Source organism: Ferruginibacter sp. SUN002 (assembly GCF_050611725.1).
Taxonomy (GTDB): domain Bacteria; phylum Bacteroidota; class Bacteroidia; order Chitinophagales; family Chitinophagaceae; genus Ferruginibacter.
The window spans coordinates 3,045,483-3,103,153 of the sequence record NZ_JBODJB010000001.1; the positions used below are offsets into that span (position 1 = coordinate 3,045,483).

Annotated in this window: 43 protein-coding genes and 1 tRNA gene (2 of these 44 cut by a window edge); 23 read left to right on the top strand and 21 right to left on the bottom strand. The window is 37.1% G+C overall.

What is annotated here, in order from left to right:
• The 3 genes from recN to ACQ33O_RS13010 all read right to left on the bottom strand — a co-directional run.
• Nucleotides 1-765, bottom strand: partial view of a DNA repair protein RecN gene (gene recN / locus ACQ33O_RS13000; RefSeq protein ID WP_430996022.1) — the 5' end (the start) only. Its footprint begins 891 nt before the window's first position; only the first 765 of its 1,656 coding nucleotides appear in the window; it begins with the start codon at nt 763-765; its stop codon lies beyond the left edge, outside the window.
• A 138-nt stretch (nt 766-903) separates the two neighbouring features.
• Complete coding sequence (locus ACQ33O_RS13005) at nt 904-1,659, bottom strand: zinc ribbon domain-containing protein (RefSeq protein WP_430996023.1); 756 nt, start codon at nt 1,657-1,659, stop codon at nt 904-906.
• 31 nt (nt 1,660-1,690) lie between these two features.
• Nucleotides 1,691-2,800: a Nif3-like dinuclear metal center hexameric protein gene (locus tag ACQ33O_RS13010; RefSeq protein WP_430996024.1), complete on the bottom strand. Its 1,110-nt coding sequence runs from the start codon at nt 2,798-2,800 to the stop codon at nt 1,691-1,693.
• 21 nt (nt 2,801-2,821) lie between these two features.
• On the opposite strand from ACQ33O_RS13010, the gene ACQ33O_RS13015 reads away from it, so the two are divergent.
• The 4 genes from ACQ33O_RS13015 to ACQ33O_RS13030 all read left to right on the top strand — a co-directional run bounded on the left by ACQ33O_RS13015 (nt 2,822) and on the right by ACQ33O_RS13030 (nt 11,027).
• A complete protein-coding gene (locus ACQ33O_RS13015; RefSeq protein ID WP_430996025.1) occupies nt 2,822-4,321 on the top strand; it encodes a carboxypeptidase M32 in 1,500 nt (499 codons plus the stop codon).
• Complete coding sequence (locus tag ACQ33O_RS13020; RefSeq protein ID WP_430996026.1) at nt 4,284-4,796, top strand: hypothetical protein; 513 nt, start codon at nt 4,284-4,286, stop codon at nt 4,794-4,796. The genes ACQ33O_RS13015 and ACQ33O_RS13020 overlap by 38 nt, the downstream gene beginning before the upstream one ends.
• Before the next feature lie 152 nt (nt 4,797-4,948).
• Nucleotides 4,949-9,757: a PKD domain-containing protein gene (locus ACQ33O_RS13025; protein WP_430996027.1), complete on the top strand. Its 4,809-nt coding sequence runs from the start codon at nt 4,949-4,951 to the stop codon at nt 9,755-9,757.
• Nucleotides 9,758-9,992: 235 nt separating this feature from the next.
• The gene (locus ACQ33O_RS13030) at nt 9,993-11,027 is read left to right on the top strand and encodes a PorP/SprF family type IX secretion system membrane protein (RefSeq protein ID WP_430996028.1); all 1,035 of its coding nucleotides are present in this window, start codon (nt 9,993-9,995) and stop codon (nt 11,025-11,027) included.
• A gap of 133 nt (nt 11,028-11,160) precedes the next feature.
• Here ACQ33O_RS13030 and ACQ33O_RS13035 read toward each other — a convergent pair whose 3' ends face one another.
• Nucleotides 11,161-11,622 carry a hypothetical protein gene (locus ACQ33O_RS13035; protein WP_430996029.1) on the bottom strand — a complete coding sequence of 154 codons (462 nt, stop codon included), beginning with the start codon at nt 11,620-11,622 and terminating at the stop codon, nt 11,161-11,163.
• A 47-nt stretch (nt 11,623-11,669) separates the two neighbouring features.
• Nucleotides 11,670-13,148 carry a proline--tRNA ligase gene (proS, locus tag ACQ33O_RS13040; protein WP_430996030.1) on the bottom strand — a complete coding sequence of 493 codons (1,479 nt, stop codon included), beginning with the start codon at nt 13,146-13,148 and terminating at the stop codon, nt 11,670-11,672.
• A 250-nt stretch (nt 13,149-13,398) separates the two neighbouring features.
• Between proS and ACQ33O_RS13045 the strand changes: the two genes are divergently transcribed.
• From ACQ33O_RS13045 to ACQ33O_RS13060, 4 genes are all read left to right on the top strand, one after another.
• Complete coding sequence (locus ACQ33O_RS13045) at nt 13,399-14,049, top strand: hypothetical protein (protein WP_430996031.1); 651 nt, start codon at nt 13,399-13,401, stop codon at nt 14,047-14,049.
• Between the two features lie 61 nt (nt 14,050-14,110).
• Nucleotides 14,111-15,658 carry an OmpP1/FadL family transporter gene (locus ACQ33O_RS13050; RefSeq protein ID WP_430996032.1) on the top strand — a complete coding sequence of 516 codons (1,548 nt, stop codon included), beginning with the start codon at nt 14,111-14,113 and terminating at the stop codon, nt 15,656-15,658.
• 96 nt (nt 15,659-15,754) lie between these two features.
• Nucleotides 15,755-18,523, top strand: coding sequence for an outer membrane beta-barrel protein (locus ACQ33O_RS13055; protein ID WP_430996033.1), 2,769 nt, complete (start codon nt 15,755-15,757; stop codon nt 18,521-18,523).
• Nucleotides 18,524-18,542: 19 nt separating this feature from the next.
• On the top strand, nt 18,543-19,301 hold the full coding sequence (locus ACQ33O_RS13060) for a GLPGLI family protein (RefSeq protein WP_430996034.1): 759 nt from the start codon (nt 18,543-18,545) through the stop codon (nt 19,299-19,301).
• A gap of 5 nt (nt 19,302-19,306) precedes the next feature.
• Here the strand turns inward: ACQ33O_RS13060 and ACQ33O_RS13065 are convergent, their stop codons facing one another.
• The 6 genes from ACQ33O_RS13065 to ACQ33O_RS13090 all read right to left on the bottom strand — a co-directional run bounded on the left by ACQ33O_RS13065 (nt 19,307) and on the right by ACQ33O_RS13090 (nt 26,501).
• A complete protein-coding gene (locus tag ACQ33O_RS13065) occupies nt 19,307-20,101 on the bottom strand; it encodes a queuosine precursor transporter (protein WP_430996035.1) in 795 nt (264 codons plus the stop codon).
• Between the two features lie 404 nt (nt 20,102-20,505).
• The gene (locus tag ACQ33O_RS13070) at nt 20,506-21,162 is read right to left on the bottom strand and encodes a protein-L-isoaspartate(D-aspartate) O-methyltransferase (RefSeq protein ID WP_430996036.1); all 657 of its coding nucleotides are present in this window, start codon (nt 21,160-21,162) and stop codon (nt 20,506-20,508) included.
• Between the two features lie 39 nt (nt 21,163-21,201).
• Nucleotides 21,202-21,789, bottom strand: coding sequence for a TrmH family RNA methyltransferase (locus ACQ33O_RS13075; protein WP_430996037.1), 588 nt, complete (start codon nt 21,787-21,789; stop codon nt 21,202-21,204).
• Between the two features lie 39 nt (nt 21,790-21,828).
• The gene (locus ACQ33O_RS13080) at nt 21,829-22,800 is read right to left on the bottom strand and encodes an XdhC family protein (protein ID WP_430996038.1); all 972 of its coding nucleotides are present in this window, start codon (nt 22,798-22,800) and stop codon (nt 21,829-21,831) included.
• A gap of 15 nt (nt 22,801-22,815) precedes the next feature.
• Entirely contained in the window at nt 22,816-25,101 is a 2,286-nt protein-coding gene (locus tag ACQ33O_RS13085) for a xanthine dehydrogenase molybdopterin binding subunit (RefSeq protein ID WP_430996039.1), read from the bottom strand.
• Nucleotides 25,101-26,501 carry an FAD binding domain-containing protein gene (locus ACQ33O_RS13090; RefSeq protein ID WP_430996040.1) on the bottom strand — a complete coding sequence of 467 codons (1,401 nt, stop codon included), beginning with the start codon at nt 26,499-26,501 and terminating at the stop codon, nt 25,101-25,103. Before ACQ33O_RS13090 ends, ACQ33O_RS13085 begins: the two co-directional genes overlap by 1 nt.
• 410 nt (nt 26,502-26,911) lie before the next feature.
• Here ACQ33O_RS13090 and ACQ33O_RS13095 point away from each other — a divergent pair, with 410 nt between their 5' ends.
• A complete protein-coding gene (locus ACQ33O_RS13095; protein WP_430996041.1) occupies nt 26,912-27,100 on the top strand; it encodes a hypothetical protein in 189 nt (62 codons plus the stop codon).
• Between the two features lie 68 nt (nt 27,101-27,168).
• Nucleotides 27,169-27,903: a DUF6498-containing protein gene (locus ACQ33O_RS13100; RefSeq protein ID WP_430996042.1), complete on the top strand. Its 735-nt coding sequence runs from the start codon at nt 27,169-27,171 to the stop codon at nt 27,901-27,903.
• A 20-nt stretch (nt 27,904-27,923) separates the two neighbouring features.
• On the opposite strand, the gene ACQ33O_RS13105 is transcribed toward ACQ33O_RS13100, so the two are convergent.
• Both ACQ33O_RS13105 and ACQ33O_RS13110 read right to left on the bottom strand, forming a co-directional pair.
• A complete protein-coding gene (locus ACQ33O_RS13105; RefSeq protein ID WP_430996043.1) occupies nt 27,924-29,420 on the bottom strand; it encodes a GH3 auxin-responsive promoter family protein in 1,497 nt (498 codons plus the stop codon).
• Between the two features lie 124 nt (nt 29,421-29,544).
• Nucleotides 29,545-29,961 (bottom strand): DUF4258 domain-containing protein, encoded by a 417-nt coding sequence (locus tag ACQ33O_RS13110; RefSeq protein ID WP_430996044.1) that lies wholly within the window; start codon nt 29,959-29,961, stop codon nt 29,545-29,547.
• Nucleotides 29,962-30,036: 75 nt separating this feature from the next.
• Between ACQ33O_RS13110 and mtaB the strand changes: the two genes are divergently transcribed.
• From mtaB to ACQ33O_RS13130, 4 genes are all read left to right on the top strand, one after another.
• Entirely contained in the window at nt 30,037-31,284 is a 1,248-nt protein-coding gene (mtaB, locus tag ACQ33O_RS13115) for a tRNA (N(6)-L-threonylcarbamoyladenosine(37)-C(2))-methylthiotransferase MtaB (protein WP_430996045.1), read from the top strand.
• A 13-nt stretch (nt 31,285-31,297) separates the two neighbouring features.
• The gene (locus tag ACQ33O_RS13120) at nt 31,298-32,428 is read left to right on the top strand and encodes an NAD(P)/FAD-dependent oxidoreductase (RefSeq protein WP_430996046.1); all 1,131 of its coding nucleotides are present in this window, start codon (nt 31,298-31,300) and stop codon (nt 32,426-32,428) included.
• Nucleotides 32,429-32,492: 64 nt separating this feature from the next.
• Nucleotides 32,493-33,341, top strand: coding sequence for a glutaminyl-peptide cyclotransferase (locus ACQ33O_RS13125; protein ID WP_430996047.1), 849 nt, complete (start codon nt 32,493-32,495; stop codon nt 33,339-33,341).
• Between the two features lie 41 nt (nt 33,342-33,382).
• Nucleotides 33,383-33,925: a YdcF family protein gene (locus ACQ33O_RS13130; protein WP_430996048.1), complete on the top strand. Its 543-nt coding sequence runs from the start codon at nt 33,383-33,385 to the stop codon at nt 33,923-33,925.
• Here ACQ33O_RS13130 and ACQ33O_RS13135 read toward each other — a convergent pair.
• Nucleotides 33,922-34,845 carry a DMT family transporter gene (locus ACQ33O_RS13135; protein ID WP_430996049.1) on the bottom strand — a complete coding sequence of 308 codons (924 nt, stop codon included), beginning with the start codon at nt 34,843-34,845 and terminating at the stop codon, nt 33,922-33,924. The genes ACQ33O_RS13130 and ACQ33O_RS13135 overlap by 4 nt on opposite strands.
• A 43-nt stretch (nt 34,846-34,888) precedes the next feature.
• Complete coding sequence (locus ACQ33O_RS13140; RefSeq protein ID WP_430996050.1) at nt 34,889-35,701, bottom strand: 2,3,4,5-tetrahydropyridine-2,6-dicarboxylate N-succinyltransferase; 813 nt, start codon at nt 35,699-35,701, stop codon at nt 34,889-34,891.
• Between the two features lie 157 nt (nt 35,702-35,858).
• Here ACQ33O_RS13140 and ACQ33O_RS13145 point away from each other — a divergent pair, with 157 nt between their 5' ends.
• Together ACQ33O_RS13145 and ACQ33O_RS13150 are read left to right on the top strand one after the other, a co-directional pair.
• A complete protein-coding gene (locus ACQ33O_RS13145) occupies nt 35,859-36,857 on the top strand; it encodes a glycosyltransferase family 9 protein (RefSeq protein ID WP_430996051.1) in 999 nt (332 codons plus the stop codon).
• A 3-nt stretch (nt 36,858-36,860) separates the two neighbouring features.
• Nucleotides 36,861-37,433 carry an L-threonylcarbamoyladenylate synthase gene (locus tag ACQ33O_RS13150; protein ID WP_430996052.1) on the top strand — a complete coding sequence of 191 codons (573 nt, stop codon included), beginning with the start codon at nt 36,861-36,863 and terminating at the stop codon, nt 37,431-37,433.
• Here the strand turns inward: ACQ33O_RS13150 and ACQ33O_RS13155 are convergent.
• Entirely contained in the window at nt 37,430-38,008 is a 579-nt protein-coding gene (locus tag ACQ33O_RS13155) for a porin family protein (protein ID WP_430996053.1), read from the bottom strand. The genes ACQ33O_RS13150 and ACQ33O_RS13155 overlap by 4 nt on opposite strands.
• Nucleotides 38,009-38,368: 360 nt before the next feature.
• Between ACQ33O_RS13155 and ACQ33O_RS13160 the strand changes: the two genes are divergently transcribed.
• Both ACQ33O_RS13160 and ACQ33O_RS13165 read left to right on the top strand, forming a co-directional pair.
• Nucleotides 38,369-40,105, top strand: coding sequence for a DEAD/DEAH box helicase (locus ACQ33O_RS13160; RefSeq protein WP_430996054.1), 1,737 nt, complete (start codon nt 38,369-38,371; stop codon nt 40,103-40,105).
• Nucleotides 40,106-40,176: 71 nt separating this feature from the next.
• Nucleotides 40,177-40,251 (top strand) — tRNA-Val (locus ACQ33O_RS13165).
• Nucleotides 40,252-40,803: 552 nt separating this feature from the next.
• On the opposite strand, the gene ACQ33O_RS13170 is transcribed toward ACQ33O_RS13165, so the two are convergent.
• Both ACQ33O_RS13170 and ACQ33O_RS13175 read right to left on the bottom strand, forming a co-directional pair.
• Entirely contained in the window at nt 40,804-45,405 is a 4,602-nt protein-coding gene (locus tag ACQ33O_RS13170; protein WP_430996055.1) for a hypothetical protein, read from the bottom strand.
• A 225-nt stretch (nt 45,406-45,630) separates the two neighbouring features.
• A complete protein-coding gene (locus ACQ33O_RS13175; RefSeq protein ID WP_430996056.1) occupies nt 45,631-47,646 on the bottom strand; it encodes a hypothetical protein in 2,016 nt (671 codons plus the stop codon).
• 90 nt (nt 47,647-47,736) lie between these two features.
• On the opposite strand from ACQ33O_RS13175, the gene ACQ33O_RS13180 reads away from it, so the two are divergent.
• The 3 genes from ACQ33O_RS13180 to ACQ33O_RS13190 all read left to right on the top strand — a co-directional run bounded on the left by ACQ33O_RS13180 (nt 47,737) and on the right by ACQ33O_RS13190 (nt 49,394).
• Nucleotides 47,737-48,045 carry an ATP-dependent Clp protease adaptor ClpS gene (locus tag ACQ33O_RS13180; protein ID WP_430996057.1) on the top strand — a complete coding sequence of 103 codons (309 nt, stop codon included), beginning with the start codon at nt 47,737-47,739 and terminating at the stop codon, nt 48,043-48,045.
• Between the two features lie 10 nt (nt 48,046-48,055).
• A complete protein-coding gene (aat, locus tag ACQ33O_RS13185; RefSeq protein WP_430996058.1) occupies nt 48,056-48,700 on the top strand; it encodes a leucyl/phenylalanyl-tRNA--protein transferase in 645 nt (214 codons plus the stop codon).
• A 106-nt stretch (nt 48,701-48,806) separates the two neighbouring features.
• A complete protein-coding gene (locus tag ACQ33O_RS13190) occupies nt 48,807-49,394 on the top strand; it encodes an outer membrane beta-barrel protein (protein WP_430996059.1) in 588 nt (195 codons plus the stop codon).
• A gap of 57 nt (nt 49,395-49,451) precedes the next feature.
• Here the strand turns inward: ACQ33O_RS13190 and ACQ33O_RS13195 are convergent, their stop codons facing one another.
• Together ACQ33O_RS13195 and ACQ33O_RS13200 are read right to left on the bottom strand one after the other, a co-directional pair.
• Nucleotides 49,452-51,689 carry a Tex family protein gene (locus ACQ33O_RS13195; protein ID WP_430996060.1) on the bottom strand — a complete coding sequence of 746 codons (2,238 nt, stop codon included), beginning with the start codon at nt 51,687-51,689 and terminating at the stop codon, nt 49,452-49,454.
• Between the two features lie 101 nt (nt 51,690-51,790).
• Nucleotides 51,791-53,131: an exonuclease domain-containing protein gene (locus tag ACQ33O_RS13200; RefSeq protein ID WP_430996061.1), complete on the bottom strand. Its 1,341-nt coding sequence runs from the start codon at nt 53,129-53,131 to the stop codon at nt 51,791-51,793.
• A gap of 96 nt (nt 53,132-53,227) precedes the next feature.
• On the opposite strand from ACQ33O_RS13200, the gene ACQ33O_RS13205 reads away from it, so the two are divergent.
• Together ACQ33O_RS13205 and ACQ33O_RS13210 are read left to right on the top strand one after the other, a co-directional pair.
• On the top strand, nt 53,228-55,789 hold the full coding sequence (locus tag ACQ33O_RS13205) for a circularly permuted type 2 ATP-grasp protein (RefSeq protein WP_430996062.1): 2,562 nt from the start codon (nt 53,228-53,230) through the stop codon (nt 55,787-55,789).
• The gene (locus ACQ33O_RS13210; RefSeq protein ID WP_430996063.1) at nt 55,773-56,681 is read left to right on the top strand and encodes a transglutaminase family protein; all 909 of its coding nucleotides are present in this window, start codon (nt 55,773-55,775) and stop codon (nt 56,679-56,681) included. Before ACQ33O_RS13205 ends, ACQ33O_RS13210 begins: the two co-directional genes overlap by 17 nt.
• Before the next feature lie 13 nt (nt 56,682-56,694).
• Here the strand turns inward: ACQ33O_RS13210 and ACQ33O_RS13215 are convergent, their stop codons facing one another.
• Nucleotides 56,695-57,671, bottom strand: the 3' portion of a protein-coding gene (locus ACQ33O_RS13215) for a TolC family protein (protein WP_430996064.1). Its footprint extends 430 nt past the window's final position; only the last 977 of its 1,407 coding nucleotides appear in the window; its start codon lies off the right edge, out of view; its stop codon occupies nt 56,695-56,697.

Consider the following 57,671-nt stretch of genomic DNA (forward strand, 5'->3'; position numbering starts at 1 on the left):
CAGCAAATGCAATTTATTGCTGAGTGATTTTAATTGCTGCACAATTGGTTGCTCACTTTCTTTGAGATCGAAATAAATTGCACCCAATTGCTGTTTTACATTTTCAGCATTGCTTAACAACTTTAACTCTGTGTCCAATTCTTCCAATTCATTTTCTTGCAACCCTGCTTCTTCCAATTCATCAAATAAGAATTTGTTGTAGTCTAATGCGGCGTTGGCCTTTAATTGCTGTTCCTGCAGATCCTGCAACTCCCTTTTTGTTTTTGTGTATTGATGAAAAAGAGCGGTGTATTGTGCAATCAATTTTCCGTTATCGGCCAATGCATCCAATACTTCTCTTTGAAAATCATTATCCCCTAATTCTTGTGTGTCAAATTGTTGATGAAGATCTACCAATAATGAAGCGATCTCTTTTAGCTGATTTAAATTAACCGGTGTATCATTAATAAATGCCCGTGATTTACCATTAACGGCTATTTCTCTCCTAACCAATAACTCATCTTCATTATCCAACTCATATTGCTGAATCAAATTTCTAACAGCCGAATTATTTTTAATAGTGAACTCACCTTCTACCACACATTTTTTTTCTTTATTCATTAATGATGAACTTTCTGCTCTTTCTCCCAGTATCAAACTTAATGCTCCCATTAAAATACTTTTACCTGCACCGGTTTCTCCCGTTATGATATTAAGTTTAGAGGAAAAATCAATTACAATTTCATCGATGATGGCATAGTTCTGTATATGAAGTTTCTGGATCATAATTTTATAACACTAATTTCGGGCACTAATTACACGAATTATTTTTGTCTACACGAATTAAACGAATTACCCCAATTAATACAAATAAAAAAGGTGATTCTTTTGAACCACCTTTTAATCTTATGAAACGTTTTAAACTTATTTAACTTCTACTGCGTTATTCAGATCATCATCAACAAGGATACGACCACAGTTTTCGCAAACCATTACTTTTTTACGCAACTTGATTTCACTTTGTTTTTGAGGGGGAATTGCGTGAAAACAACCACCGCAGCTATCTCTTTCTACAGCAACTACAGCTAAACCATTACGATAATTTTTACGGATCCTGTCATAACTCAACAATAATCTTTCATCTACATGGCCTCTAGCTTCTTCAGCTTGTTTATTGTATTGCTTTTCTTCTTTTTCTGTTTCAGCAATGATCTTTTCCAACTCACCTTTTTTACCGGCAAGATTATTTTCTTTTGTAGCAACTGCTTTTTTTGCGGCTTCTAAAGCTCTTGCTTTATCACCAATTTCTTCCGTTGCATCTTTGATGTGTTTTTCGCAAAGTTTGATCTCAAGTGTTTGCATTTCGATCTCTTTATTGATCGCTTCAAACTCACGATTGTTCTTTACGTTATCGCTTTGCTTTTCATATTTCTTTACCAACGCTTCCGCTTCTTTGATCGCTTCTTTACGTTGATTGATAAATTCTTGAATACCGTTGATCTCTTCCTCAACTCTTGTTTGACGTGCATGCAAACCTTCAATTTCATCTTCAAGATCTTTTACCTCAATCGGTAATTCACCTTTCAGAATTTGAATTTCATCCAATTTAGAATCTACTTTTTGCAAACGAACAAGTGATGTTAATTTTTCTTCAACTGAGAAATCTGCAACTTTAGCCATAATGTATTTTGTTTTTATCTGCCCCAACCTCTTACAAATTCGGGGTAAAATAATTAACAGGATTGGTTTTTACTCCTGTTTTAAGGACGGCAAAGTTAGGGAATTTTTTGCTCAAAAGATCAAATAAGAGGTCAATTGTATATTGTTCGCTTTCATAATGCCCGATATCTGCTATAACCAGCTTATTGTTGGCATCAAAAAACTCATGGTATTTTACGTCACCGGTAAGATAAAAATCTGCTTGAGCCGCTACAGCATTGCTTATCAGAAAACTGCCGGCACCTCCACAGAGGGCTACTTTTTGCACGGGCTTTGCCAATAAAGGCGTGTGTCTTATTAAATAAATATTGAATGTGTTTTTAATTAAATTCAAGAATTCAGATTCTGACATCGCTTCTGGAAGTTCGCCGACCATTCCGCTTCCCACATTCTGATAGATATTTTCCAAGGGAATAACATCATATGCTACTTCTTCATAAAAACCGATCGTACGCACTGCATCGATCAAAATATTTTCATTTATCCAGGTCGGAAAGATCACTTCGATCTTCACTTCTTCCACCATTGCACGCTCTCCCTTTTCACCTATTTCGGGTGTAGAGAATTCATTACCATTGAATGTACCTTGTCCTGATGTTGTAAAACTGCATTCACTGTAATTCCCAATATATCCTCCACCCGCTGCAAAAATCGCATTACGAACTTTCTCTGCTTCGGCGACCGGAGCAAATGTGATCAGCTTTTTTAAAATGTCTTTTTTTGGAGATAATATCCGTCGGTTAATCAAGCCCAGCATATCAGCCATCTTTCCATTCACTCCATTCATTACATTATCCAAATTTGTATGAATGGCATAGATGGCAATATCATTTTTGATAGCAGTTATAACAGTTTGTTCTACATAATTTTTACCGGTAATTTTTTTCAACCCGCCAAAAATGATCGGATGATGTGCCACAATAAGATTACATTTTTTTTCAATAGCCTCAAGTACCACTGCTTCGGTTGCATCCAATGTTGTAATGACACCGCTGCACTCCCAATTAAGATTACCTGTTATTAGCCCTGCATTATCATAACTTTCCTGTAAACTTGCAGGAGCAATTGTTTCTAAAAAAGAAGTGATAGCCTGAATTTTCATCTTACCTAAAATTTATTATTGATGAGTACTCTCGAATTATATACCGAGTATAAAACAAAGATGCAAAAAATTGCCGATGTAAAGTATGCTTCGGCTGTTTTACAATGGGATCAGGAAACCTATCTGCCTCCAAAGGGCAATGATTTCAGAGGTAGGCAATTGGCTACTTTGAGCGAAATAGCGCATGAACAATTTGTAGATGAGAAATTAGGCGCCTTGCTGAATGAGCTTGTCGGCAAAAACGATCTGAATGAATTTGAAAAAAGAAATGTGCAACTGAGTTTAGAAGATTATAACAGGAATAAAAAAATACCGGCAACATTTGTAAGGCAAATGAGTGAGACTGTAACAAGGGCTTACCATGCATGGGTAAAAGCCAGAGAGTCAAATTCATTTACCGAATTTCAAGAACCACTAAATGTATTGATCAATTTAAAAAAACAGGAAGCAGATCTTTTGGGATATGAACATCACCCTTACAATGCGTTGATGAATGATTATGACAAAGGACTTACTGTAAATATCGTTGACAATATTTTCAACAATCTGAAACCTCAATTGCTTGCTTTGTTAGATGTAATAAAAAACAAACCGCAGGTTGACAACTCTTTTCTGCATCAACATTTCGACAAAGACAAGCAGTGGTCCTTTGGCATTGAAATTTTAAAACGTATCGGGTTTGATTTTGAAGCAGGCAGACAAGATCTGAGTGTGCACCCGTTCACTACTAATTTTAATAATGCAGATGTAAGGGTCACTACCCGTGTTGATGAAAACGACCTGGGCAATATGGTTTGGAGTTGTATTCACGAGGGTGGTCATGCTTTATATGAGCAGGGATTGCCCGGAGATCAATATGGGTTACCATTAGGCGAATACTGTAGTTTAAGTATACATGAAAGTCAAAGCCGATTATGGGAAAACTGCGTCGGCAGAGGATTATCGTTCTGGAAACACAATTTACCCTTATTAAAAACGTTCTTTCCAAAGCAGACCGATCATTTATCTGCCGAAGTTTTTTTTAAAGGCATTAACAAGGTAGAACCTTCATTAATAAGAACCGAAGCGGATGAACTTACTTATCACTTTCATGTAATGATAAGATATGAAATAGAAAAAATGCTGATCGAAGGAAGTATCAGTACAAAAGATATTCCTGCATACTGGAACGAACACTATAAAAAATATTTAGGTGTAACCGTTCCGGACGATAAAAAAGGCTGCCTTCAGGACATACACTGGAGCCATGGAAGTTTTGGATATTTTGCTACTTACAGTTTAGGCAGTATGTATGCAGCTCAGTTGTATGCAGCTATTGAAAGAGAAAACGTGTCGTTAGAAAAAGATATCAGTGAGGGCAACAACAATGTTGTGTTGAATTGGTTAAGAAAGAACATTCATCAATCCGGCAGATTTTATCTTTCTGAAACATTATGTAAAGAAGCAACAAACGAATCATTGAATCCAGCATATTTCATTAATTATGCCACAAAGAAATATAATACCATTTACACAGGATAGATTTAAAGAAATATTGCTTTTTTTCTATAGGTCAAGATTTTTTATTGCATTGATCAGTGCTCTGTTGCTATTGCTTTGTAGTTGTAATAAAAGTGCAGATGATTATACGATAACCGATTTTCAAAAATATTTCGAAGCGAATATTCTTAATAAAGATTTTGTTGTTTATTATGCTTCTGACAACGGCACAGAATTAACATCCAACTATATAGGTTATACATTTGTTCTAACAAAAACAACCTCTTATTTCGATGGGCCTATAACTGGCACCAAAGGTTCTGATGTATATACAGGAACCTGGAGCAGCAATGAAGACTACAGCAAATTAACCATCAATCTTACCGATCCTTCTATACCAACCGAATTTATTTTTCTTAACCGCCCATGGAAATTCACTGATAAAACTTTTCCCGTACTTGAGTTGGCGCCTTGGGGAACCTCCGAACCCAAAGTATTGAAAATGCAGCGTTTATAACGCTAAATTAAACTTGTTCATAATAAGTATTAGTACGCATTTTCTGTAGAATTTCTATCTACCACACAATTTTTTATTAATAATTCTGTTATCTATTTGGTGTTCCTCATAAAAACACCATCCAATATTAATAAAAACCAAAATCGCAACCTATGATAGCCAAAATTGCCATCAGAGCATGCTGTCTGTCGTTATTATTTGTTCTTAGTTTCACCGTTAAGGCGCAACTTAAGGCAGATTTCAGTAGCTTCCCTGAGAGTGGGTGTTCCCCCCTTCTTGTACAATTTTTCGACAACTCAACCGGTAATCCCGATCAATGGAGATGGGATCTTGGAAATGGTACAACATCATTTTTGAGAAATCCTTCTGTTACGTATTTCACACCGGGCCAGTATGCCGTTAAACTAGTTGTAAGGAATGCTTCCGGAGCCGACAGTATAGTAAAGACAAACTTCATTACGGTATATGCAAAGCCGTTAGTTGAGTTTAGTAGTAATGTTACGGCAGGATGCTATCCTTTACCCGTACAGTTTACGGACAATAGTGTACCGATGAGCGGAACGATCATGAGTTGGCAGTGGGATTTTGGTGACGGTACAGGATCAACAGAAAAAAATCCTAACCATATATACGAAGCTGAGGGCAACTACAACGTAACCTTGAGAGTTATTAATAGCAATGGTTGTGTTACAACACTTGCTAAAGATGCTTATATACAGATCACCAGTGGTGTTTCGGCAGACTTCACTAATAATATGCCGTTGGTTTGCGGATTACCTGCTACTATCGATTTTCAAAATGCATCTACCGGCACCGGTAGTTTAACCTATAACTGGAACTTTGGTGATGGAAGCAGTTCTACTGCAACATCTCCATCGCACACTTATTCTGCAGCCGGAAATTATATCGTTCAATTGATTACAAAAAATGCCGTTGGTTGCAGTGACACATTGTCTAAAACCATCAGTATTGTTGACGGGAATGGAAAAGCTTCATTTTCATCCAATTCAAATTTCATTTGTCTTGGCAAAGGAATTGATCTAAAAATAACGTCAACGGCTACCCCATCATCAGTTATGTGGGATTTTGGCGATGGAACTACTTCAACACAATTCAATCCAACAAAAGTTTATTCAGCTCCAGGTATTTACAGAATCAAATTAGTTGAATTTTTTGGCGGCTGTTCCGACTCTGCCTTTAAAACTGTAAATATTGCCACTACAGCAAAAGCTTCATTTAGTAACGGAAATACAGTTTCTTGTAAAGCTCCTTTAACAGTTAATTTCACTAATTCTAGTACATCTGCAAATACTTATAAATGGTATTTCGGAGACGGTGATTCTTCAACTGTAGCCGACCCTGTTCATATCTACACAAAAACTGGTGTTTTCAATGTTACATTGATTGCAACTAACAGTTCAGGCTGTGCAGATACTATAAGAAAAACAGGATTGGTACAAATTGTAAAACCCAAATTAAGAATGTTAGGGTTACCGGATAGTTCGTGTGCTCCTTTTACAAAAACATTCGCATATGCAGAACAGGAAATTGATATTTGGAACAATTACAAATGGGATTTTGGAGATGGTACAACATCAACTCTAAAAACTCCTACGCATACTTATACTGATCCGGGAGTATACACAGTATCTCTTTCTGCAATAACGACTGACGGATGTACCGATACTGTAGTAATGGGCAGTGCAATAAGAGTATCAACAAAACCTACTCCGGGTTTTGATGCTGACCGAGAAGCCTGTGCAATCATACCAATACAATTTGCTGATCAAACTGTTGGGGAGGTTACCAGATGGCTTTGGGATTTTGGAGACGGAGCTACTTCTATTCAAAAAGACCCTAAGCATCAATATAGCGATACCGGCTATTTTGATATCAAACTAAAAGTATGGAATGGCGGTTGTGTGGATTCTCTTCAAATAGACAGTTTCATTTACATCAAAGCACCAATTGCAAACTTTGATGTTCCTGTAAACTGCTCTAACTCTTTTGAAAGAGTTTTCACAGATAAATCTATTGGTGCCGACACATGGAACTGGGACTTCGGTGATGGCACCACATCAACAGAACAAAACCCTGTACATACATATACGAATGAAGGAAGTTATCTTGTAACGCTTGTTGTATATAATATACAAACAGGTTGTGATTACACAACTACAAAAGAAGTGATCATCCTAAATAGCAAAGCAAACTTTTATGGATCAGATACCATAATATGTAAAAACAATTCTGTAACATTCACCGTTCCAACTGCAAACAGAGTTTTTGTAACAAACTACGAATGGGACTTTGGTGATGGCTCAAAAACTACAAGTGTGGGTGGCGTTACTACGCACAACTATAAACAATCAGGTTTGTATGACGTAACACTTGTGATTACTAATACACTTGGTTGTAAAGACACTTTAGTTAAACAACACTATGTAAGAGTAGATGGCCCTACTGCAAAATTTACGACAACAGTACTTGGTAGTTGTTTAAATAACACTGTAATTTTCACTGATGCTTCTACAGATGATGGTATGCACCCTATTGAGACATGGAGATGGAATTACGGAGATGGCAAAAGAGACACTTTGACTTCAGGCCCATTTGAACATGCTTATTCATCACCCGGCAGATACAATATATCTCTTGTAGCAATTGATAATAAAGGATGTTATGATTCATTCAATATAGCTGTTCCACTAGTTATTTCGAAACCGCTTGTTGACTTCGACTCAAAAGACAGACTATCTTGCCCGGGTAAACCAATAGCATTTATAGATCACTCCATTGCTACTGATGCAAGATATTTATGGAATTTTGGTGATGGCACAACTTCTACGGATCAGTCTCCTTCGCATCTTTATACTTCGGATGGATTATTTGATGTAAAATTAGTTTTAACAGATAAATATGGCTGTAAGGATTCTTTAACTCGATCAGCATATATCAGCATAGTTACACCGAAAACCGATTTTAGTATGAGTGATTCACTCAGTACCTGCCCTCCGTTGGTGGTGGATTTTAAAGATCTTTCAAACGTAGGCGTATCGAGGAAATGGGATTTTGGCGACAATACATTTTCAACATTAAGTGAACCATCGCATTTCTATAACTACCCCGGTATTTACATTGTAAAATTAACTACAACAGGACCTGGCGGATGTGTGGATGTAAAAGAAAGAAAAATTGAAATAAGAGGGCCAAGGGGCAACTTTACATACAATCCGGTGATTGGCTGTAAAGATCTTAAAGTAGATTTTGTAGCCACAACACAAGATGATGCAACATTTATCTGGGATTACAGCGATGGTACAACCGTAAGAACAGCCGATTCAGTTATGTCGCATACCTATACTTTCTATGGTGCCTATGTTCCAAGATTGATACTTGTAGATAAACAAGGCTGTCACGTACCAATTGTTGGTGATGATACGATCAAGGTAAATGGAGCAGATGCAAAATTCAATTTTGTAGATAAAGCATTATGCGATTCCGGTTATGTTTCATTCGTAGATTCAACTGATAGCTATGATAATGTTGCAACATATAAATGGGATATGGGAGATGGCGTTTCATCTAGTGATCAAAATGCATCACATTATTATACTCAGACAGGCACCTATTATCCGAAACTTATTGTAACTACCGTAAATGGTTGTACAGATACGGCAACAGCAAAAGTTCCTGTAAAAATCGTGGCATCGCCTAAAGCAACAATTACAAACTTTAACAATGGCTGTATTCCTTTAAATACAGGATTTACCGGATCGCTATTGGTACCTGATACTTCTGCCATAAAATGGCAATGGGATTTTGGTAACGGCAATACATCAACATTACAAACGCCGCCATCACAAAACTACCCTATTGCAGGCAGTTATACAATAAATTTAACGGCAACGAATAGTAGCGGATGTTTTGATACTGTTGTTAGACGAGTAGAAGCCTACCCTATTCCTACTGTAAATGCAGGAGCTGATGCGTGGTTGTGCTTGGGCAGCATACACACTTTAAATGCAACAGGTGCAGACTCGTATAGCTGGAAAGCGGATAATACATTAAGTTGTCTGGATTGTGCCCGATCATCAGCAACACCTGCCGATGATACTAAATACTTTGTTACCGGTACTACTATATATGGTTGTAGCGCTACAGATTCGGTATTGATACAAGTACAGAAACCGCAACAAATTACATTCAGCACATCAGATACTTTGTGTAAAGGAGAAACTTCTAAACTAATGGCAAGTGGTACCGATAAATATTTATGGACACCGGCTACAGGTTTAAGTGATCCAACAAGTGCTAATCCGATCGCAAGACCGGATGTAACCACCACTTACACAGTAATTGGTTCCGATGCAAGAAATTGTTTCAGCGATACCGGATCGATAAAAATAAAAGTATATCCGATACCAACAGTTAGTGCAGGGCAAGACCTTACAATAAACATTGGCAAGAGCATTACTATTAAGCCAACAATATCTGATGATGTTACTGAAGTAAACTGGTCTCCGAAAACATGGGTGATCAGCAGTACCAATGATCTGCCAATGTTAACAGTGAAACCAAAAGAAACTACTCAATACAACATTGAAGTTAAAAATCCGGGAGGATGTAAATCAAGCGACAATGTAACCATTTTCGTAACATGCGATGGTTCAAATATATTCATGCCGAATACATTCTCTCCAAACAATGATGGCGCTAATGATCTTTATTATCCAAGAGGTTCTGGTCTGTTTGCTATAAAAGGCATGCGTATTTTCAATCGCTGGGGAGAGATCGTTTATGAAAGAAACAATTTCAAGGCTAATGACCCATCTGCGGCCTGGAACGGAACTTATAAAGGCTCTAAACTTACACCGGATGTGTTTGTTTATACAATAGATATTATATGTGACAACGGTTCGGTATTAACCTTCAAGGGAAATATTGCGTTGATACAATAAAGAAGGTTTGGTTTTTATTATTATGACAAGCACCCGGCCGTAAGGCCGGTTCTTGTTTGTGCCAACTGAAGAAAAATAATTCTAGATCAATAGAACTATTGACAGCATTGATTTTCATGGTATTTGCACAAAATTTTATTTCAAATAATTTCTTTCTTTTCAATACTAAAAATGCAAAATAATCGTTTTTATATTGAGGCGAAAGACAAGAGCGCAATATCCAAAATCCTATTTTATGAAAAGAACCGTACCACAATTCGTATGCGGCATTTTGCTCCTATTTATACTCGGCAAAAGCCAGGCACAAGACATTCACTTTTCCCAATTTTTTGAGGCACCACTTTTACGAAATCCGGCATTAGCAGGTTTATTCAATGGAGATCTGCGTTTCCAGATGGTATATCGTAATCAGTGGAACAGTGTTACTGATGCATATAGCACCGGTAATTTTAATGGTGAATACAAAGTTCCTGTTGGTTCAGGAAGCGACTTTATGAGCGTGGGTGCTCAAGTATTATTTGACAAAGCAGGAACTGCTGCTCTCTCATCAACACATATCTTGCCCGTATTTAATTATCATAAATCTCTAAGCGAAGAAAAAAATAAATATCTATCAGTTGGTTTTATGGCGGGTATCGTACAAAAAAGTATTGATAGAAGTAAAATAACTACTAATAGCCAATTTGACGGAGTAGGTTATAATCCAAACTGGAGCGATGGAGAAAGTTTCAACAATCCTACTTATTCATATTTTGACGGAAGTGTGGGAATGAGTTTTAATAGTCAGATAGGTTCTAAACAGGAAAACAATTATTTCGTTGGTATTTCATATCATCATTTCAACAGATCTGCAAAAACATCATTTTACAATAACAGTGATAACAAATTAATTGCTAAATGGGTTGCTTCGGCAGGCTTAAGAACCAATGCAACTGAATCGTCCTACATGACTTTTCATTTAGATTATTCGAAACAAGGCCCTTATACTGAAACAATAGGCGGTGCCATGTATTCAGTAAGATTTGGCGAAGTAGCAAAACCACAATTTGTTATCCATGGAGGAGTAGTAGTAAGATGGAATGATGCAATTGTTCCGATCGCTAAATTAGATAAAGGCCCCATATCCATATCACTTAGTTACGATGCCAATGTATCAAAATTAAAATCGGCTAGTAAAGGCAGAGGCGGAATGGAATTAGGATTGGCTTATCAAAAATTCTTCGAAAAAAACAATACAACAGAAGGTGCTGCAAGGTGTCCAAGATTTTAATACCCTGTACCGACAATTCAGAATAAATTGGAAAAACAACAGATCATCTAAAGATTAAACAGACAGTAAAAAAAATTGCGATTTTGGATTGTTTGGATACAACGGCCCCGATTTTTATCGGGGCTTCTTTATTTTAATAACGACTGAATGATGCTGCCATCAATACCACAACAAGAGCCAACACAAAAAAGACCAATCCAATAATAGTAATGATACCTGCAAAACGAAAATATACTTTCAAATTCTTAAATGCCGTTACCAGACTTTCCTGGTCAGAAGTTTTTAGCGCCACTTGCGTTTTTCTGGCAAAAAGGAATAAAAATCTTGACATAAAAAAAGTTATCGCAGCCATTACTAAATAAACCATCATTATAGAACCACCTGCAGCAACACCTAAATCTCCTGCACCGCTATAGCTTCCTGTCAGTTTCGAAAACAATGTGCCCATTGCCAGTGCCATCACTGCAATAATACCACTCATTACAAAACCAACAACTCCCAAAAACTTTGCCCACATGGCTGTTTCTTTTAAATGAGTAATACTGGCTGTATCAATAATTAAATCGTTTTCTAAAAGGTTGGTTTGCTGTTCCATGTTATAGCGTTTACTAATTACTTATAAATATAATTACTTAGGTGAAATTAATATGCTCTGGCAAATAAAACTCTTTGAACACTTTTATTACCACTATGAATACACTTGCCCTCTTCCTGTTTATTATCTAAAGGAATACAACGAATTGTAGCTTTCGTTAGTTCTTTTATCTTTTCTTCCGTTTCAGGAGTACCATCCCAATGCGCTGCAATAAATCCGGTTTTCTCATCCAGCAATTTTACAAACTCATCCCATGTATCCGCATTGGTAATATGAGCGGCTCTGTAATCATAAGCTTTCTTATAAATAGCAGATTGTATGTCGTCCAGCAACTTGATTATGTTTCCAGCCAAACCATCAATACTCATGCTCATTTTCTCTTTTGTATCTCTACGAGCTACTTCTACTACATTATTAGCAAGATCTCTTGCGCCAATGGCTATACGCACAGGCACACCCTTCATTTCATACTCTGCAAATTTCCACCCCGGACGATTATTATCGTTATCGTCATATTTCACTTTTACACCTGCTGCTTTTAATTCTTTGACAAGTACTTGTACTTTTTCATCGATCATTTGCTTTTGCTCATCACCCTTGTAGATAGGAACAATAACAACCTGTATAGGTGCTAATTTTGGAGGCAATATCAAACCATCATCATCACTATGTGCCATTACCAGTGCACCAATCAAACGGGTGCTTACTCCCCAACTTGTGGCCCACACATAATCCAATTTATTTTCTTTATCGCTGAATTTCACATCAAATGCTTTAGCAAAATTTTGTCCTAAGAAATGCGATGTACCAGCCTGTAAAGCCTTGCCGTCCTGCATTAACGCTTCGATACAATACGTATCTACTGCTCCTGCAAAACGTTCATTCGCAGTTTTTACACCTTTCACCACTGGCATAGCCATATACTGCTCTGCAAAATCTGCATAAACGTTTAACATCTGTACCGTTTCGTCTACGGCTTCCTGTTGGGTTGCGTGAGCTGTATGCCCTTCCTGCCATAAAAATTCTGCGGTACGCAAAAACAAACGGGTACGCATTTCCCAACGCACCACATTGGCCCACTGATTTATTAAGATAGGTAAGTCTCTATATGATTGTATCCAACCTTTGTATGTATTCCAGATAATGGCTTCACTCGTAGGACGAATGATCAACTCTTCTTCCAATTTAGCTTCCGGATCTACCATTAATTTTCCTTTATGATCAGGATCGTTCTTTAAACGATAGTGCGTTACAATAGCACATTCCTTTGCAAAGCCCTCCGCATTTTTTTCTTCCGCTTCAAACAAACTTTTAGGAACAAATAAAGGGAAATAAGCATTTTGATGCCCGGTATCTTTAAACATCTTATCTAATACATCTCTCATATTTTCCCATAAAGCAAAGCCATAAGGTTTTATAACCATACAACCCCTTACTGCACTATAATCTGCTAATCCACCTTTTATGATAAGATCGTTATACCATTGAGAATAATCCTGCTCTCTGCTTGTTATTTCTTTACTCATTTGCCTTTGTAGTGATTTTTATCTGAAATTTCGGCAAATTTAGCCTTTTTTAGCTCTCCGCCCTAAAGGATGGAATTCTTCAGCCTAAAGATCGAAGTTCAAGCTCTGTTGAAACTCTATTCCTTTTAGCACATCTTTAACAAAACAACAATCAGCATTATCATTCTATGGCAGAGATTTTGGAATCAGATACTTAGGAGTATTCTCCTATTAATTTGTAACTTTATTGTGTCAGCTAAATCAATTCACCATGAATACTAAAATTTTACTTTTTCTTGTTGCTCTTGCCGGTATGACCAGTTGTTCTACCGCTTATAAAACCGGGCAAACACCTGACGATGTTTATTTCTCTCCTGTACGCATGTACGGTGAAGATAAAAAAGATGATAAAAAAGACAATGCCGATGATGTAGCACAAAAAACCGAAACCAGCGAAGATAGGATCATTAGAAGAGGTATTACTAACCCTCGTTACAGAAACTGGGATTATGGTTACGATTACAACTACACTCCGTATAAGTATGGTTATAACTATGGATACTATTACAATCCATATTATTGCTCTTATCCTGTTTATAACAATACGATTAAACCTGTTGTTGTAAAACCTGTAAGTACTGTACCAAGAACAAATAATCTGGGTAGTTACACCAATACAAACTACAATAATACCAATGTGGCAAAGGCACCAAGCAAAGCATCTCTTTCGCAGGAGCCACAATACAATAATACTAACAACCGCAGCAACAATACTCCAAAGGTGAATACTAGTACGAGCAGTTCATCATCAAACGACAATCGAACTTATACACCTGCTTCTTCAAGTACCAAAAGCACTTCAACATCAGGCAGCAGTGGTTCAGGTACTATCAGCAGACCTGAAAGAAAAAGCAGTCGTTAATCTGCACAACATTATTTATCATGAACCGTAGAAAAACTCCGGTTCCATAAAAGATATTGCCATGAAAAAATATTTACTTATAATTTTTATACTCAACGCCGTTCATTCATTTGCGCAAATACCTGAAGACGCATTGAAATATTCTTATTTTCCTCAAAATGGATCTGCAAGAAATGTGGCCATTGGGGGTGCAATGGGTTCGTTGGGTGGAGATATTACTGCAATTTTTGTAAACCCCGCCGGTTTGGGTAATTACAAAACAGGCGAATTTGTTTTTACGCCCGGATTTTCTTTCAACAATAACAAAACCAACTTTAGAGATGCTTTGGAAAAAAGTAAAAAAAACAATTTCTCTATAGGTACAATTGGAGCTGTATATGGATCAGTTAGTAAATACAAGCCTACCATTAGTGAAGCATTCAGCATTGCTTTTACCCAAACAGCAAATTTCAACAATACTGTTCACTATAAAGGAGTCAATAACTTTAGTAGCCGTAGCGAACAATTTGCCGAAGAGTTTGCAAAAAGCGGATATACCATTGATGAAGTTTTAAACAGCAACTCTCCTATACCCTATACGGTTGCACCGGCTTTATACACTTACCTTATAGACACTTTCACGATTGACGGAACAACAAAAGTGAAAGGATTGCCTGAATTTGTTATTGAGAATGGCGGTGCATTAATGCAGGAAAACACAGTTGCAACAAGAGGTGGACTTTATGAACTGGCATTGGGTGGCGCTATCAACAAAAAAGACAAATTATTATTTGGCGCAACCTTAGGCATCCCCATCATGAGTTATAAAAACAATACTACTTTTAGAGAAAGTGATACTTCGTCGAATACTTCAAATGGGTTTGGCTATTTTTCTTACACAGATAGATACGAAACCGTTGGTGCCGGTATTAATTTAAAATTAGGGTTGATCTATAGACCTAAAGAATATATTCGGTTAGGCCTTGCCGTTCACACTCCTTCTTTTATGTTTTCATTAATGGATAAACACAGTACAACAATTGAAACTGATACAGAAAATTATGAAGGGTATTACACTGAAACATCAAACACCTTTACCAACGGCAAACCCGGTGAAAGTAGATATACTATGCTTACCCCATGGAAAGCTATGATCAGCGGCAGTTATGTATTCAGAGAGATGCAAGATGTTCGAAAACAAAAAGCATTCATCACCGCAGATATTGAATATGTGAATCACAGGGGAAGCAAATTTTACAGTGCTGCTGAAAATCCATCAGTTGATGAAACAGATTACTACAAAGCCTTAAGCAGTGTTATCAAACAACAATATAAAGGCAATTTTAATTTTAGATTAGGTGGCGAGGTAAAATTCACAACAATCATGGCTCGACTTGGATTTGCTTATTACAGTAACCCGTATAAAGATGCAGCATTGAAATCTCACAAAATGCTGGTAAGTGGTGGTCTTGGCTATCGCAATAAAGGTTTCTTTATTGATCTTACTTATGCACACGCTTTCAATAAGGAAACCAATTTCCCCTATCGCTTACAAGACAAAGCAAATACTTACGCCACTGTAAAAAATCAAAGAGGAAATATTGTAGCAAGTATCGGATTCAAGTTTTAACATACTATATATTTTCTATAAATTTTAACACCATAGCCATTACCACCTCAGTAGTAATGGCTATTTTTAATTTTTCGCTCCAAAATACCATCACCGATGCCAAAACTAACTGTAACGCTTGCCGCATTGTTATTTTATATCAATATCAATGGTCAAACAATGACCGGCAAAATAGCTGACGAAAATAAGATCAATATCAAAAACGCAGTTGTTGCTTTACTTACTCCTAAAGATTCTATACTTTATAAGTTTACCCGTACCGATGGGCAGGGGAATTTTTCTATCAAAAATATTAAACCCGGCAATTACATTCTATTGAGTACACATCCTTATTATGCAGATCTGCTTGATAATATTCAAATTGGAAATGCAGATACGAATTTAAGTACAGTTAAACTTATTTCTAAAACAAAAATATTGCAGGAAGTCATTGTGAGCAGTGGTAGTCCAATTCGGATCAAGGGAGATACAACAGTTTATACGGCAGATAGTTTTAAAGTAAGTGCCAATGCAAACGTTGAAGAACTCCTAAGAAAGTTACCCGGCATTCAAGTAGATAAAGCAGGTAAAATAACAGCAATGGGAGAACAGGTAAACAAAGTACTGGTAGATGGAGAAGAATTTTTCGGTGACGACCCTGGTATGACCGTAAAGAATTTAAGAGCAGATGCTGTTAAAGAAGTACAGGTTTACGATAAAAAAAGTGATCAGGCAGAATTTACAGGTATTGATGATGGCAACTCTCAAAAAACAATTAACCTTAAATTAAAAGAAGACAGGAAGACAGGATATTTTGGTAAAGTTGATGCTGCCGGCGGTTTGAAGAAAAATATTGATGACAGATATAATACCAACTTGATGTACAGCACTTTTAAAGGCAAGAGAAAATTATCTGCATTCTTATTAAGAGGTAATACAGGGCAGGATGGACTTGGCTGGCAGGATATGGAAAAATATGGTGGCGAAAACGACAACTTTGATCTTAGTGTAGACGACGAAGGCGATATCAATTTTAACGTTAATACAAATATTGATGAAGAGCCATATATCAATACACAAAATGGATATATAGTCAATACAAATGCTGGGCTACAATACAGTAATAAGTGGAACGATAAGCAAACACTTAATCTTTCGCCGAAATACAATAACCAACAATACAGTAACAACAAATACAATTTTTTAAAAACTATTATAGGAGATTCAGTCCTGAATGAAAACGCAAGCACTGTTACAAATGTAACCAGAAGCAATTTTAAATTAAATGCTTCCTACAATGTAATGATCGACTCAGCTAATACTATCAAATTCACAGCAAAATCAAGCTTCTATTCTACAGATAGTAAAGAATTTCGTGGCTCAACAACAACCGGAGATAAGGGTAACATTAAAAACATCAGCAGCAAAAAAGTTACAATAAGCAACGATAAATACTCAATCTATGGAAGCATTCTTTTTAAACATAAGTTTAAAAAAGCAAGAAGAACACTTTCGTTAAATACAGACTGGAATACATTGAGTACAGATAACGACAGCTATCTTGATGCATCGAATGATGTATATACCGATGGGAACATATCTTCTTCTCTTCTGCAAAATCAATTATCTGTAAGTGACAAATCAAGTCAAAATTTTTCAGCAAGATTAGTGTATACAGAACCTCTTTCTAAAAACTATTCAATTGAATTATCTCACAAGATCTCGTACAACTATGGCAATATTGATCAGATAACAAACGCTTATTCCAACATATCAAACAAATTTGATACTTACATCGATTCTTTGAGTAATCATTTCAAACAAAAGATCACAACCAATACGCCTACTGCCAAAATCAGCTACAACTATAAAAAACTGAAGTATAGTTTTGGTTCAGGCTTTGGCTTCACCAACTTTTCTTTTAAAGACATTACACTTGATAAAGACTATAAAAGAAATTATATAAACCTATTCCCGGCTGCAAACCTGAGTTATACTTTTAAAAGCAATGCAAATCTCAGATTCTACTATAATGGTAATACAACACAGCCAACCATTTATGAATTACAACCCATTCAGAATAATACCGATTACTTTAATCAATATATCGGCAATCCAAATTTGAGACCATCATTCTCAAATTCATTTTCGCTTTCATATGGCAAGTACAATTTCATTAAAGACAAATGGATGCATCAATCGATCAGAATAAATACTACAAGCAATGCCATTACCACCAGTAAAATAATTAATGTAGATTCTGCTAAAACTATCATCCAACCTGTTAATACCAATGGAAACTATTCTATAAATGTGTGGACCGGCTATCAATTCAAATTTAAAAAGATTGAAACAAGATTGTTTTTAAGTCCGAGATACAACTATACAAAAACCACGGATTTTTTAAACAATGTAAAGAATACTTCTAACACAGTGAATACAGGTATTGAATTAAGATTATCGAAATCCAAGGATAAAAAATATGACATCAATATCGGAAACGACTTTTATTTCAACAAAAACAAATCTGCCCTGACAAGTATTGTAAACACCTTCAATACAAATACTTTTTCTATAGATGGAACCGTTTATTATAAAAAAACATGGTCTCTTACGTCAGATTATTCATACAACTATCGTCAGAAAATACCCGGACTTATTGGAAAAAGCAGCAACCAGAGCTGGAATGCTACATTGAAAAAAACTTTCAAGAATGATGAATTTACAGCATACCTTATTGCAAGAGATATTCTGAATGACAATATAGGTGTTGACATGAGATATTATAGCAATACTTATTCTGAAGAACGCAACGATAGATTGAAAAGATATTTCCTTCTAGGTTTTACCTGGAACTTTAGAAATAAAACAGCCGGCACCAAATAACAATATTAAAATCAATACAATGAAAATTAAACTGTTCATATTATCAATTACAACATTGTTGCTCGGTGCAAGTCATGCACAACAATTCATAGACAAAGGAACTATTGAATTTGAGGTTAAAACGAATATCAAAAAGTCGATGGGCAATAGTAGTTGGGTTGCAATGCTCAAAGAGAGTTTGCCCGAATTTAAAACCAGTTACTACAGCTATTCGTTTGCCAACAACCAAAGCATCTATACATTCGACAGATGGGCCGATGGGCCTCGTTTACCTGAGTTTTTACGCAGAGGCGATGAAAGCAATGTTTGGTATTACAACTTTACCGATCAAAAAATGAGTAAACAAAAAAGTGTATTCAGTTCAAATTTTGTGATTGAAGATTCGATATCAAATATAGAATGGAAACTAACCAATGAAAGCAGATTAATAGCAGGTTTCAATTGCCGTAAAGCAGTTGGCAAAATAATGGATAGTGTTTATGTTTTTGCCTTTTATACAGACGAGATCACCATTTCCGGCGGGCCTTGCAGCATTAACGGTTTACCAGGAATGATCTTAGGCTTAACCATTCCGAGATTATACTCATCATGGATCGCTACTAAAGTTATAGTAACAAAGACCGATGAAAAATCAATCACACCAATTTCAGGCAAGAAAAAATATTCATACAAATTGTTCAGTAATACACTTGACGAACGTTTGAAAGAATGGGGTGGTAATGAAGATGAAGAAGATAGAAAATGGAGAGAGCAATTATATTGGAATGCATTACTATAATTCTTTTACTCCGCCTCTATTCCCATGGCGGCCTGCTTCATTTTTGAAGCAGAATCTTTTCCAAGATAGCTCTCTATCCATGCATGTACAAGATAAATAACCGGTGTAAGTGCAATCGCAATTATAAATTTATAAATGTAATTCCCTGTGCCTGTAACCAATATCTGATGTAAACTCCATGGCTCACCCTGTCCTGTTTGAATGCGTTTTCCAACATAAAAGGCAATAAACAATACAACAAAACTGTCGATCAGTTGAGAGACCAATGTTGAGCCTGTTGCCCTCAACCAGATGCTTTTTTCTCCTGTTATTTTTTTGATGCGATGAAATACCAACACATCCAACACCTGTCCTATCAGAAATGCTACAATAGAACCGATAATGATCCATAAGCCTTGTCCGAAAATTCCTCTGAATGCATTATCTGGCTTATCAATATTGTTGCCAATTGAAAAATATTCGGAAGGACTTAAATGTATGGCTCCGTTAAATATCAAAAAAGAGTAACTGATCAAACCAATAGTGATATACGAAAGAAACTTAACGCCTCTCGGACCATAATATTCATTAATGATATCTGTCATTATGAAAACAACGGGCCACAATAAAACCCCGGCAGTAAGATGAAAACTAAATGGACTACCAAACAAATTAATATTAGCCCTTTGCACGCCTGCTGTATCTTCCAGCGAAAATATTTTTACACCGATTATTTCGGCAATCAGTGCATTGGCAATAAAAAATCCCCCCAGAAAAATGAAGAGTTTTGTGCTTTTATTTTTTAGAATATGATGTATCATCAGCTGAAGAAGAAATAATATATCTGGAATATTAACAATAGAAAGTTAAACCAAATTATCCATTTTGCAATGCCATGTTTATTTCCTGATAATAAGCCGGTAAGCAATATAATATGAAACATGATATTTATGATAATTGCTCCGTACCCTAAAACAGCCAGAGTAGCTTCTAAAGGTTGTATTTCGGTTAACACTTTTACACTTGCATATTTATAAAGTGTCTTGTATAGCAATAAAGATACAACTGCTATAAAACAAGTATTGCAGATGAAGGTTATTTTAGAAAGGAAACGCATATATATTTACGATATACGATTTAAGATTTACGATGTTGTTTAAACCCTTTATTAAGAAGCCGATTCATAAAGCAAGATACTATCGTACATCTAACATCGTACGTAGTACTAACCATTCTTTCCCGTAAGCATCGGCACAAATGAAAAATTTTCAAAAGCCTCTTCAAATGTATTACCATCGGCAGTTTTGGTAATGCGTAACATACGTTGCACCTCACCTTCATCAACAGGTATCACCATTTTACCGCCAACTTTTAATTGCTGTATCAATTTAGGAGGAATGAATGGAGCTGCTGCAGTAATGATCACTTTATCAAAGGGCGCAAATGTTGGCAATCCTTCGTATCCATCTCCATAAAAGAATTTAATATTCGGATACTTTGTTTTAAAGATGAAGTGCTTTGTTTTTTCAAACAATTTTTTTTGTCGTTCAATAGTACAAACAGTAGCTCCCATTTCCGCCAGTACAGAAGATTGATAAATACTTCCAGTACCTATTTCCAGTACCTTATCGAATGGTTTGATCTGTAATAACTGAGTTTGATATGCAACTGTATAAGGTTGAGAGATGGTTTGTGCTTCTCCTATTGGAAAAGCCCTGTCTTCATAGGCTATTTCATCAAAAGCACTATCCAGAAAAAAATGACGGGGAATATTATTGATGGCAGTTAACACATTTTCATCGGTAATGCCTTTCTCTCTTAATAATTCGATTAGTTTTTTTCGTAGTCCTTTGTGGCGATAAGTGTCTTCATACTTCCTCATGGGCACAAATATAAATTATAGGAAATAATTGTAGAATTTTTATTCTTCCACAAATCCCCATTCGTTTAACAGCCCATCGAGTTTGTCTCCTTGCAACTTTCTCTGATTGTAATGCCCGGCATTATTTTTTTGCCTGAAAGCCTCATACAACGTTACTGCACAAGCTACCGAAATATTCAAAGATTTAATGATACCTACCTGAGGAATGATAAAATTCCCATCAGCCATTGCAATGATCTCATCCGTAACACCCGTATGTTCATTGCCAAATACCAGCGCAACAGATTCGGTAAGGTTTAATTCATGCAGACCAACAGCATCTGTACTTAAATGTGTGGTATATATCTTTTGATAATTTTTTCTTAGGGCAGCAAAACATTCCTCAGCATCTGTAAATTGATGGATGGTCAGCCATTTAGCTGCACTGGAAGAACTCCTTGCACCAAATTTTCTATGAGGCGGAATTTTATGATTTAAAATATAAATATCCTGTATACCAACGGCATCGGCTGTACGCATTACTGCCGAAATGTTATGTGGGTCGAAAACATTTTCCAACACAACGGTAAGATCGGGTTGCCGTTTATTTAATACAGTGGTTAGTCGTTCTGTTCTTTCCGGAGTCATACACCAAAAATAAACGGTAAATAATGAATGAGGAAATATTTATAGAGATTGATTCTTTACACTGATAATCTCAGCCGCTATACTGATAGCAATTTCTTCAGTAGTCTGGCTTTTGATGGGTAAACCTATCGGTGCATAGATATTTTTCAAGCTATCGTCGCTAAGGCCATTTGCAGCAAAGTCTTCAAATATTGTTTCAATTTTAGTTCTACTACCTAATAGCCCGAAATATTTAAAATGCTTATCAATGATAGATTCCACAACTATTTTATCTGTTCGATACCCAACAGTCATAACCGCCACATAAATATTATTACCGGAAGGAATGAGATCGCTCAACTTAGTATAATCCTCAACAATAGTTTTAGCATGAGCAAAATTATTTTGATTAAAAGTATGCAGTTCCTGTCTGTCATCATACAAATGAATATAAAAATCCATTGTACTCATCAGCTGCGATAATGCCAATGCACAATGGCCGGCTCCAATGATATGCAATTCATTTTTATAGCCTGTCTTTTCCATATAAAGAAAATCATCTTCGCCCTTTAATTCAAATGTAAAATTTTCTGAAGGAATATTTTCCGAAAACCCAATTCCTTTGGGAGATAATTGCAATGTTCCATTTTTGTTGGTTGATAAAGAAACTACGATAGCATCAACATATGGCTCATCTTCTGCAGTAATTGTATAAAGCAAAATAGTTTGTTCACCGGAACAGATCATTCCGCTTTGATCTCTTTTCGCAGATTTACTGTGCACTTGCTTTTTTACACTTACCCCCTTGTAGCTTGTTGCTTGCAGCTTTTCCTTCGCCATCTCAACAAACTTGTGCTCCATAATACCACCTCCCATGGAACCAGACATTTCACCGTTAGCATTTACCACCATCATAAAGCCTTGTCTGCCCGGACTACTACCCTTACTCTCTAATACATACAACAACATAACAGCAATATTTTGCTGAAGGCTAGTTTGAATTAATTGCCAATTTGTGAGTTGTTTCTGCATTAATCAGATGATAAATTACACCAATTGCTTCTTATCCATCAAAATTTTTACTTTTTGGGGATATAAACTCATTAAAACTTTTTCCGGAGTCATTGGTGCATCAAAGGCTGGGTTGGCTGAGGCATTAAAATTCTTTATCGCATTACGCAAAGCAAAGAAAGCGCCGATACCGTACATTAAGGGTGGCTCTCCTACTGCTTTTGATCGAAATATGGCGAGATTATCTTTTTGTGTTTGCAGGAACTGCACATCAATTTCTTTTGGTACAGAATAAATGTCTGGTACTTTATATGTAGAGAGTGCATTACTGCGAAGTTTACCGTTCTTATCATATACAACTTCTTCCATGGTCATCCAGCCAATACCTTGTACAAGACCACCTTCAATTTGTCCTCGGTCGATGATCTGATTCATGCTGGTACCGAAATCATGTACCAATTTAACCGAATCAAATTCATAAGTCCCACGTAAGCAATCAACCGTTGCCGTTATTACAGCAGTACCATATACATGGTATGCAAAAGGATGCCCCTTTTCTTTTGATTTATCGAAATGTATGTCGGGAGTAGAGTAATGACCATGTTCAGATAAACTAACCCGTTTGTTGTAAGTATGGAGTACTATTTTTTTCCAATCCCAGTCAGTTTTTTTGCCGTTTGCAAAAACAAATTCATCTTTTAGTTCAATAGCACTTGCATCTACATTCAATTCTACAGCCGCTACAGCTTTGATACGTTCTAAAATAGCAGTACAGGCAATCAATGTAGCTTTTCCATTCAGATCAGCAGCAGCACTGGCTGCGGTGGGTGATGTATTGGCAATACGATAGGTATTTGTACTGTTCACTCGTATCTTTTCAGGAGCAATTGAAAATACCTGTGCTACCACTTGCAAGATTTTTGTATTAACCCCCTGCCCCATTTCAATAGCAGCAGTACTTACCACAACACTTCCATCTGTATAAACATGTACTAATGATCTTGCCTGATTCATTAAAGTATTAGTAAAAGAAATACCAAAACAGATCGGCATTACTGCTATTCCTTTTTTCTGTAATTTGTTTTTTGCATTAAAATCAGCAACCGCTTTTTTGGCAGCTTCGAAATCGAACTGTGCCATTGTTTTATCCCAACACTCGTTTGCTTCACTTACAACTTTTTGACCATAAGGCAATTCATCACCCGTTTGCAACAAATTCTTCTGTTGAATGACGGTAGCATCTACGCCTAATTCATCAGCCACTTTTGCAATAGCAGCTTCAATTACAAACATCCCTTGCGGACCGCCAAAGCCCCTGAAAGCTGTATTAGGTGGCAAATGCGTTCTGCAACAATAAGCTGTTGCTGTTACATTGGGAATAAAATAACTATTGGTACAATGAAATAAGGTACGCTCCATCACTGCAGGAGAAAGATCCGCCGCTGCGCCGGCATTTTGATAAAATGTTGCTTCGTAGGCAACTATCTTCAAGTCCTTATTAAGTCCTATCTTAAAATCTGAAGAATAAGGATGACGTTTACCCGTCATACGCATATCTTCCATACGATGTAAAGAATATTTCACCGGACGTTTAGTGATATGTGTTCCAAGAGCACACAAAGCAGCCCAGGTATTGGCTTGATCTTCTTTTCCTCCAAAGCCTCCACCCAAACGGGTTACATCAATTTCCAACTGGTGCATCGGCAAGCCAGTAACTTTACTTACGGCTCGTTGCACAGCTGTAGGCCCCTGTGTAGAAGAATACACTTTTATAACTCCATTCTCTTGCGGTACTGTATAAGCACCCTGAGTTTCAATATACAAGTGTTCCTGACCGTTAGTATCTGCTTTGCCTTCAAAAACATAGTCACAGTTTTTAAAAGCAGTATCAATATCTCCAATTTTAAATATACGTGGGGGAATGATCAACTCTCCTTTTTGCATCGCTTCCCGTGGATCGGTGATTACCGGCAATGGCTCTATCTCCACTTTAATTTTATGTACAGCAGCTCTCGCCTGCTCATCTGTTTCTGCTAAAACCAATGCTATTGGCATACCGCAAAAATGCACATGATGGTCCGCAAACAAAGGCTCATCGGGAATGATACCACCAATTTGATTTTCGCCGGTAATATCTTTATGCGTTAATACTTTTACAACACCGGCACTTTTATCCGCCTCAGATGTATCAATGCTCAATACTTTTCCGTGTGCAACAGGGCTGTCGAAACAGGCTGCATACAGTGTTCCTGCAACAACGGGAATATCATCTAAATAAATAGACTCTCCTCTGGTATGGGTGTATGAATCAATATTCCGCATTATGCATTAATTAAATTGTCAATAGATATTTCCGGAAACAGTGTAATGAAATGTCCTTTTATCAATTGCGATAATAGAAATCGCTTATATGCTTCTGTTCCCCTTGCATCGCTGATCGGTGAAATTTCTGTCTGCACTATGTTTAGTAGATCTTCGATCACTGACGCTGAGATCGTTTTACCAACTAAGAACGCTGAACTTTGAACTAAGTAAGTTGGTACCGGGCCAACGCCTCCGGCAGATAATCCTGCATTTATTACTACTCCATCTTTTACATCAATATTGATGGCAGCATTGACACTTGCAATATCAAGATTGGTTCGCTTACAAACTTTTTCAAAGTGAAATTTACCGGTAGCTTCCGGCAGTTTAAAATAGATCGCTTCAATATGCTCCTCAGGGGTTTTATCTAATATTTTATAGCCCTTATAGAAGTTTCTCAATGGAATTTCTCTGGAAGTATATCCGTTACTAAGTATAAGTTGAGCATCCAAAGCCAAAAAGAAAATAGTGAAATCTCCAATAGGAGAAGCATTTACAAAATTACCTGCTACGGTTGCCATATTGCGTATTTGCGTACTGGACACCAGTTTTATGTATTGCTGTAAATTTGGAAAGTATTGCTGAAAGACCTTCGACTCTGCCATATCCGTTACCGTTACTGCAGCTCCAAGTATACAAATATCCCCTTCTTTTCTAATTCCATTTAAAGATTGCTTATCAAATAAGAAATGAATATCCGAGTAAACCATTGTTTCATGCTGCTGCACATACAAATCGGTACCGCCACCAAGGAATTTTGCATCTGCAGAAGCAGCTTTACCATTGGGCTGCAGCAGGTAAATAGCAAGGCGTTCTTTAATGGTGCTGAAATATTCAGGTAATATCTTATTTGCAATTGCAAAACCGATCGCATCCTTTCCTTTTCGCTCTGCTATTTTATGCTCAATTTTTGCAGCAGCTCTTTCTATGGATTTATAACCGGTGCATCTGCAGATATTTCCATTCACCGAATCAACTGCTGAAGCAGCATCTTTATCCAAACAAAACCCTGCCAATGAAACAATAAAACCCGGTGTACAAAAACCGCATTGCGTGGCTCCTTCTTCTGCAAATGCCTGTTGAATAAAATTCAGCCCCTCAATATTAACGCCTTCAACTGTTACAATATGTTTACCGTGTGCATTACCCAACGGCATAAGGCAGGATGTTGCAGAACGATATACCAGTTCACCGTCTTTTATTTCACCGACCAACACTGTACAAGCACCACAGTCTCCCTCACGGCAACCTATTTTTGTGCCGGTTAAATTTTGCTGGTAACGTACAAAATCCAACACCAGCATACCCGGAGGCAATAATGTGCTGATCTCTTTATTGTTCAGTATAAATTGTATCAAGTCTTATTGTTTAGGATAAAGTTACAAAAAACGAATTATAAAAAAAGTAGTTTTTAGTGTTAAATACTGCAAATTTTTTACTAAATACCCATCAGAACGGAGTGTTACTGCTGCGATATAAAAAAACCACGGGGGGTTATTAATTTAAAAAATCATTTTTTTTAGTCTAAACCTAAATTTTTGAGGTTTAATCCGGAGAAAAAACCATAAACATTCACATAAACATTTGTATTGAATTACTCTTAAGACATTTTATTCAAATTAATAATAAAATTATATTTAACTCACGCATTCCCTTATATATATATGCATTTTAGCCAGTATTTCTTTTGCCAAAATGTTAACAAATCGATTGTTTAGAATACAATAATTTTCTCCACCTTTACGTTACGATTGTAAATATCCATGTTATGAACAACTACATTCACGCCGTCGATCACACTACCCATATTGACCATACAAACAACATGAGTTGTTATGGTGATGATTATAACGAAAATGCAGGGTATGAAGACCTAACCGTTAATCAGGCAGATATCAAATTATTACAAGATCTTTCGGAAGATTACACCAACGCATATTATCCTTTCAGAGCCTAATTCAATTAATTTCAACTTTGTGGTTACAGGGTATTCTGTAAGCACCTGCAAATAATTACATTTGCTGTATGCTCCCTAATATACAACAACGACCTTCGCTGCTGTTCCTTATTGCAATAAACCTGATCCCTATTTGGGGTGTACTACACTGGGGCTGGACTCCCTTTTACGTATTTTATCTGTTTTGGTTAGAAACATTGATCGTATCTGTTTTCAACACAGTAAAAATTATTGCTTGCCGTGGAGATGAATATGAAAATAAATTACACGACAGTACTCATAAATACGCCGGCATTCATGTGAACTATCTTTCGCATATCGGCAAAGGACTCAGGTATTTCTTTATCCGCTTGTTCATCTTTTTCTTTTATCTCCTTTTTATTGTGGTCTTCATTGGTATGTTCCTTACGCATAGAAGTGGCGATAACTCAATAGGCATGATGAAAGTATTTTTATTTCAGGATGCAGAATTTAATTATACCCTTTTAGCATTTATCATAAACCAGATCGGGTTGCTTATTTTTGATTTTTATGGCAACGGAAATTATAAAAGAGTACACTCTTCAGATTTTGCCAGCATTTTCGACGGAAGACAATTAGTGATACATGTTGCTGTTGTATTAGGCGGAGTGCTGGGCGCACAAGACAAAATATTTAACACTAAAATGGATCCTACTTATACAAGTATCATTGTAGTAAGTATTTTCTGTATAGTAAAATCCATCTACGAAGTATTCAAATACAATCAGGAAAAAGATCTGATGGAGAAAAGATATAACATTCCTGACCAGGCAATTCAATAAGTCTTTTTGTAAAAGACCTATCAACTCAAAGTATATGCCATAAGCTCATCAGCTATTTTCCTGTCGTTACTCAAACGAGGCACTTTATTTTGCCCACCGAGTTTGCCCTGACTTTTCATATAATCGATAAAGCCATTCTTTTTAACAGGAGATATCTTTAACTGCTGAAGAATATTCCCTCCGATCAGGTCTTCGTAATAAACATTTTTCAACCGAAGATTATCATCAATCTTTTTTGCAAAAGCAGTTATATCTGCAGGGGTATTCTCAAATTCTATAAACCATTCATGATAACTTTTACCCTTATCCGTTGAGATCAACGGAGCCACTGTAAACTCCGTGATCCTTACATGTTCTTCATCTGCAGCTTTTAGTAAAGCAGCTTCTACTTCTTCTCCGATCACATGTTCGCCAAAAGCCGAGATATAATGCTTTGTTCTACCGGTAACTATTAAACGATATGGAGAGGTAGAAACAAATTTCACTGTATCACCAATATTGTATGCCCACAATCCGGCATTGTTACTGATGATGAGTGCATAGTTTTCTCCTACTTTAACATCCTTCAATGAAAGCCTTGTTGGATTGTCATTGAATATTTCTCCAGCAGGAACAAATTCGAAGAAGATGCCGCTATTAGTATTCAACAGCAACCCTTCTTCAGTTTGAGAATCCTGAAATGCAAAGAAACCTTCGCTTGCCGGGAACAGTTCTATCGTATCAATTTTTCTACCAATACTCTCAAACAACTTAGCTTTATAAGGCTCAAAGTTCACTCCACCCTGAACCATCACACTGAAATTCGGAAACAACTCCCCTATTTTCTTTCCGCTCTTTTCTTCCAACCTGTCAAAATACATTTGCATCCACGGTGGTATACCGCTGATCATCGTCATATTCTCGTTGATCGTTTCTTCAACGATCTTATCTAATTTTTCTTCCCACTCTTCAATACAATTTGTCTCGTAACTAGGCAATTGATTGGCACGAAGGTATTTCGGTATATGATGATTTACAATGCCACTCAATCTTCCGGTAGGCACACCGCCAACTCTTGTCAATTCAGGTGATCCACTTAAAAAGATCAATCTCCCATCTGCAAACTTTGTATTGCCTGTCTCTGCCATATAGCAAAGCAATGCATTTCTTGCTCCGTTGATATGATTATGAATTGACTCTTTTGAAATAGGAATATATTTTACACCACTGGTGGTTCCACTTGTTTTAGCAAAATAGATGGGTTGTCCTTTCCATAAAATATTGTGCTTACCTTCTTTTACTTTTTCGATGTAAGATTTGAATGCTTCGTAATCTCTGATGGGTACTTGTTTCGCAAAATCTTCGTAAGATTTGATCGTGTCAAAAGAATGTTCTCTGCCAAATTCAGTTTTTGAAGCTGCTTTTATCAAATGATCAAAAGTATGTTGCTGATCTGCAACTGCAGTCTCCATTCCTTTTTTGATCTGCTTGTATATGTAGCCGGCAAAAGGTTTTGCCAGTAAAGATTTTATTTTCATGTTATGTTTATTGCACAAATTTAATGTGCTAGTTACAAGAACCGGAGGATAAAATTAATACAATTTCATCCTAACAAAAGCATAAAAATTCGTGTAATTAGAAATAATTCCTGTGCTCAAAAAATCATTTACAATCGCAATGCCAATCCCTATCAAGATCGATCACCGTTACCACCACCAATTCGCTATCTCTTTTTGGGGCAAAAACCACTCTGACTTTTTGTTTATCATGTGTTACACCTTCTAAAGGGTATGTTCTCCCTCTATCGTCCTTTTCTATCTTATCGTAATTAACTTCTCCATTCGCTAATATTTCTTTTACCTCACTTTCATCAATATGTCTGCACTCCATTCGGCATAGAGCATGCTTACTGTAAATCAATTTATTAGTATTCCTGTTAAAAGAAGATGATGGTTCAGCAGGAACAGTGATCGTATCTTCAGTTTGAATAGAAGTTTTCCCACGCTGATGTGTTTTAGTATAATAAAGCAACCCTGCTGCAAGCAATAACAGTATATATGGTATATATTTTTTGATCATTCCTGCAAAGATGAGAAAGAAAATACAGCAAAATCACAAAAAACCTTAAAATCAAAGGTTATCTTTGCCGTCCAAATGAAATCAGTAGCATTACATACGTTGGGTTGCAAGCTCAATTTCTCCGAAACCTCCACGCTTGGCAGGTTATTGGAGAATGATGGTTTTGTCAAAAAGGAATTTGATGAAGTAGCAGATGTGTATGTAATTAACACCTGTTCCGTTACTGAAAATGCGGATAAAGAATGCCGTCAACTGGTTCGTCGGATACAACGCAAAGCCCCTGAGGCCATGGTAGTAATTACCGGTTGTTATGCCCAATTAAAACCTAAAGAAATTGCTGAAATACCGGGTGTTGATCTTGTATTGGGTGCCGCTGAAAAGTTCAACATTACGCAACATTTGAAAGAGATCACAAAAGGTGATAGTGCAAAGATCTGCAGTTGCGATATTGAAGATGTAAACACCTTCACTTCTTCGTATTCTGTAAACGATCGTACCAGAACTTTTTTAAAAGTACAGGATGGCTGCAATTATAACTGTTCATTTTGTACCATACCAATGGCTAGAGGTAAAAGTCGTAGTGACAGTGTTGCCAATGTAATCGCCAATGTAAAAGAGATTGCAGCACAAGGTGGCAAAGAAATTGTACTTACGGGTATCAATCTTGGGGATTATAATACAGCTAACAAAGAAAACTTCTTTCATTTAGTTCAGGAGCTTGATAAAATTAATGGTATTGAACGCTATCGAATCTCTTCCATTGAACCGAATTTATTGAGCAATGATATTATTGAGTTCGTGAGCAACAGCAAAAAATTCATGCCTCACTTCCATATACCATTGCAAAGTGGCAGCAACAAAGTTCTTGCAGGTATGCGTAGGCGTTATAAACGTGAATTGTATGCCGAAAGAGTTGGTTTGATCAAAACCCTAATGCCGCATTGCTGTATCGGTGTAGATGTGATTGTTGGTTTCCCAGGCGAAACAGACGAAGACTTTAAAGAAACATTTGATTTTCTGCACAGCTTAGATATTTCTTACCTGCATGTTTTTACATACAGTGAAAGAGCCAATACGGTTGCTTTGGACATTAAACCTGTTATTCCTGTAAATATCCGTCATGACAGGAATAAAATACTGCGTAACCTGAGTTATCAAAAAATGCAATACTTCACCAATCAACATATAGGTGAAACAAGAAAAGTATTGTTTGAAGGAAAAAATAAAAATGGCATGATGGAAGGTTATACAGACAACTACATTAAAATAACTGTTCCTTTCGATCCTGCTTTCGAAAATAATATTGTAGATTGGAAGATATAATTCCACCAATTACATGCCTCAATTATCAATCTGGGAAAAAGAAAGTTTTTTTGCTCCGCAAGATGTAATTATTATCGGGAGTGGCTTCACAGGCCTATGGAGTGCATTGCATCTAAAGGAACTCCACCCCAATTACAAGATCACCATACTTGAACGAGGTATCATACCAACCGGTGCCAGTACTCGAAATGCAGGCTTTAGTTGCTTTGGTAGTCCTACAGAATTATTGCAGGATGCCGAAATGATGGGTGAAGAAAAAATGTTACAGCTTGTTGAAATGCGTTTCAAAGGGTTAGTAACAATAAGAGAACATTTTAGCGACTCCATCATTGATTATGACCCCTGCGGCGGTTATGAATGTTTTACTAACGGAAAAGAAGTCTGGGAAAATTGTGCTTCAAAGATCGACTGGCTCAACGAGCAACTAAAAGGCATAACAAGCACGAGCCAAACATTTACCATTGCCGACAATAAAATTATTGATCTGGGATTTGCTCAAATCGAACACCTAATAGAAAATAAATTAGAAGGAGGTTTACACTCAGGCAAATTAGTTCAGGCTCTACAACTGAAAGTTCAAAGTTTAGGTGTGCAAATACTATGCGGCATTGAGGTAAAAAGTTATTCAGAAAAAAATGATAGGGTTGAGATCGAAACAAACCAAGCCGTATTCGCAACAAAACAATTATTGCTTTGTACCAATGCTTTTACAAAACAATTGGTTCCGGCAATGGATATTATCCCAAATCGTGGACAGGTAATTGTTACAGCACCTATCGAAGGATTGAAAATTAAAGGAACTTTTCATTTTGACCAGGGCTATTATTATTTCAGAAACCTTGGTAATCGTTTATTATTAGGTGGCGCAAGGAACAAAGCATTTGATGAAGAGAATACAACCGAGATGCTCACCACCGAACTAATAGAAACCGCCTTGAATCATTTTATGACAACTTATTTGTTACCCAACACACCCTATACCATAACAGATAAATGGAGCGGCATTATGGCCATGGGCAGCGAAAAATTACCGATTGTACAAAAACTTTCAGACAGGGTTTTTTGTTGCGTACGCATGAGTGGCATGGGAGTCGCCTTAGCACCCGTTGTAGCAGCCGATATTGCACAACTAATGCGTCCGTAAACATTCACAAGCCGTTATCATTTTCTCTCCCGTCATTTTATATCTTTGCTCATATTTTAAAAAAATGAATAAACTATTACCTGTACTTCTATTACTTTTTGTTGCAGCCTGCACTAACTCAGGCGGTGGCTCAGATAAACCCGACGACTCTGTAATTACTACCCAGAGTACAGGCATTCCTGCTCCGCAGAATATTACATACAATATTATTGGTGTTTACCCACATGATACATCTGCCTATACGCAAGGCCTGCAATTTCATGATGGTAAGTTATATGAAGGTACCGGTGAGTATGAAAAATCATCACTAAGAATTACGGAGATCAAGACCGGTAATGTTTTACAAAAACACATGATGGGATCTTCCATAGATGCCGGAGGGGTTTTTGGCGAAGGCATTACTATTTTTAAAGATAAGATATATCAACTTACCTGGCAGAGCAATATCGTATATGTATACGACTTGAAAAATATTAACGCCCCTATTAAAACATTCAAATGGCCTTATGAGGGCTGGGGCATTACTAACAATGGAACTGACCTGATCATAAGCGACGGTACGTCCAATATTTATTTTGTGAACCCGGAAGACTTCTCCGTTAAAACAACTCGTCAGGTAGTAGATAACCAAGGACCTGTAATAAGACTAAATGAATTAGAATATATTAACGGATATGTGTATGCGAATGTTTATACAGCTGATTACATTGTAAAAATAGATCCTAATAATGGCCATGTTGTCGGAAGAATGAGCATGCAAGGACTGATTCAACAATATGCCCCTAATTATTCTTTGGACTTAAATGAAAAAGGTGAAGTATTGAACGGCATTGCATATGATAGCACCACTCAAAAAGTTTATATAACCGGTAAAGATTGGCCGAAAATGTTTGAGATGACGATCAACCCATAAATGATTCTATGCCCCTTCGAAAAAAAATCAAACTCGTATTTTTGATTTTACTTTTGTGGTTCTTAGGCCATCTCACATACATCACTATCGATGGACTTAGCGACGAAGGAAAGAACGCAGATATTGCCGTGATCTTAGGCAGTAAGGTCAATATAGATGGCACGCTCTCGGAGAGACTTAGAAAGAGATTGGAATGTGGTCTACAACTTTACCAAAAAGGACGTGTTAAAAAAATTCTTGTGAGTGGCGGGCTTGGCCGGGAGGGCTTTTATGAAGGCGATAAGATGAAAGAATTTTTAATTCAAAACAAAGTGCCTGACTCAGTTATTATTGTTGACAATTATGGAAACAATACAATTGCTACAGTTGAAAACACATTGAAATTAAGAGACAGCCTGAAGTTTAATAGCATAATTTCTGTATCTCAATATTTTCATTTAACCAGAACGAAAATGCTTTTTAGAAATCGCCACTTTTCAAATATCAGTAGTGTAAGTCCTAACTATTTTGAAGGCAGAGATATAATTTCTTTGCCAAGAGAATTTGTTGCTTATTATACACAGCTAAAGTCCCCATCTAATTAATTACTTTCCCCTCCTTTCCATCCTATCAATATCACACCAACAATCACCAGTATTGTTCCGGCGATTTGAGCTATAGTAATATGCTCACCTAAAACATAATGTGCCTGTAATATGGTAGATACAGGACCAATACTTGATATGATTGCTACATTATTAGCCCCGATCTTCTTAATGGCTCCCGATACCATAAACGTTGGAAGCACTGTAGCTACAATACCCAATATTAATCCATACCAAAGCAATGGTGTTGAAAAATGATGTATGGTATTCCCTGTTAAAAAATAATGTGCCAGTACCCCAATTGAAGAAGCGATCATTGCATATGCCGTAAATCTTGTTGCTCCGGTCTGTGGAATCAATTTACCACTACCTGCTATATAAGCCGCAAAGGTTACGGCACACAAAAACACAAAGAAACTCCCGATAAAGAAATTTGCATTCGACGTATTGAACTTTAATTCACTAAAGTATGCAACACCAATACCAATATAGGTAAGTATCAATGCCAGTTTCTGAACAGGTTTGATCTTTTGTTTAAAAATAAAAGCATTCATCAGTACCACAAATGTTGGGTACAAGAATAAGATCAACCTTTCGAGTCCTGCTGAAATATACTGCAAACCGATAAAGTCAAATAAACTGCTCAAATAATAACCTGCTAATCCCAAACCGATCACATATACCCATTGCTTTTTGGTAAAAGGTGTGGCTGTAATCTTATTACTTGCGAATAAACCAACTGAAACATAAAAAGGTAAAGCAAATATCATTCTCAATGCAAGTAGTGTAACCGCATCTACATCGGTATTAATAAATGCATGTTTTACTATCACTGCTTTTGTAGAGAAAAATAATGCTCCAACAAAAGCGATGATGAAACCCATCAAATATTTCGATGTACCTTTTTTTGTTTCACTCATATAAATTAAAAAGCCCCAGTGATGGGGCTTTCATTTTTATTTTTTAAACTGATACATTAAAGTCCCTCAACGCATCATTCAAACTTGTTTTCAGATCTGTACTTGGTTTACGTTGACCAATGATCAATGCACAACCAACACCGTATTCCCCTGCCGGGAATTTTTTATTGTATGTACCCGGAATAACTACGCTTCTTGCAGGAACAACTCCTTTCGTTTCAACAGGCGCTGCTCCACTCACATCAATGATCTTAGTCGATTGAGTCAATACCACATTGGCACCCAATACAGCTTCTTTCTCTACACGAACTCCTTCAACAACAATACAACGACTACCAATAAAACAACCGTCTTCAATAATTACCGGGCTTGCCTGCAATGGTTCCAACACGCCACCAATACCAACACCACCACTTAAATGTACACCTTTACCAATTTGAGCACAACTACCAACGGTTGCCCAGGTATCTACCATTGTGCCTTCATCAACATATGCACCAATATTTACATAACTCGGCATTAATACCACATTCTTTGCTAAGTAAGCCCCATATCTTGCCACGGCATGCGGCACTGCTCTTACACCTAGAGAGGCGTAATCGCTTTTCAATTTCATTTTATCATAAAACTCAAACGGAGGCAATGTATAGGTTTCCATTTGCTGAATACCGAAATACATCAATATTGCCTGTTTTACCCATTCGTTTACCTGCCAGCCAGCGTCTGTAGGTGCAGCCGTACGTAATCTTCCCTTATCTACTTCTTCGATCACAGCCCTTACTGCATCGGCATATTGTTTATCTTTTAATAATTCTCGGTTACCCCATGCAGTTTCTATTAAGCCCTTTAATTCCATAGTTTAATTTTTTTGCAAAATTACAAGGTTGACAGTGTATCCCAAAATTAGTTTCACAAAGATGCACTGAGAGCGCCTTTTATTTAGAACGATCGCTTTGTGAAACTCAGTTTATCCTTTGTGTATCTCTGTGAAATACCTCTAACTTTGTGCCCTGATGCAAAAGATCCTGATCATACAAACCGCTTTTATAGGAGATGTGGTATTAGCCACAGCTGTAGTCGAAAAAATAAAAGCATATTTACCGGATGCCAAAATCGATTTTTTATTGAGAAAAGGAAATGAAAATCTACTCAATAACAATCCTCACATAAATGAAGTACTGATCTGGGTTAAGAAAGAAAACAAAATAAAAAATCTATTTTCTATTATTAAAAAAATACGGAAAACAAAATATGATAAGGTAATTAACCTGCAACGTTTTTTTGCAACAGGTTTAATTACAGCATTATCAGGCGCAACCGAAACAATTGGTTTTGATAAGAACCCACTTAGTTTTTTCTTTAGCAAGAAAATAAAACATATCATCAGTACATCTGTACCATACAAACATGAAGTAGAACGCAACAACGATCTTATCAAGGATTTTACAGATGTGTCTATAAACAAACCAAAACTCTATCCGTCAGAAAAAGACTTTGAAAAAACAAGACAATATACAGACCATCTATACATAAGTATTACACCGTCAAGTGTATGGTTTACCAAACAATACCCTATAGAGAAGTGGATAGAATTTATCAATGCTGTTCCGCAGAATTATAGAATTTATTTATTAGGTGGGCCCGATAATAAAAAAGAATGTGAGGCAATCAGAGAACAATGTTTGAATAAGAATGTTATAACATTAGCAGGCGAATTGAATTTTTTACAATCGGCCGCTTTAATGAAATCAGCTATAATGAATTACGTGAATGACTCTGCTCCTTTGCATTTTGCTTCAGGTATGAATGCACCTGTAACTGCTGTTTTCTGTTCAACCCTTCCTGCATTTGGCTTTACCCCATTGTCCGATAGATCTTTCGTAATAGAAACAAAAGAAACCTTAGCTTGCAGGCCATGTGGTTTACATGGAAAAAAAGAATGTCCTTTAAAACATTTTAAATGTGGCTTCGGAATAGAAACAAATCAACTTTTAGCAACCTTATCAGCATAACTCATGCAAGATTTTGAAAACGATATTAAAAATTGTATTGCTACGCTTGAAACAAGCGGACTTATTCTTTACCCTACCGACACTATCTGGGGTATCGGTTGCGATGCTACAAATGAAGCCGCTGTATCAAAAGTGTATCAACTAAAAAATCGTCCTGACGAGAAAAGTATGATCATTTTACTCGCCGATGAAAGAGACATTAATACCTACATTACACAACCCAATCCTGCCGTATTTGATTTTCTGGAACAGACAACAAAACCAACTACCATCATTTACGACGGGCCCGTTGGTTTAGCAAACAATCTCATCAGTGCAGAAAATACCATTGCCATCAGAATTGTGAAAGACCCTTTCTGTAAAACACTGATCAAACGTTTTAGAAAACCTATTGTATCAACCTCCGCAAATATTTCAGGCAACCCTTCTCCTGCAATATTCAAAGATGTTGATATAGTAATAAAAAACGGTGTTGACTACATTGTTCAACACCGTCAAGATGATACTACTCCGGCTGCCCCATCGGCAATCATACAATTAAGAAAAGATGGCAGCTTTAATGTGATCCGTTCCTAAAATAATCTGAGCCCAACCCCCAACTGAATACTTTGACTTTTCCATTTGTCCTGATCGTCTATTTCATTCAGATTATTTAACCCAACCGCATAACGAGCATATACTTTAAAAGAAGAAAGATTTAACTGTACACCACCTAATAAACTAAAATCGCCTGCTTTAAAAGCATCTTCGCCATTTTGTAATATATTTTTACTTTTATCGATCAACACCCCAAATTGAGGGCCCGCTTGTAATGTAAGTAACTTATTTACTTTATAGTTTAGTAACAGTGGAATACTCAAATAAGATAATCTGGCATCTTTTAAGCTGCTGCTATTTATCTGATTAAAATTATTTACTGTATCAACATTTGTTTGAGTGAACAACACTTCCGGTTGTATAGCAAATTTCTTTCCAAGACCAATTTGTGCAAATCCTCCAAGATGAAATCCATAACTGAACTCATCCTTGAATGAACTACCGGTTAGTTTGTTGATATTAGCACCACCTTTAATACCGAGGCTGAATTTTTGTGCTTGTACTGTAGCAAAAGAAAAAAAGAAAATTGAAGCGATTAATAATTTTAGTTTCATAAAATAAAGTTTGTTAAAAATTAGATACACCGTGTGAGAACCAATTTATGTACCAAAGTTTAAGTAATTCTTTGTAAAGATATGTTAACATCAAAACAAAAATTGAAAGCCCGTTATTACAAATAACCGATATACTATCAAACAAAATATACCTTAAAATAGCTGTATTATGCGTTAAGCTTTGATTTTATTCGGTTATCTCGAAAAAATACAGTACCTTTGCGGCGATTTATTTTAATAACGAGTATTGCATGAAGTGCCCACGGGCTGTTGAGTTAAGTTTTACTTTTAGTTTTCCACGAGTTTTAAGTAGTGTAACAACAGGCAAATAGCATATCATGTAAACACAAAACAATTTACATGAATGCATTTCAAGCCTTAGGCTTAAACGAACAATTAGTACAAGCCGTAACCGATCTAGGTTTCGAAACCCCCACACCAATTCAGGAACAAGCCATTCCGGTTTTATTATCAGGAACAATGGATTTTGTTGGATTAGCACAAACAGGTACAGGTAAAACTGCAGCGTTTGGACTACCATTATTACAACTGATCAGCATCGCAGATAAACATCCTCAGGCTTTGATCGTTTGTCCTACAAGAGAGCTTTGTTTACAAATTACAAAAGACTTAGAAGTATTTACAAAACATACAAGAGGTTTAAAAATGGAAGCCGTATATGGTGGTGCTTCTATCTCTATGCAGATACGCAATTTACGCAGCGGCGTGCACATTGTTGTTGCTACTCCCGGTAGATTGATCGATCTAATAGAACGTAAAGCCATCGATCTTCAAAAAGTAAAATATGTAGTGTTGGATGAAGCCGATGAAATGTTGAACATGGGCTTTAGAGATGATATCGATTTTGTTTTAAAAAATACAGTAAACAGAGAAAGCATTTGGTTATTCAGTGCAACCATGCCGCCTGAAGTTAGAGCTATCTCTAAAAACTTCATGACCAATCCTAAAGAAATTACGGTTGGTAAAAAGAACAGTGGCAATGTAAATATCGATCATCAATTCATGACAGTAGCTGCCCATCAGCGTTATGAAGCATTAAAAAGAGTGATTGATTTTAACCCCGGCATGTATGGTATTATTTTTACCCGTACCAAATTAGATGCACAGGATATTGCAGAAAAATTAACAAGAGAGGGTTACGAAATTGAAGCCTTGCATGGAGATCTTACTCAACAACAAAGAGATAAAGTAATGGGCAGATTCCGTACAAAACATTTGCAATTATTGATTGCTACAGATGTGGCTGCCCGTGGTATTGATGTTGATGGCGTTACACATGTTATCAATTACGAATTACCGGACGATATTGAAGTATACACACATAGAAGCGGACGTACTGCACGTGCAGGTAAAACAGGTATTTGTTTATCCATTACACATAGCAGAGAAACATATAAGATCAAGCAATTGGAGCGTATGATCAATTCTCAATTCCATAAGATTGATGCTCCAAGCGGTAAAGAAGTTTGCAGAAAACAATTCTTTCATTTCATGGAAAAATTAATGAGTGCGGATATTTCTCATGGTGACTACGAAACTTACATGGGTGATCTGCAAACAAAATTTGCTGATGTTACAAAAGAAGAAATTTTACAAAGAGTAGCTGCGTTAGAATTTAGTCACTTCTTGAAATATTATGAAAATGCTCAGGACTTGAATTCGAAAGGTGATTTTGGTAGAGACAGAAGAGATAATGGAAACAGCAGAGATGGTAGAGATAACGGAAACAGAAGAGAAAGAGGCGACCGCAACCAACGTGACAATGGCTATACAAGATTATTCATCAACCTTGGCACAAAAGACGGTTTTTACAAAGCTAGTTTTCTACAATTCATTTTGGACGAAAGCAACCTGAATAAGGAAGTACTAGGCCGTATAGATATGAAGGAAATGAACAGCTGGGTAGAGATAGATAAGGCTGCAGCCGGCAAAATGATCAAGAGTATTGATGGCAAAAAATACAATGGCAGACAGGTACGTATGAATGAAGCCGATGGTGGTTTCAGAAGACCAAGCGATGAAGGTAGAGGCGGCGGAGAAAGGAAAAGAATACCGATGAGGGATAAAAGGAACTAATTTCTAATATTTTCTGCAAAAAATTTTGCAGAAAATATTTAACCCTTATCTTTGCACTCCCAAATAAGGAAGGGAGCTTAGCTCAGTTGGTTTAGAGCATCTGCCTTACAAGCAGAGGGTCACAGGTTCGACTCCTGTAGCTCCCACAGAAACAAACCTCACAGAAATGTGGGGTTTTGTATTTTACGGAATTCAAAGTGTACATATTATTTTCAGCAATAAAGGATAAATACTATATCGAGTTTACTGCTGATGAGTTATCTGAACGTATAAGAAAGCACAATACTAATCATAAAAGCTTTACAGGTAAAACAGGAGACTGGAAATTAGCATACCAATAAACTTACTTCGCAAAAAATGAAGCCACAAATGGAGAGACAAATAAAAAACTGGAAAAGTAGACGATTAATTGAAAAGCTCATTGGGTTAGAGCATCCCGATTTATAATCGGGAGGGTCACAGGTTCGACTTTCCGATGAATCGGAACAAGCTCTGTAGCTCCCACAAAAGCCTCACAGCAATGTGAGGCTTTTTGTTTTGTACTAAGCTTTGGTACTACTATTAAGCTTTATTGGCGTCGCACACTTGTACCATATAACTTTATTCAGCGTTTTAAAACAGGAGCAACTACACAAAATAAAAACCTCTCATTGCTGAGAGGCTTTCATTTTAAAATGCATTTGGTTTTCAGTGATGCATTAATTCATTACTACTTTTTCAATTATTTTTTTACCTACCGGAGTTATTATTTCTAACAAGTAAGTTCCTTTATTTAAAGTAGGTATTGTTATGTTTTGAGTGTTACTGCCTTCAGTATGCTCGAAGCTTGTTTTCAAAAATTTCTGACCTAAAAGATTCGTCAGTTTTACAAAATACTTACCTCCCATTTGATCATCTAAACGAATAGCGATCTTATTATCGGCGATCATTGTAGATATTAGACTAATACCTGCTGCAATTTTAACAACAGTTACTTTTACAACATTTGTATACTTGGTTGTACCTGATAGATCCACAGTTTTGATACGATAATAATTTACACCCGCTTTAGGACTTTCATCTGTAAAACTATAAGATGCGGCAGCGCCATTATTAGCAGCAGCAGCAAGAGTTGCTATTGGAGAAAAGCTTACACCATCTTGAGATCGTTCTACTTCATATTGTTTAACGCCATTTTCTACCGACGCATTCCATTCTACTTTTATTGTTGCATCTTTTTGCTGCGCCTTGAAAGACGAAATTGTAACAGGTGTTACACCTGCGATCTTAAACACGATTCTGAATCTGTCAGTAAATGTTGCAATATTAGTTGAAACTGCGTCAAAATCATAATGACTGACTGCACCAAGATCAATCGGTATGCTTGTTGATAAATATTTATCTTCCAAAACAGCTGTAAGACCTTGTGTATCCATCCCCGAAGGTTTAAGTTCCAGACGATATTTTGCGGTCTTTAATCCTGTTATTTTGTAGAATATAGAGTCTTTATCAGTAATAAGACTTCTCCTTTCAATTGCTAATAACTTAGTATCTCTAACCATACTGATATTCTCTCCAAAATTACTTGTTTTAACCGCATCATTACCATCAATTGTATTGCTAAAATTACCACTGTAAGCCATTGTAGTACCATCTGCATAAACCGGTAAATTGTTTACGATAGGATACAGACCCGTTACTAACAGACTTGGAACTGCCTGAGGACGGAAGCCTAAACCGTTCACATTTTTACCACTGGTTTTAGCACTTTCCGCTATACGAATTTGTGATGCTCCGTTTGATTTAACGATAAAGGCCATGCCTGATTCGATCTTACTATTACTCTGATTAAATTCATAACTACTTCCTACTCCGCAGCCCCCACAAAGACCTCCACTGAAGTACACAAAATTACCCAGTTTGTAAAGCCCTTCAACTTTTGGATCCCATAATTGAAGCGTATTATCAATACTGCCTGACAGAACTGAAATATTATTAAAATCTATTTCAGATGCAAATGGATTACCTACAAGGTTAAAACCATCTACCAAATTAACATCCTGGTTGCCTGTACGTAATGCACCTGTAGTTCTTAGTCGTGCAGGAGAATTGGTTACAATATCTGTAGCAGACACTCCTACTGTTCTATTACCTCTGATATAGACCATCCATGCTCTTGCGTTGTTTACAATATTAATAGTATTGGTAGCTGCCGTAGCACCTGACCAACTTGGCACAAGCCCTGGATTATAACTTAATAAAGACCAGCTTGGTGTTTTTGCGTCATACCCTGCTGCTCCGCTAGGACTGGTAATTAAAGTACCAAAGCCATTATCAAGCGCTCCACTTTCCTGCCATGATGCAAATACCTTTTGAGTACTTTGCGTTGGAATCGCAAGCATTCTCCAACCTCTGTAAGCATTTTGTGCAGTAAATCTTTCTACAGTTACATTGCTTGCACCTTGTAACGCAGTGGTCATTTGGCCAATCGAACCGGTTCCTGCTGCTGTTGATCTTATAATAACCGGATTACCATGAAAATCTATTGTTCCACCTGTAGCTTTTAATTCTACTCCGGCACCAATGATTAAAGTATCACCTGCTGTATTAGCATTGAAATCAAATGAACCGGTAACATCAAAATCTGTATCTAACGTTACTTTACCACTGCCAGAATTGATCACAATAGACGACCCTGAAGTAGGAACCACACCACAAGACCAATTCGAAGCATTATTAAAATTACTGTTTGAACCCGTCCACACATTATTTGCTGCAGCAACATCTGCTGTATTACTTGTAGAATTACAGCCCCCTGTTCCTGTACCGATTACATAATATCCGCTACCGATATTCAAACTATTCCATGTCAATGCAGCATTTGTACCAGATTTAGGACTTTGAACAGGCGTATTAGTGCCATCATATAATTGGTAGTTGATCGTATTTGCACCCGATGTTGTTGAACTGATCGTCCCTGTTCCATCATTATTCGAACAAATAGAACTGCCGGATAAATTCAGTGCAGCGGGAACTGCGTTTATTATTACCGTTACACTACCTTCTGTTCCCCAACATCCGGCCGCACTTCTTGAACGGAAATAATAAGTACCTGATGTACTCACTACTTCTGATGTAGATGCTGTTGATGTAGATGTACCACCTGAAGTGGCACCTTGGAAATATATTGTACCACCTGATCCACCACTGGCGGTTATCGTTGTGCTACCGCAGAATGTACCGGCACCGCTGACATTCGTTATTGCAGGATTTGGGTTAATCGTTACCGTTACACTACCTTCTGTTCCCCAACATCCGGCCGCACTTCTTGAACGGAAATAATAAGTACCTGATGTACTCACTACTTCTGACGTCGATGCTGTTGATGTTGATGTACCACCCGAAGTAGTACCTTGGAAATATATTGTACCACCTAATCCACCACTGGCGGTTATCGTTGTGCTACCGCAGAATGTACCGGCACCGCTGACATTCGTTACTGCCGGAATTGGATTCAGCGTTACCGTTACACTGCCTTCTGTTCCCCAACATCCGGCCGCACTTCTTGAACGAAAATAATAAGTACCTGAAGCACTCACTACTTCTGATGTAGATGCTGTTGATGTAGATGTACCACCTGAAGTGGTACCTTGGAAATATATTGTACCACCTGATCCACCACTTGCTGTAATGGTTGTTGAACTACCACAGAATGTACCACCCCCGCTGGCATTGGTTACTGCAGGAAGTGCATTTACTGTTAGTGTAGCCGCAGAAGAAGTTGCAGTACCATTAATATTTGTGAACACAGCTTGATATTCATAATTATTCAATCCTGTAACATTAGAAATACCTACCGTACCTGTAGTTACATTTGAATAAACACCACCATTGGAAATGTTTGTAAAACTTCCTGCCGGAACTTTCTGCTGCCATTGAATAGTAGGCGCAGGCAATGAAGTTGATGCCGCTGTAAAACTTGTAGCGGCAAGGTCACAAGCTGATGTATTAGACGGTTGTGTTGAAACAGCAAGTGCATTCGCCTCACCTGCTTCAAACTCACCAAATGCAGTTAATCCTGTTTTACTGATCTTATTTGATACAATTGATGGCGAAGCAATGTTTGCCCAACTGCTTGTATAATTTCTTAATTTATAATTTGAAGGTGTTCCACCAGGTGATGCATTTGAAAAATCAAATGTTGCATCATAATTCGTTAAAGAACCTGTACCTGTTTTGGTAAGCACCCAGTAAACTTTTGCGTAATTCGTTCTGTCGATACCAGATGGTTGTGTACCAACAGGATCATTAGAAGAAAAACCTGCCGCAGTTCCGGCTGATATACTTACAACACCAGAAACACCCGTTATTGTCATTGTATACGGTGCATATATGCTTGATGTTCCTATTGGATAAACCAAGCCGGTAGTTGTTCCTGCTGGAAAAGTAAATTCCAGATTACCAACTACATATTTACTCGAAGATGAGTTTACAATTGCTGTTAAAGGTGTCGCTTTTGTTAAACTAAGTTTGAAAGCATTAGTGGTTATTTTACCGTTGGTAAAAGTTACATTATTCGCCACAGTTCTGTTAGCATTCAATATTATTCCATTTGAATTATCAACGATCAAACCTCCGGTCCCTGAAAAAGTAGAAGGAAATTCAGAGCCTGTTGTTTGTGAAGATGATCCTTTATATTCCAGTGTTGAGGCAGCGCCATATGTAGTTACACTACCTGTTGCAGTAGCTGTACCCTGCATTGATAGTTTACCATTTACTGTTATACCTGTTATAGTTTTAACGCCACTACCTGATAATGTAAGATTATTATAAGAGCTAAAGCCAGATGCTACGGTTTGAGCCCCTGCAGCATTATACTCAAAAGTACCGTTACCGGCAGTGTAAGTAATAAGGTTATTAATAGTAACAGAACCACCGATCTTCATCGTACCGGTATTTGTCATATTTATTGCTCCTCTTCTGTTTCCTGAACCACCTATGGTTAAATTCCCTACAATAGTGAGCACTCCCAATCCATTGGCATCATATTGCAATGTGCCGGTTTGGTTGTTATTACTTGGATTGATTGCCAGTGATGCACAAGTTGCAGTAGCAACATCAACAGTAACGGTTATGTTACCATTGATAGTTACAGCATCTGTTGAACTTGGAACAGAACTTCCACCCCATGTAGCTGTACTACTCCACAAGCCCGAAACACTAGCCGTTCTTTGTGCTAAAAGGCTATTTGATATTACTAAGAATGCAAAAAAAGTGAGAAGCGTTAGTGCATTTTTTCGTTGAAAAAATACTTGTTTCATTGGATTGAGTTTAAGGTTATTGGTAATATCATTTAGTAATGATACGCTCCTATTTAACGCTTATCCCCTGCCTTTATTGTCGAAAGTCCCATTCACATTGAATTACGCCGAACTGACTCTTCGCATTACCCGTGATTTACTGATAGTAATTTTACTATGAATATAATACCTAAAAGCTAGAAATGCAATAGTAATCAATAGAAAAGAAGGTTAGGATCAACAAACTTAACTGAGCTGCTCTACTCTACGTTTTGATGGAGCCTGAACAAAATCTCTTGGATATTTTTTTATATAACGCCAAAGTATTCCTAAGAATTCAGGGTATTCTCTCAAATGTATGCCCCTGCTTTTAACAGCAACAATAAATGCCAAGCCGAAGCTAACAGCAAAATTTAAAAAGCCTATCCCGAAAACACCTACAATTGTATAAACAAGTTCACTTGCTGTAACCTGATGATCCAATCCAAAAAAACCGATGGCAGAGTTGGCTGCAGAAATAGTGATATGCCTGATATCAAAAGGCAGTCCGAAGGTTTTACCAAAGAACCCGGCCATACCCAAAAAGAAACCTAATGCAATATTGCCTGTTAATGCTCCTAGGTTATTCTCTATATAGTGAATGATCTTATACCTCCGCTTTTCACTAAAAGCTTTCTTGAATGAAGATAAACTGCGAAGCCTTTCCCCGATCTTTCCATAAACAACATAGTTCTCTACATAACCGGCAACGAGGCCGCTTGCAAATAAAAAGAAACCGGTAAAACAAGCGTATAACCATGCCAGTGAGTGAAAGGGTTGTTGGTCGATCAATAGTTTTTGAGCTGCATCTCCTTCGGCAATTTTCATACCTGTAAGGTTAAAGAATAACATTGCTAATAAATAGGTGAGTGGAAAAACAATGATAAGATTACCTGCAAAAGAAGCTAACTGTGTTCTGCTCACTTTTGCCACCGTAATTGCCAGATTACGTAAATCGGGCTGCCCTCCTGCTTTCTGCACATCTAAAGAACTGGCAACATTGTTTGCGGTATAGGCCGGCTGTTTAGTTGCCAACGTAGAGCCTGTATCTTGTATCAATATAAATCCTAAAGAATAATTGGTACTGTACAAAAAGCTTTGCCAGAAAGGCGGTATCGCCATCTTCCCCAATAAATTTTTAATAATACCGATAAATGATATGATAATACCACCACCACATGCACTAATAAACATTTTCCAAAATTCTTTTTTTGTGGTAGTAATAAACTTCTCCCCTGTTCTTCCTCCATGCTCTGCTATTTGATAAGCCAGATATCCGGTATTATCACTGATAAATTCCTTGATAGAATTTTTCTTATTCTCATTTCTGATAACCGTAGTGAAGTACTCCGTGAAACGTTCGGTATTAAATTCATTATCTCTGTCAAGCACATCTAAAATAATGAACATACGACTGATCTGCTGTTGCAGACGGGTAAGGATATAAGCCTGAGAAAGGCTGGTGCCATACACATGCCGTTGCTCGTTGATCCACTGAATACTTTGATTACAATTATGTAAAGCTTCCGTAATATTAGCAAGCAACATTTGTTGCATCTCTTCGTTACCATGCGTTTCGTTCAAATGCAGGTATTCATTTACTAATCTATTCTGCTCCAAAAAAGGATAAATAGCATCTTCAAAATTCTCATAGCGATGTGTGATCTCCTTTTCCAAGCCCAATGTAGTGATCCTATAACTTAACAATTGTAAAGACTGCTGAAATTGTTTGATCAGTTTAGGCTCTGTAAGATTGATCTGTATACCCAACATTTCAAAAAATTGCACCCAGAGTTTTTTATCGATGCCTTCTACCCAAAAATGATCTCTCTTTTTATAGAATATTTTATTGATGATATACAGGAAATTGTCTGGCGTCTGAAGAGCCGGTAATATTTTGTGTTTGATCTTGCTCATTAATTCCTGCACAAACCCCCTGCTACTCACAATCCCATTTTCAGTAAGCGCTATTACAATATTTGTTTTCAGAAACTGCGAAAGCAAGGCTTTACGAAGAGAAAACAAAGCGGTCCGTTCCTGAGATATCTGATATAAAACAGCCTTAAACCTCAATTCGGCCTGAGCAATATCTTTTGCCTTTTCCGGACGTATCTTATCGATCAATTCAACCAGAAATTCTATACTACGATTAGAGGCATGAAGCGGCAATACAACTGCCTGTTGCGGCGGTTGTGTATTAGATGATTCCTTCTTTTTCCTCAAGATCCTTAGCATAGTTATTCTGTATTGACATAGATTATATGCAAAATGTTGCATACCAATTGTCGGATATTCTCAAATTTCGTCTTATTTTTGGGAAGAATTGATATGATCACAAATAATAACATAAAGTTCAAAGAGGAAACTGATACCGCCACATTGTTGGATGAGTATTGCACTTTAATCATCTGGAATGATGAAGTGAATACATTTGACTGGGTGATCGAAACGCTCGTTGATATCTGCAATCACTCGCCTGAGCAGGCAGAGCAATGTGCCATGATCATTCATCACAAGGGAAAATATGCCGTTAAAGAAGGAAGCTACGATACTTTAAAACCTATGTGTGATGCAATTTTAGACAGAGGCATTGGAGCTACCATCGAAGTAACGGCTGCATAAATTCATTCCATTGATCTTACTCACACAAGAAATTTCATTTCCGCCTGTAGAAATGGCTAACGAAGATGGTATATTGGCCATTGGTGGTGATTTAAGACCCGAACGACTACTGCTTGCATATAAAAATGGCATTTTCCCGTGGTATAATGAAGATGAGCCGATCATCTGGTGGTGCCCCGACCCGAGATTTGTTTTATTTCCCCAAAAATTAAAGATCAGCAAAAGCATGCATACTGTTTTGCAAAATGGAAAATTCCGTTTTACAATCAATAAAGCATTCAAAGACGTGATAGAAAATTGCAAGCAGATCAGCAGGGAAGATCAGGATGGTACATGGATCCAACAAGATACCGTTGAGGCGTACACGAAAATGCATGAACTTGGGTATGCTCACAGTGCCGAAACTTGGATGAATGGAGAACTCGCTGGAGGATTGTATGGCATGAAGATTGGCAATATTTTTTTTGGAGAAAGCATGTTCAGCAAAATAAACAATGCCAGCAAATTTGCTTTTATTAATTATGTAAAATTGTTAAGTAAGGAAGGGCTTGCACTCATTGACTGTCAGGTACATACAACCCACCTTGAAAGCCTAGGTGCTGAAATGATCTCCAGACAAGACTTTACAAACATCTTGAGGGAAAATATATTTTGATCTCTATTAATTAAGAAATCCTTAACAAAAATATACCCCTCGTTACGCAGCCAAAACAAAACCACTGCTGTCTTGCTAAGAAATATTTTTAATTAAACAACGTAACATGAAAAAATTATTAGTAGCAGCATTTGCATTGATCAGTATTTCAGCAAGTGCACAAAAAGGATCCGTTTTATTGTATGGCAATTTAACAGGCCGCTCTTCAAATGATGCCGGAGGAACTCAATCAGCAACGATCGTTGTTAACCCGGGTGTAGGTTATCAATTCAGCGACCATTTTACTGCAGGTATCAATCTTAGCGTAGATGCTGATAAAACAGAAACAACTCCATCATCTGATAACTACAACAAAAATTTATATTTAAATTTCGGCCCTTTTTTACGTTACACTAAAACATTAAATAACTTGTTTAGTGCTTACGCTCAATTAAACCTTAATTACCTTAGTCAAAAATACACTCCCTATACAGGCAGTTCAACAAAGTATGCAGGCTTCAATGGCAACATTACCCCTGCTCTTTCACTAAATGTACACAAGGGATTTGCAATCAATTTTAATTTAGGAGGAATTGAGTACACGTCAGTTGGACTAAAAGGATCTTCTGCAAAAAACAATAGCTTCAATGTTACTTTCGGTAACACAATTGGACTTGGAATTCAAAAAACTTTTGCATGCAAAAAAAGCAAATAATTACTGAGTGATAGCAATAAAAAAGTCGGTTTGTAGAAACCGACTTTTTTATTGCTATCATTTTCCAAATTTCTGTTTCAATGCTGCTAAAGCATCCCCTATCGGCATATCTGCCATACTCTTTTGCTGCTGTCCCTTTTGATGGTTACCAAATTTTGGTTTCATATTTCTTGCAGGAGCATCCATTGTTTGTTTGATCGATAAAGCAATTCTTTTTCTAGCAACATCTACTTCTGTCACTCTTACATTTACCTGTTGATTCAATTTCAACACTTCATTCGGATCAGTGATATATGTATGAGATATTTCAGATACATGCACCAATCCATCTTGCTTTACTCCAATATCAACGAAAGCACCAAACCTCGTGATATTGGTAACAATACCAGGTACTTCCATCCCTGCTTTAACATCATCGATACTATAAATATTTGCAAACTCAAATTGCTGCACTTCACTACGGGGATCTAAACCCGGTTTTTTTAACTCATTTAATATATCCTTAACCGTTAGTTCACCGATCTTTTCATTAGTATATTTTTTGGGTTCCAAAGTTTTAAGCAATGTTTCATTGCCAATAAGCGTCTTTACCTCTACGTTCAGATCTTTTGCCATTGCTTCCACAACTGAGTAAGCTTCCGGATGCACAGCACTTTCATCCAAGCGTTCTTCCCCATTCTTTATTCTTAAGAACCCTGCACATTGTTCAAATGCTTTGTCGCCTAAACGTGGTACACTTAATAATTGTTTACGACTTTTAAAACCTCCTATCTCTTTTCTATACTTAACAATATTATCGGCTAATGTACCACCAATGCCACTTACATAACTCAACAAATGCTTGCTGGCTGTATTTAAATTAACGCCTACATTATTTACACAACTCACTACTGTTGCATCTAGTTTTTCTTTTAGTCTGAATTGATTCACATCATGCTGATATTGCCCCACACCAATACTCTTCGGATCTATCTTTACCAATTCAGCCAAAGGATCCATCAATCTCCGACCAATACTTACTGCACCACGTACTGTTATGTCTTCATTCGGAAACTCTTCTCTTGCAATTTCAGAGGCTGAATAAATAGAGGCTCCATCTTCATTCACTAAAAATACCGGTAAGCCCAAATTAAGTTTTTTGATGAACTGCTCAGTTTCTCTTCCTGCCGTACCATCGCCTATGGCAAATACTTCAATGCCATATTGTTGAACTAGGTTTTTTATTTTGATTTCCTCTGCCATTACCCTATTCGTTTCATGGGGATATATCAGATCTGTTTTTTGCAGTTCGCCTTTTTCATCCAGACAAACAACTTTACAACCTGTTCTATATCCAGGGTCAATTGCCAATATTCTTTTACTACCCAGCGGTGAACTTAATAATAACTGACGCAGGTTTTCTGCAAATACATTGATCGCTTCTTCATCTCCCTTTGTCTTCAATGCTGTCCTGCATTCGCTTTCAAGGCTCGGCTGCAATAATCTTCTGTATGCATCTTTAATTGCTTTACGTAACTGATCACTGCATGAACTCATTCCTTTGATATACAACGCTTCTATCAATTCCAAGGCTCTTTCTTCTTCCGGACTGATTGCAATACGCAAGTAGCCTTCTAAGAAACCACGAAGCACTGCTAATATTCTATGAGAGGGCACTTTTGAAATAGGCTCACTAAAATCAAAATAATCTTTATACTTAGCAGCTTCAGCTTCTTTATCTGCGATCAATTTACTTTGTAATGTTGCTTCTACTTCAAACAACTTTCTCATTTTTGCTCTTACTGTTGCATCTTCATTGATCGTTTCTGCAATGATATCTCTAGCACCTTGCAATGCTGCATCTGCATCAGCGACTTTATCATTGATATATTTTGCAGCTTCTGCTAACAGATCAACATCTTTTTGCTCCAACAACATATCCGCCAGCGGTTGTAAACCATTTTCTCTTGCTGTTTGTGCTTTTGTTTTACGCTTAGGTTTGAATGGCAAATAAATATCTTCCAATTCTGCGATCGTTGTTGCTTTATTAATTTTTTCTTGCAACGCTTCGGTCATCTTTTCCTGCTCGGTGATCGTCTTTTCAATGAATGCTTTACGTTCTGTAAATTCTTTTAAGAATTTTGCTTCATCCTGTATCTGTTGTATCTGTACCTCATCCAATGCTCCTGTTTTATCTTTACGATAACGAGCTATGAAGGGAATAGTAGCACCTTCGGCCAACATGGTTAAAACGGCTTCTGCCTGTGTGGTTTTAATGGATAATTTAGCTGCAATATCTTTTGAAAATTCTATCATATAATTTTATAGTTCTTTAAAATGGGTTGCGAAAATAATGGTGTAGGAGGAAAGAAAAAATTTTAATCAATAAAGTAATTCTTTAGTTATTCACAGCTAGTTCAAAACACAAACTTCTTCTCAGGATTAGCTTCCACAAAAGAATAAATACTGTTTCGAATGGTATCATTATCCTGATAGGGTTGTAAAAGATCTTTCAGATCTGCAGATGAAGTAATAGAGAAAGATGATGGTAGATATCCCATTCCCCAGAAGCTGCCTTTCTCTATCAATAAACACAATTTTTCATTTTCTTTTATGCCATCGTCCAAAACAGCAAAAGTGGGTAGCTGGTTATTTAATGCGGTAATGGCTTTTATAACTTTTTTGTTATACTGCTTCGCAGATTCAATTAATGCCCTTTCCTCAATACTTATAGATGCTTTATTCAAGTAACATAATTTTTCATGCAGGTCGAACTCTTCCAGCATCTTTCTTAATAAAATAATTCCTTCATGCAATGAATTGAAATAATATAATGCCTGCACATTCTTTTTTCTCTTATCAATAGCCAATCGCATGTACCCTGCCCCATCTTCGAACATGTACAAAGCATATTTCTGTACGGGTTGTTTCTGACTCTTATTATACTTTGGCCACAGACGTTTTATCTCCGTACTCTCTAACACAATTGCTTCTAATTCTGTTGCACATATTTTACAACTGACTTTAGCAACATGCAATAAAAAATTCTGTCGCTTTCTTTCTGCATCATTCACCGTAAAATGACTGCTCACTCTTTTCTTAATATTCACCGCTTTACCAACATAAATGATCTTTCCTTTACTGTCATGAAAATAATATACACCCGGCGCCGGCGGCAACTTCGAAATATCAGTCTTTTGCAATGCAGGTGGCAGCCACTGTTCACTGGAAGTTTTCTTCAACATCTGATCAATATGCTGTTGTGCATTATTTGCCAACAGATGCTCGAACAACAAAACCGTTGCAGCCGCATCACCTCCTGCCCTATGTCTGTTGTTGATTGGTATATTTAATTCTCGGCAAAGATTACCCAAACTATATGATCGAAATCCCGGCACCACTTTTTTACTCAACCTTACCGTACATAATTTTCTAGGAGATAAAATAAAACCGTTTTCTTTGAGTTGATGATTGATAAAAGAATAATCAAAATTTACACTGTGTGCAACAAAAATATTGTCATTTAAAATATCATATAACGTTTCTGCAATTTCATGAAATGCCGGAGCATCTTGTACCATTGCGTTATTGATACCCGTTAATGCAGTAATATGCAAGGGTATTTTTTGTAATGGATTGATCAGGGTTTCAAAATGTTTGACCACCCTTGTTCCATCATGTACATACACAGCAATTTCAGTTATGCCATTTGCTGAAGCATAACCACCGGTGGTCTCTATATCTACTATTGCATACATATTTATAAAGATAGAAATACTAAACTAATTAGCAAAACGTCTTTTTGGCTTGTAATTTTGTATTTTTAGGCTAGATATTACCCGTAAACACATTACATGATCGTAGACGCAAAGGAATCGTTGTTTCAGAACTACTTCAGCAATAATTATTCGTATGATGAATTATTAGGTGATGATGGTACTCTCCGCCCCCACTGGCAAACATTTTTCAACTCATTCAGTCAGCTTGGGCCTGCACAGATACAGGACAGAGCACAAGACATTTTACGCTTTTTAAAAGAGAACGGTGTTACCTATAATGTATATGGAGATTCTTCCGGACTGAACCGTCCATGGAATCTGGATGTGATCCCTTTTCTGATCAGTCAGCAGGAATGGCAAAAAATAGAATCCGGCCTTGTCCAGCGTGCCACGCTTTTCGATCTTATCTTAAAAGATCTGTATGGCGAACGTTTACTGATCAAAGAAGGTTTATTACCATTAGAATTGATCTATAACCATTCCGGATTTTTACGGCAGTGTGATGGTGTAAAACTACCGGGCAAGCATAGCCTTATTTTATACTCGGCAGATATTGCCCGAAGCCCCGAAGGAAAAATATGGGTGTTGAATGATAGAACACAGGCCCCATCGGGCTCGGGTTATGCATTGGAAAACAGAACAGCTATTACCCGAATCTTACCCGAATTATTCTCGGGTTTAAAAGTTCGTCACCTTTCTCCATACTTTATTCAGTTAAGAGACTCCCTGCACGCCATTGCACCGGCAAAGGCTCTGAACCCACGTATCGTTATTCTTACACCCGGACCAAGTAATGAAACTTATTTTGAACATTCATATCTATCATCTTACCTCGGTTATACTTTGGTACAAGGTGAAGACCTAATGGTAAAAGATAATTATGTTTGGTTAAAAACTATTGGCGGACTTGAAAAGGTGGATGTGATTATTCGAAGAGTGGATGATATTTATTGTGACCCGCTGGAATTAAAAGAAGACTCACGGTTAGGTGTAAGTGGTTTATTGCAAGCAGTAAGAAGCGGCAATGTATCTATTGCAAATCCGCTTGGCAGTAGTGTTTTAGAAAACCCGGGCTTAATGGGCTTCTTACCAAGACTGGCACGTCATTTCTTTGGTGAAGATCTTATACTACCTACTATTGCATCGTGGTGGTGTGGCCAACCGATGGAATTAAAATATGTGTTAGACAACATTGAATCGCTTGTTGTAAAAAAGATATACAGAGAATCGAGGATCAGCACTTCTGTAAATACTTCCAATCTTTCAAAAAATGAGATTGAAAAGTTAAAACTGGATATACAGGCACAACCACATTTATATGTAGGTCAGGAAAAGATCGCTTTTTCGTCTACCCCATCGCTGATAAGCGGAAAAATAGAACCACGTAATGTATTGTTCAGAAGTTTCTTGGTAGCAACAGACGATACCTATACATGTATGACAGGCGGCCTAGGCAGAACATCTGCTGAACCGGGTAATTTTGTTATATCTAATCAGTTAGGCGGCATCAGTAAAGACACATGGATCATCTCCCCCGAACCCGGTTACACATTAAGCAGCAATAAAGATGTATTGAAAACAAAAGCGCCAAGCTTTAGCGGAGTGCTGCCAAGTCATACAGCAGAAAATCTTTTTTGGGTTGGACGCTACGCTGAAAGAGTTTTAGGTAATGCCCGCTTTCAACGTACAATAATGCAGTTGGTTGCTGAAGGAAACAGATTACAATTTGATAATGATATCAAAACAGAACAACTGCTCTTAAAAACGTTAACTGAATACACTTGTACTTATCCGGGCTTTACTGGAGCTGACGCAGCAGAGAAATTTAAAAACCCATGGCCGGAACTGACCGATCTTTTATTTAATACACACCGGCAAGGAAGTTTAAGTAATAATTTTTCACTATTCACAAAAGCAGTGAATACTGTTCGTGACCATTGGAGTACTGATACATGGCGTGTTTTAAAAGGTATGGAAGATGAATGGGAAGCGGCATCAAAATCGCAGCTTACCAATTTCAGGATGATCAGTGCATTGGATAATTTAATTACTTCAATGGTTGCATTTATTGGCTTGAACAGAGAAAGCATTTCACGTGAGCAAGGATGGAATTTATTAGACACCGGAAGAAAAGTAGAACAATCGCTTTTGTTGATCAGCGTTCTTCAATCTACATTAACAGAAATTAACGGCGAAGAGGTTGAATACAATTTACAGGAAGCCGTTTTGAAAAGCCATGAAACATTGATGAACTACCGGTATAAATACAAAGTACATATTCAACTACCGTTGATGCTCGAACTAATGTTACTGGATACCACTAACCCTCGTTCATTGATTTATCAGATAGAAAGATTAAAAGCATATTTATCAAGTCTGCCGAAAACACAAAAGAGTGCAACACTTGAAAAACATGAACGATTGATACTGGAAGCATTCACTTTGCTAAAGCTGGCCGATAATTTACAATTGGCACAGCCCGACGAGAAAACAGGTACTTATAAAAATCTGGAAGAATTACTTGATACATTGAGCAGTTTATTACTGGCAATACCAAAAGTGATCTCAAAAAAATATTTCAAACATGCACAGGGGCAAAAACAATTGTTTGCTGCTGAAGATGACAAATCAATTTAATTGTTGCTTAAAAATGGTGCATTACACGATCACACATAAAACAGAATACATTTACAAGGAACCTATCAGTCTTTGCCACAATATTGCAAGGCTAATACCCCGTTCTGTTGACAGACAGGTTTGCAATATGTCTGAAATTGTTATTACCCCTGAACCGGATACTTATAAAAGATATGAGGATTTCTATGGCAACCATGTTGCTTACTTCGCTATTGAACAGGATCACGACAAACTAACGGTTACGGTTACTTCCGATATTGAAATAACACCCACTACAATTTCATTAGACAACTGTGCTCAAACTCCTTGGGAAGAAGAAGCAAAAAAGATCCATTCCAATACGCCGGAATACATAGATATTCGTCAATATGTACCACAAACAGCCATGACGGAGATCACACCGGAAGTAAAAGCATATGCGCTGCAATCTTTCACTCCCGGCAGACCCTTATTTGCTGCTACACATGATCTGATGCATAGGATATATCATGACTTTGAATTTAAAGCCGGACTAACTACCATTACAACACCCGTGAACGAAACTTTAAAACTTCGTAAAGGTGTTTGTCAGGATTTTGCACACCTTGCTATTACCTGTTTGCGATCGTTGGGATTACCTGCCCGTTATGTAAGTGGTTACATAGAAACAATTCAGGCACCGGGCAAAGAAAAACTGGTTGGCACTGATGCTTCGCATGCATGGTTTGCTACCTACATACCAGACATGGGTTGGGTTGAATTTGACCCTACCAACAACCAGATCCCATCCTCTCAACACATCACCATCGGCTGGGGTAGAGACTATGCCGATATCGCTCCGCTCAAAGGTATTATCCTCAGCAGCCGTCCACATAAGCTGCATGTGTCGGTGGATGTGAGGAGGATCGGTTAGATTTTTAGTATAATTATCGTATTAAAATACCTGCGGACCATTGTAAGACTATTTCAGTCTTATAATATTTAGCTTTTAATTCCTGCAATTTCTGCAATGCTTCTAACATTTTATTTTCTCTGGCATTGATAAGAAATAACGAGCTTTCTCCAGCTTGGTACCTGATTTCCTCTCCACGTAGTAAAGTCTGATAATTTTTATATGTTAATTCCTGTAGGGCTATCTGTTTTTTCAGTGCGAAAAGCTCATTATAGTAGCGTTTTATTTTTGTTTCTACTTCCAATCTTTTTTGGTCAAGTTGCAGTTGAGTCTCTGTAATTTTTAATTTCGCTTTTCTATAATCTCCTCTTCCTTGTGATAAACGAAGTGGAATACCAAGTGATAAGCCATATTGAAAATTATTTTCAAACAGAGGAATAGTTGCAGTTTTCAAAACATCATACCCTTTGCCTAATTGGTTGTATTTTAAGTTTATTTTTGGCAACAGTTCCTGAAATTTTAATTTTTTTTCAATGCCCAATACATTGAGTTTATAATTATAAATAACCAGTTCGGGATGATTTTGCATAGCCGTTTCCAACAAACTATCTAATTTGGGAATTGCAGTAACATTTAAAAACTTTAAGTCGTCGTTTGGAATAATATCTACAGGTAAATTATAAGGTTTTGTATCAGCCGTCCATAAATAAACAGAGAGTTCCAATGCTGTGTTCTGAAAGTCAAGAAGCGCCTGACTCTTCAGCATTTCAAAATTTTGAAGTTGAGCTAAAGCCTCTGTTGTATCAATAGCAGGCCTGTCGCCCAATTCATAACCTATCTTTACAAGTTCAACTCTTTTTTCATTTACCGATACCGCGTCAGCTAAAATTTTATATATCTGATATTGCCTTACCCAATTCCAATAGCTTGTCATAGCTTCAAGAAGCAGATTATTCAGCATATTTTTTTTTTCGATGCTTGATGCTTCTCGAAAAATTTTTGCTGATTGCA

Coding starts and splice junctions, on each gene's coding strand:
- ACQ33O_RS13005 (WP_430996023.1), bottom strand. CDS start 1,659: ATGGCTAAAGTTGCAGATTTCTCAGTTGAAGAAAAATTAACATCACTT.
- ACQ33O_RS13010 (WP_430996024.1), bottom strand. CDS start 2,800: ATGAAAATTCAGGCTATCACTTCTTTTTTAGAAACAATTGCTCCTGCA.
- ACQ33O_RS13015 (WP_430996025.1), top strand. CDS start 2,822: ATGAGTACTCTCGAATTATATACCGAGTATAAAACAAAGATGCAAAAA.
- ACQ33O_RS13020 (WP_430996026.1), top strand. CDS start 4,284: ATGCCACAAAGAAATATAATACCATTTACACAGGATAGATTTAAAGAA.
- ACQ33O_RS13025 (WP_430996027.1), top strand. CDS start 4,949: ATGATAGCCAAAATTGCCATCAGAGCATGCTGTCTGTCGTTATTATTT.
- ACQ33O_RS13030 (WP_430996028.1), top strand. CDS start 9,993: ATGAAAAGAACCGTACCACAATTCGTATGCGGCATTTTGCTCCTATTT.
- ACQ33O_RS13035 (WP_430996029.1), bottom strand. CDS start 11,622: ATGGAACAGCAAACCAACCTTTTAGAAAACGATTTAATTATTGATACA.
- proS (WP_430996030.1), bottom strand. CDS start 13,148: ATGAGTAAAGAAATAACAAGCAGAGAGCAGGATTATTCTCAATGGTAT.
- ACQ33O_RS13045 (WP_430996031.1), top strand. CDS start 13,399: ATGAATACTAAAATTTTACTTTTTCTTGTTGCTCTTGCCGGTATGACC.
- ACQ33O_RS13050 (WP_430996032.1), top strand. CDS start 14,111: ATGAAAAAATATTTACTTATAATTTTTATACTCAACGCCGTTCATTCA.
- ACQ33O_RS13055 (WP_430996033.1), top strand. CDS start 15,755: ATGCCAAAACTAACTGTAACGCTTGCCGCATTGTTATTTTATATCAAT.
- ACQ33O_RS13060 (WP_430996034.1), top strand. CDS start 18,543: ATGAAAATTAAACTGTTCATATTATCAATTACAACATTGTTGCTCGGT.
- ACQ33O_RS13065 (WP_430996035.1), bottom strand. CDS start 20,101: ATGATACATCATATTCTAAAAAATAAAAGCACAAAACTCTTCATTTTT.
- ACQ33O_RS13070 (WP_430996036.1), bottom strand. CDS start 21,162: ATGAGGAAGTATGAAGACACTTATCGCCACAAAGGACTACGAAAAAAA.
- ACQ33O_RS13075 (WP_430996037.1), bottom strand. CDS start 21,789: ATGACTCCGGAAAGAACAGAACGACTAACCACTGTATTAAATAAACGG.
- ACQ33O_RS13080 (WP_430996038.1), bottom strand. CDS start 22,800: ATGCAGAAACAACTCACAAATTGGCAATTAATTCAAACTAGCCTTCAG.
- ACQ33O_RS13085 (WP_430996039.1), bottom strand. CDS start 25,101: ATGCGGAATATTGATTCATACACCCATACCAGAGGAGAGTCTATTTAT.
- ACQ33O_RS13095 (WP_430996041.1), top strand. CDS start 26,912: ATGAACAACTACATTCACGCCGTCGATCACACTACCCATATTGACCAT.
- ACQ33O_RS13100 (WP_430996042.1), top strand. CDS start 27,169: ATGCTCCCTAATATACAACAACGACCTTCGCTGCTGTTCCTTATTGCA.
- ACQ33O_RS13105 (WP_430996043.1), bottom strand. CDS start 29,420: ATGAAAATAAAATCTTTACTGGCAAAACCTTTTGCCGGCTACATATAC.
- ACQ33O_RS13110 (WP_430996044.1), bottom strand. CDS start 29,961: ATGATCAAAAAATATATACCATATATACTGTTATTGCTTGCAGCAGGG.
- mtaB (WP_430996045.1), top strand. CDS start 30,037: ATGAAATCAGTAGCATTACATACGTTGGGTTGCAAGCTCAATTTCTCC.
- ACQ33O_RS13120 (WP_430996046.1), top strand. CDS start 31,298: ATGCCTCAATTATCAATCTGGGAAAAAGAAAGTTTTTTTGCTCCGCAA.
- ACQ33O_RS13125 (WP_430996047.1), top strand. CDS start 32,493: ATGAATAAACTATTACCTGTACTTCTATTACTTTTTGTTGCAGCCTGC.
- ACQ33O_RS13135 (WP_430996049.1), bottom strand. CDS start 34,845: ATGAGTGAAACAAAAAAAGGTACATCGAAATATTTGATGGGTTTCATC.
- ACQ33O_RS13140 (WP_430996050.1), bottom strand. CDS start 35,701: ATGGAATTAAAGGGCTTAATAGAAACTGCATGGGGTAACCGAGAATTA.
- ACQ33O_RS13145 (WP_430996051.1), top strand. CDS start 35,859: ATGCAAAAGATCCTGATCATACAAACCGCTTTTATAGGAGATGTGGTA.
- ACQ33O_RS13150 (WP_430996052.1), top strand. CDS start 36,861: ATGCAAGATTTTGAAAACGATATTAAAAATTGTATTGCTACGCTTGAA.
- ACQ33O_RS13155 (WP_430996053.1), bottom strand. CDS start 38,008: ATGAAACTAAAATTATTAATCGCTTCAATTTTCTTTTTTTCTTTTGCT.
- ACQ33O_RS13160 (WP_430996054.1), top strand. CDS start 38,369: ATGAATGCATTTCAAGCCTTAGGCTTAAACGAACAATTAGTACAAGCC.
- ACQ33O_RS13170 (WP_430996055.1), bottom strand. CDS start 45,405: ATGAAACAAGTATTTTTTCAACGAAAAAATGCACTAACGCTTCTCACT.
- ACQ33O_RS13190 (WP_430996059.1), top strand. CDS start 48,807: ATGAAAAAATTATTAGTAGCAGCATTTGCATTGATCAGTATTTCAGCA.
- ACQ33O_RS13195 (WP_430996060.1), bottom strand. CDS start 51,689: ATGATAGAATTTTCAAAAGATATTGCAGCTAAATTATCCATTAAAACC.
- ACQ33O_RS13200 (WP_430996061.1), bottom strand. CDS start 53,131: ATGTATGCAATAGTAGATATAGAGACCACCGGTGGTTATGCTTCAGCA.
- ACQ33O_RS13205 (WP_430996062.1), top strand. CDS start 53,228: ATGATCGTAGACGCAAAGGAATCGTTGTTTCAGAACTACTTCAGCAAT.
- ACQ33O_RS13210 (WP_430996063.1), top strand. CDS start 55,773: ATGACAAATCAATTTAATTGTTGCTTAAAAATGGTGCATTACACGATC.